Genomic DNA, 56247 nt, shown 5'->3' on the forward strand with positions numbered 1-56247 from the left:
AAGGCCACGCGCAGGACCATCCCGACGGCGACGGTCCCCAGCCAGACGATCACGCCGTGGGGCCACACGCGGGCCCAGGTCCGGTGTCCGGAGGTCAGCCCGGTCATGAGCAGGAGGCCCGCGAGGAACGGCGCCGCCGTGACCAGCAGACCCAGCAGCCCGCGCTCCGTGGAGTGCTGCCCCTGGCCCAGAGCCACGAAGAGGACGGTGAGCAGGAGGTCGACGGCAAGCGCAGGCAGGGCGCCGCGCGGGGCGCGATGCTCGGCGGGCACGACACGACGGGCGGTGGGGGAGGACGTCATGCATCCAGTCTGGCGCACCGAGACGTCCGGACGGAGCGTCCGGCCGAGGACGGCTCGGCAGACGGGCCCCACAACAAGACAGCGCCTTTGTCAGAGGTAGGCTCACTGCATGGTGTCCGTGCATCTGGTGCCCATCCGACCGACCGCCGCCACCGCTGACGACGCGCGGCGTCTGGCAGCCGCGCTGCTCGACGATCCTCGCCCGGACGCGGCTGTGACCGCGGCGGCGTGGCTTCTCGACGAATCCGGCCCGGGCACCGATGCGGCGTCGCACGACGGCGAGCTGGCCGTCGTCGTCGACGGCATGGCGGCCACGGTCGGCTTGGCGCTGTGGGCCGTGCGGACCGGGTCCTGGGCGGTGCTGTTGGATCCCGAGGATGCCCTCGACAAGGATTCATCATTGTCGTACCTGACAACAGCCGAGCGGCGGCGGGCCCGGCGGGCACCGGGCCGACTCGTGCTGCCGGGCGGAGGTCGCGCGGACCGCGCCTCGGATGCCGGCCGAGAGGCTGATCTGCGCTGTGCGGAGGCCACCCTGCAGCTGGTCGCCGCGGTGGAACGGCGCCGGTCCGCTGATCAGCACGCGGCGGGACGGCTGGTCGAAGCCGGCGCCAGTCAGCGAGAGGCGGCGGCCGAACTCGGGATCAGCCAGCAGGCCGTCCATTCCCGGTTGCGACACGGGCTCTGGCACGAGAGCCGGACGGCGGTGGCGGCTGTCCTGCCGTTGCTGGAGCGGCTGTCCGCAGACCCGGGGGAGTGAACCCCGGCACGCGGTGTCGGTGCCGCCCGGCGCGGCCACCTGGGCCAGTTCACGACGCGGCGCGTGCCGTGCAGGCGGCCTCCGAAGGGGAGGCGAAGAACAGGCTAGTTGACATAATGTACATTATCGGCGCACTGCGGAACGGTGGACAGGGCGCCCTCCGCGGCGGGTCTCGCGCGTAGCCTGGACCCATGACGATCATGACCGACCAGCGCGACCGCCCCCTGCACGCGACGATCGCCGTCGTCCTGGCCATCGCCACGGCGGGCTACCTGGCTCCATGGGCCGTCGCCGCCGTCCGTGGCCGTTCCAACGTGTGGGCGGTATTCTGGGTGAACCTGCTCACCGGGTGGACCGTCCTCGGCTGGTGCATCGCGCTGTACATGTCGCTCACCAGCCATCGCCGGCTGCGGTCCTGGGGTCCGCGCGGCCTCTGACCGCGCGGACCGCCCCTCAGGTAAGACGCGCGACGACGGCCCGCACACCGTCTCCCTCGGCGATGAGGCATCGCGGGCCGTCGACGTCCGCCTCATCCGTCTCCGACAGCTCGACCGGCACCTCGAGCTCCCCCGTCGCATCGGCGCCGATCACGCGGAGGGTGAGGTCCGGGGCGCGCGTCTCGAGGTAGGTCCCGGACTCGTCGTGCATCTCGAGTCGGGCCTGCGGGATCTCGCCGCGCACGCCCGCCGCGAGGATGCGGCGCGCGTCCGGGTCGGTGGCGGCGTCCACGACCCAGCGGTGTCCCAGGACGGAGTGCTCCACCTCGGCCACGACGTCCCCCTCGGCGGGTGCGTCGCCTCGGTAGGCGAACGCAGTCTGGTAGAGCCGGTCCCCCACGCGCACGAGCATCGACTCGACGCCGATCTCGCCGGCGGGATCGTCGAGCCGGTACGAGCCGACCTTCTCGGCGGCCACGTCCTCAGGCAGTCCGTGCGCCACGAGGCGGCGGCGGATCCATTCGGGCTTGTCCGGGTCCAGGCGTGCGGTGTAGATGAGAGCCATGCCCCGACCGTAGCCCCGACGTCGCTCGCCCGCGAGGGCCCGCCGGCCGGCGGCGCCGTTCAGCCCTGCACGGCCCGCACGGCGTGGTCCATGGCCCGGTAGGCGTCGAGCTCGCGGGCTTCGGCGGCTCCGCCGATCAGACGCACCGACTCCGGCGCGTAGCCCGCGGCCACCAGGTCCTCGACGAGATCCGTCTCGGACTCCTGCCCGGCGCACACGACGACGTCCGTCACGTCCAGGGTCAGCGCCACGCGGGCCTCGGGGTCCTCCGGGGACGGCGCGGTCACGCGCAGGCCGTCGGGGCCGAGGCCCTCGTAGGTCACACCGGAGTGCAGGTGGACCCCGTGCCGCCGCAGCTCGGCGCGGTGCACCCAGCCGGTGGTGGGGCGCAGTCGCACGCCGATCGGTCCGGGGCTGCGCTGGAGCAGGTGGACCTCGCGTCCGGGGTCGGCCGCGGCCGGCTTCGCCAGCTGGCCCGGCGTCTGAGAGGTCAGTGCCACGCCCCAGCGGGCCCGCCAGTGCTCCTGCGTCTCGGGTGTCCCGTCCGGCCGTTCCGTGCCGGCCGCCAGGGCCTCGGCGACATCCACGCCCACGCCGCCGGCGCCGATCACCGCGACGCGCGGGCCGACGTCGACGTGCCCCAGGACCACGTCGTCATAGGCATGGACGGCGGGCGCGCCCGGCTCCCCCGTCCCGGGCAGATCGACGGGCCGGGGCCGCACGCCGGTGGTGAGGAGCACCTCGTCGTAACCCGGCCGCCCGTCGTCGGTCAGGAGTGTCTGTGCGGATACCTCCTCCCCGGTCACGAGCGTCACCCCGGACGCCGCCGCGCGGGCCGCCAGGTGCTCCAGCGCGGGACCGAACTCCTCCTTGCCGGGGATGCGCCGGGCGAGCCGGAACTGGCCGCCGGGCTCGGCGTGCCGGTCGAACAGGGTGACCTCGTGCCCGAACCGGGCCGCACGCTCCGCCGCCGTGAGGCCCGCCGGCCCGGCACCGACCACGGCGATCCGGCGCCGGCGGCCGAGGGCCACCGGGACGGGCGCGGCGTACTCCGGCTCCGTCTCCCGCCCGGCGCGGGGGTTCATCAGGCACGAGACCTTGGCCCCGGTGAACACGTGGTCGAGGCAGGCCTGGTTGCAGGCGATGCACGGGGTCAGGGTCCGAGCGCGCGGGTCGCTGATCGCGGCCATCCACTCGGGGTCCGCCAGCAGGGGCCGGGCCAGCCCGACGAGCGCGGCGGCCCCGGACGTCAGCGCCTCCTCCGCCTCGGCGGGGGTGGTGAGCCGGTTGGAGGCGATCACGGGGATGTCGACGGCGGCGGTCAGGTCAGCCGAGGCGGCGAGGAACGCGGCGCGCGGCACGGAGGTCACGATGGTCGGCACGCGGGACTCGTGCCACCCGATGCCGGTCATCAGGACGTCCGCTCCGGCGGCCTCGAAGGCCCGGGCGGTGTCCGCGATCTCCGCGCGCGTCTGCCCGTCGGGGACGAGGTCCGCCGCCGAGGTGCGCACCGAGAGCACGCCGCGCTCCCCCAGCGCCTCGCGCACGGCCGCGACCACCGCCGCCGGGAACCGGCGTCGGCGCTCGGCGTCGCCCCCGTACTCGTCCGCGCGTCGGTTCGTCGCCGGGGCGAGGAACTGGTTGAGGAGGTAGCCCTCCGAGGCCATGATCTCCACGCCGTCGTATCCGGCCTCCAGGGCCAACGTGGCCGCGCGTGCGAACGCGTTCACGGTCCGCTCGATGTCCGCGGCCGTCATCTCCCGGGGCGTGTGCCGCGAGATCGGGGCTCGCACCGCGGAGGCCGAGACCAGGTCGGGGCTGGGGGCGTAGCGTCCCGCGTGCAGCAGCTGGGCGAGGATCCTGCCCCCGGCGGCGTGGACGGCGTCCGTGACGACGCGATGGGCGCGCGCGTCCTCCTCGCTGGCGAGCATCCCCCCGCCCAGCGTCACCGTGCCCTCGGGGACGACGCCCAGGCCGCCGGTGACGATGAGTCCGACGCCGCCGCGTGCCCGCTCCGCGTAGAACGCCGCCAGCTGCGGCAGGTCGTCGTGCCGGTCCTCCAGTCCCATGTGCATCGAGGCCATGACCACCCGGTTGGGCAGCGTGAGGGGGCCCAGGGTGATCGGCTGGAGCAGGGGCGAGACCGCGACGGGTGAAGATGTCATGCAGCTCACATTACCGGGCGGTAGCCCCCTCCTTCCAGGACCGCCTGGGGACACGCTGTGTCCAACGCCACTGCGTAGGGCAGGATGGGGATCACACGTCGACGCGCGGCAGACCCGTCCGCGCACCCGACACGGAGGGGAGCGCACGCATGGAGTGGATCGAGGCGAACGCGGGCTGGCTGTGGCTGGTGCTGGCCGCCGGCCTGGCCGGCGCCGAGCTGCTGACCCTCGACCTCGTCTTCCTGATGATCGCCGCCGGGGCCGGCGCGGCGGGAGTGGTCGCGCTCGTGGGCGGCCCGCTGGCGCTCCAGCTCGCGGCGTTCGCCGCCGTCGCCCTGCTGATGCTCGCCGCCGTGCGCCCCGTCGCGCTGCGCCACCTGCGCAAGGACACCGGCGCCGGCGCCTCCTACCTGGACACGCTCCCGGGGCGCCGCGTCGCGGCCCAGGGCGCGATCACCGGCGACGCCGGCACGCTCGCCGTCGACGGAGACACCTGGTCCGCCCGCGTCGAGCCCGGGGCGCCCGACGTCGCCCCCGGCGACGAGGTGACCGTCCTGCGCATCGACGGGGCCACCCTGGTGGTCCGCCCGCTCCCCCGCATCGACTGGGAGGCGGACGGCGCCTGAGCCGCCCCACGTCCTCGTTCCGACCGCACCGACCGCACCGACAGCACCGACCCCAGAAGAAGGGACCCCGATGGAAACCCTCATCGTCCTCGTCGTCCTCGCCGTCCTCGCGGCGGTGATCGTGGCCTCCTCGGTCAAGATCATCCCGCAGGCGCGGACGGCCAACATCGAACGCCTCGGCAAGTACAACCGCACGGCCGGCGCCGGGCTGACCCTGATCATCCCGTTCGTGGACCGCATGCTCCCGATGGTGGACATGCGCGAGCAGGTCGTCTCCTTCCCGCCCCAGCCGGTGATCACCGAGGACAACCTCGTCGTCTCCATCGACACGGTCGTCTACTTCCAGGTCACGGACGCCAAGGCCGCGACCTATGAGATCGCCAACTACATCCACGCGGTGGAGCAGCTCACCACCACCACCCTGCGCAACGTCGTGGGCGGCATGAACCTCGAGGAGGCCCTGACCTCTCGCGACTCCATCAACTCCCAGCTGCGCGGCGTGCTGGACGACGCCACCACGCGCTGGGGCCTGCGGGTCTCGCGGGTGGAGCTCAAGGCCATCGACCCGCCCATGTCCATCCAGGACTCGATGGAGAAGCAGATGCGCGCCGAGCGCGACCGCCGCGCCGCCATCCTCACCGCCGAGGGCACGAAGCAGGCCGCCATCCTCACGGCCGAGGGCGAGCGCCAGTCCCAGATCCTCTCCGCCGAGGGCGAGGCTCAGGCCCGCGTGCTGCGCGCCAACGCCGAGGCCGAGGCGATCGAGGTGGTCTTCGACGCCATCCACTCCGGCGGCGCCGACTCCGAGGTCCTGGCCTACCAGTACCTGCAGTCCCTGCCCAAGATCGCCGACGGCCAGGCCACCACCATGTTCGTGGTCCCCGCCGAGCTCACCCGCGCCCTGCAGGGCCTCGGTGAGGCGTTCGCCCCCGGCGACGGCGACCGCCCCACCCCGGAGCACGCACCCCGGCGTCGGGACTCCGGGGACCGCGCGGGCGAGCCGGGCGCCGAGCACGTCGGCATCACCCCGGAGCGCGCGCGTCGGCCGCGTGGGTCCCGCCCCACCACCGCGGACGCCCTGCGCGCCAGCGGCGTCATGGACGCGATGACCGCCGGCGCGGTGACGGCGGAGGACATGCCGCAGACCTCGCTCGACGAGGCCCTGGCCACGCCGCAGGAGATTGAGCCCGACCCGTCGGCCGGCCGCACCCCCGGCACCCGCCCGGCCGGCGAGGCCGACGGGAATGCTGTGGGACACTGAATGGTTCCATCAGTGAGGACGACCCGCCGCGCCTCGATCGGCCCGCGCCCCCGCGCGGGCCTCGGCGCGGCCTGACGAGGAGGAAACGTGAGCGATCGCAGCCTGCGGGGCATGCGCCTGGGCGCGCAGTCCCTGGAGTCCGAGGCCGGCGTCGAGCCCGCCGCCCGGCAGCGGGTGGAGTACCGCACGGAGGACGGCGAGCAGGTGTTCGTGACCTTCTCCGTGGAGGCAGACGTGCCGGCCACCTGGACCTCGAAGACCGGCAAGGAGGCGTTCCTCGTCAGCGGCGAGAAGCCGGCTGAGACCGAGGGCAAGCCCGTGCGCACCCACTGGGACATGCTGCGCGAGCGCCGCAGCCTCGAGGAGCTGGAGGAGACCTACAAGATCCAGCTCAACAAGCTGCGCGCCAGCCGCGGCGAGGACGTCGACGCCTGACCCGCCGCTCCCCCATGCACGACGGGGCCGGATCCGCCATGGATCCGGCCCCGTCGTCGTTCGGGGGCTGTGCGCCTCAGAGGCCGAGGCGGGCGCGCAGGCCCTCCCAGCGCGCAGCCAGGCCCCAGCGGGTCACGTTGACCACGGCCTCGCCGATGATGCCGCCGCTCATCTTGGACTCGCCGAGCTCACGCTCCACGAACGTGATCGGGACCTCGACGATCCGCTTGCCGAGCCGGGCCGTGCGGAAGGTCATGTCCACCTGGAACCCGTAGCCCTTGGACTCGATCGCGTCCAGGTCGATCGCACGGAGCGTGTCGGCCCGGTAGGCGCGGTAGCCCGCCGTGATGTCCGTCAGGTTGAGGCCGAGCATGATCCGCGGGTACAGGGAGCCGGCCCACGAGATCATCTTGCGGGAGGTCGGCCAGTTCACCATCTTGCCGCCCGGCACGCGGCGCGAGCCGATCACCAGGTCCGCGGTGCGGACGGCCTCCAGCAGGCGCGGCAGCTGCTCGGGCTGGTGCGAGCCGTCCGCGTCCATCTCGACCAGGACGTCGTAGCCGCGCTCCAGGCCCCAGCGGAACCCGGCGATGTAGGCGCCGCCCAGGCCGTCCTTGGTGGTGCGGTGCAGCACGTGCACGGAGGGGTCCTCGGCGGCGCGGGCGTCGGCCCAGTCGCCGGTGCCGTCCGGGGAGGCGTCGTCCACCACGAGAACGTCGGACTCCGGGACGGCGTCACGGAGTCGGCCGAGGGTCAGCGGCAGCGACTCGATCTCGTTGTACGTGGGGATGATGGTCAGCACGCGCATGTGCGGTTCTCGCCTTCCGGCCGGGGTCGTGGGGGCGGCCCGCCGGTCGGACGGGCCATCGCATCCGTTCGAGTATAGGAAGCGGAGGTCTCAGGCCGGCGTCGCGCCATCGCGCGCGTCGCGGGCCACGTCCTCCGCGGCGATCCGGCCGTCCACCCAGGTGGCCCGCCAGCGGGGCAGGGCGGTCTCGGCGTCGAGGGCCGGCAGCAGCGGCGTGCCGGCCCGGGTGTCCGTGCTCCATGCCGCCACCCGGCCGTCCGGCGACTGCACGGCCACCGCGTCCGCGTCCCAGACGCCGAACACGGCCGGGGCCGACACGCTCAGGCGCGGGGCGACGGACAGGCCTGCCGCCGGAGCGTCGGGCAGCGCGCGCAGCGGGGTGCGGGTCGCGGCGGCGAAGGCGGAGCGGGCGGAGATGCGCTCGTCCGGGTCGGGGTGGGACAGCGCCGACCGGACGGCGGCCCACGGGTCCCCGGCCGGGCCGGCGCCCAGGCACACGGAGACGGCGTCGGCCAGCAGGCTCGCCACGGGGGCGTGCAGCACGCCGTCCGCGTCGGGGACGACGGTGGCGCTGACCCCGGCGGCGGCCAGGAAGGCGCGGTCCTCGGCGGTGACCGAGTGGGTGACCACGAGCCGATGGCGCATGCGGCCCAGGGCGGCGGTGCCGAGTTCCTCCGCGACCGAGCGCAGGGCGGTCAGGGCCACGTCCTGGGCGGCGGGCCCGGCGTCCGCACCGCCGTCGGGGACGAGGTAGGCCTGCTCCCCCGCCTGGGTCGAGGCCGTCAGGAGACCGGTGAGCGTGGCGGGGTCGGTGTCGGTCCCGACGGGCAGCCACACCCCGGCCGCCTCGGCGTCCACGCGGTCCGCGTGCCGGTAGACGACCGTCTGGACGTCCTCGTCGGCGGGCGCGGCGCCCGTGTCCTCGGGCCCGGCCAGGACCGTCACGACGGCGGTGCCGCGGCTCAGCGCGTCCCGCGCGTCCGCGGGCCGGGCCAGCGGCTCGACGAACACGGGCACGACGACGGCGCCGTCGAGGTCCCGCCGTTCGTCACCCGGATCGGCCACGCGGTCCGCGGAGTCGTCCGCGCCGAGCCAGGCGATCACCCCGTCCCGGACCAGCAGCGCCTGTGCGTACGGGTCCGTCGTCGAGTGGATGATGCCGTGGGTCAACAGGTGTGCGCTCACCCGCCCACCCTAGCCCGTGTCAGTCCTCGTCCGCGCGCGGCGCCGAGGCCGCCGGCAGCGAGGTGGCCACGACGCCGCGGGAGACGAGGTCCGCGGCCCGGCGGCAGGCCCGGCTGCGACGGGCGTCCCCGGGGACGTTGGCCAGCTGGTCCAGCACGTCGATGACCTGCCGCGCCCAGCGGACGAAGTCGCCCGCGGCGAGGTCCGCGCCCTCGAGGGTGCGGCGCAGGGTGGCCCCCCGCACCCAGCGATGCATGGGCGCCACCAGGCCGGGGTCCGTCCGGGGCGTGGGCTCGAGCCGTGCCTGGGCCTCGTCCGTGCGCAGGCGCTCCTCGATGCGCTCGGCGGCCTCCGCGACGCGTGCGAGCCGGGGGGTCGGCATCGGGACCAGTCCGGGCTCGGTCTCCCCCTTGCCCTGGTACACGAGCAGCGCGGCGACGGCGGCCCACTCCTCCGGCGTCAGGCCGTCCGTGGCCGGATCCTGCAGCACCAGGGAGGTGAACAGGTCCCGCTCGCCGTAGATCCGGCGCAGGGCCTCGCCGCGCTCCGTGAGCGCCGCACGGGGCGAGGACGCGTCCTCCTGGACGTAGCCGTAGGCGCGCAGCAGAGCGACCACGCGGTCGAACGTGCGGGCGATGGTGTTGGTGCGGCCCGCGATGCGTTCCCGCAGGACGGAGACCTCCCGCCGCATGGCCCACCAGCGGTCGCCCCAGCGGGCGTGCTCCTCGCGGTCCTGGCAGCCGTGGCACGGGTGGCGGCGCAGCGCCCGGCGCAGCTCCTCGACCCGGGGCGCGGCCGGGTCCTCTCGGAGGCGGAAGCCCGCCGTGCGGCGGCCTCCGGCGGGCGGGCGGCCCGTGCGCACGGCCTCGCGCATGAGGGCGGCGACGTCCTTGCGCTGCGCGGGCGTCTTCACCTGCACCACCTGGGGCAGGGCGGCGCCCGCCACCGGCTCGACCGTTCCCGCGACGTCGTCCACCGTGATGCGGCGCAGCTGCGCCTTGTCCGTCACGACGCCGACGCGCGGGTTCTGGGGGTTGCCGGCGGGGAACACGACGACGGCCCGGCCGAGCGCGCGGCCGGCGTCGAGCTCGACGACGTCCCCGACCGCAAGGTTCGCGAGCGAGTCCTTCACGGCTGCCAGGTGGGCCCGACGGCGCCCCTGCGAGCCGGACTTCTCCGCGGCCGCGAGCTCCTTGCGCAGGGTGAGGTACTCGGCGAAGTCGCCGAGGTGACATTGCATTGCCTCCTCGTACTTCTCGAGGCTGGCCTGCTTCGAGCGGACCTCGCGGGCCAGCCCCACCACGGAGCGGTCCGCCTGGAACTGGGCGAACGAGGACTCGAGGATGCCCCGCGCCCGCTCCGCGCCGACCTGCGCCAGCAGGTTCGCGGACATGTTGTAGGTGGGCCGGAACGAGGAGCGCAGCGGGTAGGTGCGGCGCGAGGCCAGGCCCGCGACGGCGGCCGGGTCCAGCCCGGGACGCCACATCACCACGGCATGGCCCTCGACGTCGATCCCGCGGCGGCCCGCCCGGCCCGTCAGCTGGGTGTACTCCCCCGGCGTGATGTCGACGTGGTTCTCGCCGTTGAACTTGACCAGCTTCTCGATCACGACGGAGCGGGCCGGCATGTTGATGCCGAGGGCGAGGGTCTCCGTGGCGAACACGGCCTTGAGCGCGCCGGCGGCGAACAGGTCCTCGACGGCCTCCTTGAACGGGGGCAGCATGCCGGCGTGGTGGGCCGCGAAGCCCCGGGACAGGCCGTCCCGCCACGCCCAGAACCCGAGGATCTCCAGGTCCTCGACGGGCAGCAGACGCGCCGCCTCCTCGACCCGCTCGGCCACGAGCGCCTTCTCCCGCGCCGTGGTGAGGTCGAGCCCGGCCCGCAGGCACTGCTCCACCGCGGCGTCGCAGCCGGTCCGGGAGAAGATGAAGGTGATGCACGGCAGCAGCCCGTCGCGGTCCAGGGCCCGGATCATCTCCGGGCGCGACGTGGACAGCCGCGGTCCGCGCCGCTGGCCGCCGTCGTGACCGCCCGGCCGACCGGAGACCGGCCGCTCCCGGTCCAGCGCGGAGGAGCCGGTCCGGCCCCGGCCGCCGTCGCGACCCGTGCGCCGGCCGCCCCTGGCCCGCCCCTTCGGGACGCCCCCGCGCCCGTCACGGTGCTGCTGCCGCCCGGGCCGACCCCAGTCGGCGCGCTGGAACCGGCGCTCGGCCTCCTCCCCCAGGCGCTTGAGCTCGGGGTTGAGCAGGGCCTCCCCGTCCCGGTCCGCAGTCTCCTCGAAGGCGATGTCCTCGGCGAACAGGTCGTAGAGCCGGCCCCCGGCCATGACGTGCTGCCACAGCGGCACCGGCCGGTGTTCGGAGACGATCACGGTGGTGGCGCCCCGGACCGTGTCGAGCCAGGCGCCGAACTCCTCGGCGTTGGACACCGTGGCGGACAGGGAGATCAGCTGCACGTGCTCGGGCAGGTGGATGATGACCTCCTCCCACACCGGGCCCCGGAACCGGTCGGCGAGGTAATGGACCTCGTCCATGACGACGAAGCCGAGGTCGATGAGGGTGTCCGACTGCGCGTACAGCATGTTGCGCAGCACCTCGGTGGTCATCACGACGACGGGCGCGTCCGGGTTGACGGAGGTGTCCCCCGTGAGCAGGCCGACGTTCTCCGCGCCGTGCACGCGGGCGAGGTCCGCGTGCTTCTGGTTGCTGAGGGCCTTGATGGGGGTGGTGTAGAACGCCTTCGTGCCGCGGGCCAGGGCCAGGTGGACGGCGAACTCGCCGACCACCGTCTTGCCGGCGCCGGTGGGCGCCGCGACGAGGACGCCGTGGCCGTCCTCGACCTCGGCGCACGCGCGGCGTTGGAAGTCGTCGAGGGGGAAGCCCACGCGTGCGGCGAACCGGCCGAGCTCGGAGCCGGCGTGGTGCCGGGCCGCCCGGGCACGGGCGTAGCGCTCCGCCGGGCTCAGCTCGGGCTCGTCGTGCGGGGTCGCGGACGCGGGATGGTGGGCCATGGCCCCACCCTACTGGCGGGTCCGGACACCGTCGTGCTCGTGCGTCCGGGCGTGAGGGCTGCGGCGGGCGCCGCTCAGATCTGATCGAGCGGCTTCGGGCCTGCGGCGAGCTCCGCCTCGACGTCCATCTCGCGCTGGCCCTGCCGACGGTCGCGACGCCGGTCGCCCCACAGACACAGGACGATGGCCACGCCGAAGAGGACGACGAGCGGGATCGCCATGTAGAACATGGAGATGGCGTCCGCACCGGGGGCGGCGATCGCGGCGATCAGCATGATCACGAAGACGGTGATGCGCCAGTGGTGGACGATCGTGCGGCCCGGCAGGATGCCGAGCATGTTCAGTCCCACCAGCAGCACCGGCAGCACCATGGCCACGCCGAACGCGAGGTAGAGACGCGTGACGAAGCTGATGTACACCGACGCCGTCGGGAGGTTCGCGCCGCCCTCGGGAGTGAAGCCCACGAAGAACTGGACGGCCTGCGGCATCACGAGCCACCCCAGCGCGATGCCGAAGATGAACAGGGGCACGGCCGCGGCGATGAAGCCCAGGGCGTACTTCTTCTCGGCCTTCTTCAGACCCGGCACGATGAATGCCCAGATCTGGTAGAGCCAGACCGGGCTGGACAGGATGAGCCCGATGAACATGCTGACCTTGAGCATGAGGTCGAACGGCGAGGCCACCGTGTCATAGGCGACGGCCGCCGTGTGTCCCTGGCTGGCGATCTCCTTGACCGGGCGGAACAGCTCCGCCATGACCGGCTGGTAGACGAGGAAGCCGATCACCATGCCGACCGCGACGGCGAGCGCCGACTTCAGCAGTCGGTTGCGCAGCTCCGTGAGGTGCTCGCGCAGCGGCATCTCGCCGGTGGGGTTGTCCCGCCGCTTCCGGCGGCGCCGGGTGCGGCGGGCGACCTCGTCGACCTCGGTCATCGGGTGGGGGTCCTTCCGGCTCAGCGCGGGTCGCGCGGGTCGGTCTCGTCACGCTCGACGACGCGGCCCTCGACCGGCTCGTCCGCGGCGGTGGAGCCGGCGCCGGAGCGCTCGTCCGTGGTGCCCTTGCCCTCGGTGCGCATCTGCTTCACCTCGGAGGAGAAGATGCGCATCGACTGGCCGAGGTTGCGGGCCATCGCGGGCAGCTTCGGCGCCGCGAAGAGCAGGATCGCAAGCAGGATGATGATGACGAGCTGCCAGCCCTGGAGTCCAGCCATGATGAAGGGTCCTTTCGATGGGGTTCCGGGGTCCAGGCTACCGCGCCGGCAGGGCCGCGAGGGCATCGCCCAGCGCGTCCGCCACGGACGTCCGGAGGTCGGCGGGGGCCAGCACCTGGACGGCGCCGCCGTGGCGTCCGACCAGCGCGGCCGCCACGCCGGCGTCGGTCAGATGCACCCGGGTGAGCCGGTCGCCGTCGGGCAGGTCGGCCTGGGCGTCCGGGCGGTAGCCGGCGGCCGCGTCGCGGACGGGATGGGCCCAGCGCAGCAGCACCGGCACCCCCGCAGTGTCGTCGGGATGGACCCGCCAGCGCGCGGGCCGGGCCCGGGGCGCGAACGTCTCCCCCGTGGGTGCGGGCGCGCTGATCCGGTCCACCCGGAACACCCGGTGGTCCTCGGCGCGACGGCACCACGCCTGCAGGTAGAGGCGCGCCCCGTCCTGCACCAGGGCCAGCGGCTCCACGTCCCGCTCGGTGAGGGCGTCGGCATGCACGGAGCGGTAGGTCAGGTGGACGACGGCCCGCTCCGCCACGGCGGCCAGCAGGGTGCGCACCGTCGCGGGGTCCACGGCCACGTCCCAGTGGGCGGCGACGGCGACCGGGGGCTCGCCGGCGGTGTGCGCCTCGGCCTCCTGGAGGGCGGCGTCGTCCGCGTCGTCCGCGTCCGGGGCCCCCGCGTCCAGGACCGCGGCGCGGATCCGGCGCTGGGCGGAGCGGGCGGCCTCGCGGTCGGACTCGTCCAGCACCGGCAGGTCCGCGACCGTCTGCAGGGCGGCGACGAGGCTGTGCGCCTCGGGGCGCGTCAGCCGCACGGGACCGGCCAGGTCGGCGGCGCGCTCCACGTGGACGCGGCCGGCCACCTCCGCCACCTCGAACTGGAAGCCGGGGAAGTCGCGCTCGGGCATGCCGCAGTAGCGCAGCGTCTCGAGGTCGGCGTCGAGGCGCTCGTCGGTGACCCCGAGACGCGCGCGCAGCTCCGCTCGGTCCACCCCGCCGGCCCGGTTGGCCAGCCCCACGATGTCCAGCAGGCGGCCCACGAGGTCCTCGCTCGAGTCGCGGGCGCGACGTCGGACGGGCGCGGCGAGCGCCACCTCGAGCAGGGCCGGGTCGGCGGGGCCGGCGTGGGCCTCCGCCGCGGCGGACAGGCCCGCGCGGACGCGGTCGGTCAGGTCCGGGTGCGCGGCGGAGGGCACGGCCCGGCCCAGCAGGCCGCCGATCTCGGCGGCGAGGCCGTCCTCGCGCGGTCCGGCGGGGGCCTCCCAGAGCTCCCAGTCGGGTCCCGGCGCGGCGCCGTCCTCGGCGCGGGGCTCGGCGGGCTCACCGACCGCGCGGACGCCCTGGCCCCGGCCGGGCGCGAGCCACACCCGGACCCGCTCGGCGTCGGCCTGTCCGGCCAGGCGCGCCACGAGGCCGGCGTGGTCGTGGTCCTCGGGACGGCCGGGGGCGTCCGTCGCCCGCTCGACGCGGCGCGGCTCCCCCTCCATCCGGGTGAGCCGGAAGCTGCGCTCGGCGCCGCGGTCGAGGTCCCAGCCGGTGAGGTACCAGCGGCCGCGCACGAGGGTGAGGAACCAGGCCCGCACGGTGCGCCGGGTGGCCCGCCCCCGCGCGTCGCGGTAGGGGAAGCGCAGCACGGCCTCGTCGGCCACGGCCTGGGTGAGGGCCTCGAGCCGGGGGTCGGCCCGGGGCATGAGGGTGTGGTACCCGGCCAGCTCGTCGTCGCCCGTGAGGTCGGTGGCCGGCTGGAACAGCAGGCCCACGGCGCGGACGACGTCGGCGCGCAGCGGCGAGTCGCCCCACAGGCGCCGCGCCCGCACGAGGGCGCGGCGCTCGTCCACGGTGAGGTCGAGGTCGCGCAGCAGCAGCGCGTCGCGGACGACGCGGTGCCGCACCCCCGCCTCGCCCTCGTCGAAGCCCGCGGGTTCGAGGGTCTCCAGCGGGACCCCCACGGCGCGCAGCACGCGGCGGTCCCGCTGGAAGAGCTTCTCGAAGGCGGTGTCCGTGAGCCCCTCATAGCCGACGACCTGCCGTCGGATCCGGTCACGCTCGAGGCCATGCGGCGCCGAGAGCAGCAGCCACAGCAGCGAGATGATGCGCTCGGCGGCCTCGTCGCCGGCGCGCCGTGGGGCGGGTGGGGTCACGGGGCCCGGGGTCAGTCGACCGAGACGAGGTCGCAGACGAAGATGAGCGTCTCGTTCGGCCCGATCGCGGAGCCGGCGCCGCGGGCGCCGTAGCCCAGGTGCGGCGGGATCTCGAGGCGGCGGCGGCCGCCGACCTTCATGCCGAGCAGGCCCTGGTCCCAGCCGGCGATGACCTGGCCGACGCCGACGGTCAGGGGCAGCGGGGTGCCGCGGTTCCACGAGGCGTCGAACTCCTCGCCGGTGGACCAGGCCACGCCCACGTAGTGGACCTGCACGCGGGAGCCGGCCTCGACAGCCGGGCCGGAGCCCTCGATCAGGTCCTCCACCACGAGCTCGGTGGGCGGGGTCTCGCCCGGGAAGTCGATCTCGGGCTTGGTGCGGTCGTAGTCGCGCTGTCCGAAGGACACGGTGCTCTCCTCTTGGGTACTCGTGGACTTGGGTACTCGTGGACGGGGTCAGTTCGCCGACGGGGTCAGTTCGCCGACGGGGTGGCGGACGCCTGGGCGTCCAGGATGTCCACCACGAACAGCAGGGGCTCGTTCTCGCCGATGGCCGGCGGGCTGCCCTGCTCACCGTAGGCCTTCTCGGCCGGGATCGACAGGAGGACGCGCGAGCCCACCTTCTGGCCGGCCAGACCCTCCTTCCAGCCCTCGATGACCCGGTTGAGGGAGAACGTGATGGCCTGGCCCGTCTCCCAGGACGAGTCGAAGACCTCGCCGTCGGACCACGTCACGCCCTCGTACTGCACGGTCACGGTGTCGTCCGCGCCGACCTCGCGGCCCTCGCCCTCGATCAGGGGCTGGACCACCAGCTCCTGGGGCGCCTCGCCGTCGGGCTTCGCGATGCTCGGCCGGCCGCTCTGCTCGTCCACGGTGACGTCGGGCAGGCGCTCGTCCCGCTCGGTCACCTCCTCGCCCTCGGCCTGCTTCGGCAGGATGGCGTCGATCTTGTAGACGAACAGCTGGGCGGGCTGCGTCTGGGTGGAGGGGGAGGCGCTCGGCGACGCGCTCTCGGTCTGCGGGACGGGGACGTCGTACTCGGGGCTGTACGCGGCGACGATCGTGCCGGCACCGCTGCCCACCAGCATCTCGTGGATCTCCGGGTTCATGGACTTGAGCTGGTCGTCCACGGGCACGGCTTCCGGTTCGCCGCTGAAGTTCTCGGCGACCACCTCGCCGCTGGCCGGATCGACGACGGCGATCGACATCTTCAGGACGTCGCCCTCCTGCACCTGATCCCCCTCGCCGGCGGTCAGCACCCGCGTGGTGGGCTGGTCGGTGTCGATCTCCCCGTCGATCTCGACCGTCGGCGCCCCGCCGTCGCCCTCCGTGAAGGTGACACCCGTCAGGGCGTCCGGCTCCCCCTGGCCCTCGCCGACGGCCGCCCGCTCGGGGGCGGCCGACGTGGAGGCCGACGCGGTGTCGCTGTGGGGCTGGTCCGCGCCGTCGTCGCCGGTGGCGCAGGCGGTGGCCAGCACCAGGCCCGCGGCGCCGAGGGACAGCAGCGGCAGCAGGCGGCGACGGCGGCGGGCCGCCGGGGGCTGGGGGGTCTCGAACGAACTCATGCGTGTCACCCTAATGGCGCGTCCTGGACGTCCGCTGTCAGGCGATCCGCCCGAAAAGCCGGTCGACGGCGGCCGACGACGTGTCGAACGGGTCCTTCGTCACGATCGCGTGCAGCGGATGGTCGGTGAGCTTCAGGGTCGTCCAGTCGACGGCGTAGTCCAGGCCGTGCTCCCGGGCACGGGCCACGAAGTCCGCGCGCACACGGGCCCGGGTGGTGGGCGGGGCGGTCTCCACGGCGGACCGGGCGGCGTCCTCGGGCAGCAGGCGCGCGACGGCGCCGCGCCGCAGCAGCAGGCGGAACAGCCCCCGGTCGGGGTCGATGTCGTGGAAGGCCAGGTCCAGCTGGGCGAGACGGGGTGAGCCCCAGTCCAGGTCGTGGCGGGCCCGGTAGTCCTCCAGCAGGCGCAGCTTGATCGCCCAGTCGATGCGGTCCTCGATGCGGGACCGGTCACCGGTGCGGACGGCGTCGAGCACCTCGCCCCACAGGGTGAGGATCTCCCCCACCCGGTCGTGGTGGGCACCCTCCGCGGCGACGAAGGCGCGGGCCCGCTCGAGGTAGTGCTCCTGCAGCTCGAGCGCGGAGGCCTCCCCCTCGCGGAGCGCGATGCGGGCCGTGCCGGTGAGGTCGTGGGAGATCTGCCGCACCGCGCGGGTGGGGTGGGCGACGACGCGGTCCCCGAGCGGGAAGCCCGCCTCGATCATCCGCAGCAGCAGGTCGGTGGCGCCGAAGCGCAGCAGGTGGGTGTGCTCGGAGAGGTTCGTGTCCCCCACGATCACGTGGAGGCGTCGGTACTCGGAGGCGTCCGCGTGCGGCTCGTCCCGCGTGTTGATGATCGGCCGGGACCGCGTGGTGGAGGAGGACACGCCGTCCTGCACGAAGTCGGCGCGCTGGGAGAACGCGAAGTGGGCCGGGCCCTCGCCCTCGGGCCACGTGCCGGCGGGCACGACGCGGCCCGCGCCCACGAGGATCTGACGGGAGACGAGGAACGGGACGAGCGCCTCGGTGAGCCGCCGGTACTCGGTGCGCCGGCGCAGCAGGTAGTTCTCGTGGGAGCCGTAGGAACTGCCCGAGGAGTCGGCGTTGTTGCGGTAGAGGTGGATCCGGCCGCCGACCCCGTCCGCGGCCATGCGCTCCTCGGCCTGGACCACGAGGTCGTGCAGCAGCAGGTCCCCCGCCCCGTCCGAGGCGATGAGCTCGTCGAGCGTCGAGCACTCGGCGGTCGCGTACTCGGGGTGGGACCCGACGTCGAGATAGAGCCGGGAGCCGTTGGCCACGAACACGTTCGAGGACCGCCCCCACTCGACGACGGGCCGGAAGAGGTAGCGGACGACCTCTTCGGGGCTGAGCGGGCGCCCCTGCGGGTTCCAGTGCTGGACGCCGTACTCCGTCTCCAGCCCGAAGATCCGGCGGGCGCGGTCCGCGTCGGTCACTGGCCGCCCTTCTGGACGAAGCCCTTGACGAACTCCTCGGCGTTGGACTCCAGCACCGAGTCGATCTCGTCCAGCAGGCTGTCCAGGCCCTGGTCCTGGGCCGCGGGCTTCACGTGCGCCTGGCCCGCCGCGGCGCCGGTCTCGTCGTCGCCGCCGGACGGGCGTGGGCGGATCTGCTCCTGGGACATGGTGGCCTCCTCGTGCGTCGACGCGGGTCGGTGTGCTCCGTCCGCGTCCACCCATCCTGCCCCACGCGCGGGCCACGTTTCAGCCCCACGTCCCCGGGTTGCCCCGCGCTGGCAGGATGGGGGCATGCGTCTGTGGACCCTTCACCCCCGCCACCTCGACCGCCAGGGCCTGACGGGCGCCTGGCGCGAGGCCCTGCTCGCGCAGGCCGTCCTGGCCGGCCGCACGCGCGGGTACCGGGACCACCCGCAGCTGCTAAGGTTCCGGGAGCACCCGGACCCGTCCGGCGCCGTCGGCGCCTTCTTCTCCGGCATCGAGGCCGAGGCCACGGCGCGCGGCTATCGCTTCGACCACTCCCGGATCGACCGGCCGTGCCCCGCCCCCGACGGCGCGGTGCGCATCCCGCCCGCCGGTCTCGCACCGATCCCGGCCACCACGGGCCAGCGCGACCTGGAGTGGCGTCACCTGTGCGCCAAGCTGGCCGCGCGCAGCCCCGCCTGGCTCGAACGGTGGTCGGACACGCCCGTCCCCGACGTGCACCCGCTGTTCACGATCATCCCGGGGCCGGTCGCCCCCTGGGAGCGCGCCTGAGGGCGGGCCGCGGTCGGGCCCGGTCTGGCACCGTGGGGGCATGATCCGCGACGAGAGCATCGAGAGCTATCTGGGGCGCCTCGCCTCCGGCGAGCCCACCCCCGGCGGCGGCGCGACGGGCGCGCTCGCGGTCGCCGAGGGCGCCGGACTGCTGGCCATGGCGGCCCGGTTCAGCGCGGCCGAGGAGGACGCCCGGGCATCGGAGGGCCTGATCGCGGCGTGCCTCGGCCTCGCCGACGGCGACGAGCGGGGCTTCGGCGCCGTGGCCGAGGCGTTCGGGCTGCCCCGCGACACCCCGGAGGACCGGGCCCGGCGCTCGGCCGCGATCCAGGCCGCCCTGGCCGAGGCCGTCCGGCCGCCCCGCGGGATCGTCGACGTCGCCGAGCGTGCGCTGGACCTGGCCGAGCGTGTGCTGGACGCGGCGAACCCGAACGTGCTCTCCGACGTCGGTGCGGCGCTCGGCTGCGTCCGGGGCGGCCTCACCGCCGCCGCGGTGACCCTCGAGACCAACCTGGGCCCCCTCCGCGACGAGGGCCTGGAGGGCGTCCTGCGCATCGACGTCGACCGGGCGGACCGTCTCGTCGCGCGGGCGGACGCCCTGCTGGGCCGCGTGCGCGCGGCCGTCACGGGCTGAGCGCCCGCCCTCGCCTCAGGCCCGCGCGCCGAACAGCGGCGGCAGCGTGGCCACGAGCGCCTCGTCGTCGGGCCGGGGCGCGGCGGCGTCCTCCCACCAGCCGGGCAGGTCCACGGCGGCGCCCACCAGCGGCTCGGCCAGGTGCAGCCGGTGCACCCGCTCCCCCGCCCCGCGCAGCAGCAGGGTCTCCCACGCGGCGCCGGCCACGCGGTCACCGTGGCGGCCCACGAGGTTGCCGCGGGTCCACGCGCGGGTGGCCCGCGGCGGCATGCCGACGGCGGCACGGATCTCCGCCTCGTCGGCGAGCGTCCGGAGGGCGCCGGCGGCCACGAGGCGGCGGTGCAGGGAGCGGGCCGGGCGGAGGTCGGCGTACTGCAGGTCCACCATCGCGAGGCGGGGGTCGGTCCAGTCCGCGCCCGTGCGGGCCCGCAGGCCCTCGAGGACGCGCAGCTTGGCCGCCCAGTCGGCGCGGTCGCTCAGGGACAGCGGATCCGCGGTGGCGTCGTCGAGGTCGACGGCCCAGGCGTCCAGCACTTCGCGCGTCTGCGGATCCGCCGCCCCGAAGGCGGCGCAGTGGGCGCGGGCCGCGTCCAGGTAGGACCGCAGGATCTGCAGCCCGGTCCAGTGCCGGCGCACGGGGCCGTCCGCGGTGCGTTCGAGCAGGGGCACCGTGGCCCGCAGGCCCGGGTCGTGGCTGATCGTCTGCAACGCGGCCACCGGGTCGTCCAGGGTGAGCCGGGGCGCCGTCCCGGCCTCGGCCATCGCGAGGACGAGCGCGGTCATGCCCATCCGCAGCCACGTGGCGTGCTGGCTCAGAGTCGCGTCGCCGATGATCACGTGGAGTCGGCGGTAGGCCTCGGGGCGGGCGTGCGGCTCGTCCCGCGTGTTGACGATCGGCCGGTGGATCGTGGTCTCCAGGCCCACGGGCTCCTCGAAGTAGTCGGCCCGCTGGGACAGCTGGAAGCCCGGCCGCTCCCCCGCCGGGCCGAGTCCCACGCGGCCCGCGCCCACGAGCACCTGCCGCGCCGCGAAGAACGGCAGCAGGACGGCGGTGAGCTCCTCGAAGTCGAGGGACCGGGCCACGAGGTAGTTCTCGTGCGCGCCGTAGGACTGGCCCTTGCCGTCCACGTTGTTCTTGTAGACCAGCACCTCCGGGGCGCCCTCGGCCTGGCCGATGTGCTCGGCCGCCGCCTGGGCGACCAGGTCCCCGGCGGCGTCCCACACCATGGCGTCCCGCGGGGTGGTCGTCTCCGGCGACGAGTACTCTGGGTGGGCGTGGTCCACGTACCAGCGCGCGCCGTTGGCCAGCACGGTGGACAGCAGCAGGTGCACGGGCTCCCCGTCCGGGCCCACGAGCGCCTCGTCGGTCAGCTGCGAGGGGTGCGCCGCCGAACGCGGCAGCCGCCAGCCGCGGGCGTCCACGAGCGGCGACTCCCCCGTGTAGTCCCACTCCGTGCCGGCCACCGCCGAGCCGGACCGGGTCGCCAGGTCCGCGTACGCGTTCACGAGCTCGACCGAGAGCACGCTGTGGTGCGCCCCCGGGCTGGCCGGCGCGTGGATGCCGAACTCGGTCTCCGTGCCCATCACCCGGTGCACGCCCCAGCCGGCGGCGTCCCGCCCGTTCGGGGGAACGGCCGCGCCGTGGAAAAGCCGGCGCTGGCCCTCGAAGGCGGGGGTCGGGCCGACGTCGACGGCCCGGGCGAAGCCGTCCGCGGCCCCGCGGCCGAACGCGCTCATGCCTCGACCCCCCGGACCATGCGCAGCGAGCGCAGCCGAGGACCGCGCCAGCCGGAGGTGCGCGCCCACTCGGCGGGCGCGACCGTGGCCAGCAGGTCCGTCTGGTCCTCCAGCACCGCGGCCACGGCCTCGCGCAGGTGGCCCTCGCGGACGCCGAGCGCGGCCGGGGCCTGGCCGGCGGCCAGGTAGTCGCGCACCGCGTGCCGCTTGGCGCGGTCCACGACGTCGGCCACCACAGCGCCCGAGACGAGGTCGGCCAGGTGCAGGGCGTGGGTCGTGCCGGACACGTCCGTCAGCTCCGCCAGCGCGGTGTCTCCGCCGCGGTCGTAGAGGGCGGCGACCGTCCGGGCGATGAGCGTCGCGCGGGCCGCGTCCGCGGAGCCGGCCGCGGCGACGTCGTCGGCGTGCAGGGGCACGTCCGCGGTGAGGTGTTTGGCCATGATCTCCGCGGCGCCGGCGGCGTCGGGACGGTCCACGCGGATCTTCACGTCCAGTCGGCCGGGGCGGAGCACGGCCGGGTCGATCATGTCCTCGCGGTTGGAGGCGCCGATGACGATCACGTTCTCGAGGGCCTCGACGCCGTCGATCTCGGTGAGCAGCTGCGGGACGATCGTGGTCTCCACGTCCGAGGAGACGCCGGAGCCGCGCGTGCGGAACAGCGACTCCATCTCGTCGAAGAAGATGACCACGGGGAAGCCGGCGTCGGCCTTCTCGCGGGCCCGGTCGAAGATGACGCGGATCTGCCGCTCGGTCTCGCCCACGTACTTGTTCAGCAGCTCGGGCCCCTTGACGTTGAGGAAGAACGAGCGCTCGCCGTCCGCGCTGCGGGCCGAGAGGGCGTTGGCCACGGCCTTGGCGAGCATGGTCTTGCCGGTGCCGGGCGGGCCGTACAGCATGATCCCCTTGGGGGCGCGCAGGCCGTGCTCGCGGTAGACCTCGGGGTGCAGGAACGGGATCTCGACGGCCTCGCGGATCCGGTCGATCTGCGGGCCGAGGCCGCCGATGTCCTCGAACGTGACGTCCGGGACCTCTTCCAGCAGCACCTCGTCCACCTCGGACAGCTCGACCCGCCGCAGCGCCCATTCGACGCGGGCGTCCACGGTGACGGCGTCCCCGTGGCGCAGGTCGACGCCCTCCAGCGCGGGCGCGCGCCGCACCACGCGCTCCTCGTCCGCCGTGCCGGCCAGGACGAGGCCGCCGTCGGGCAGCGCCTCCTTGACGCGCAGCAGCTGACCCGACCCCGTGCCCGGGGCGACGCCGACGATCGAGCTGGACTCATCCAGCAGCACCTGGGCGCCGGGGGTGAGGCGGGCGGCGTCGAGCAGCGGGGAGACCGTCACGCGCAGCCGCCGGCCGTTCTGCACGACGTCCGCTCCCCCGCGCACCACGGCGCCGGTCTCCACGCCCTCCTCGGGCTCGCGCGGGGCGTGGACGGCCTCGAGGGTGGCGAAGGTGAACGGCGGATGCGTGACGGCGTCCAGGTTCTCCTTGAGCGTGGTGATCTCGGCGCGCGTGGCCTCGAGCAGCTCGACCATGCGCCGGTTGTTGCGGGCGGCCGTCTGCGTCTGGGCCTCAGCGGCCCGGCGGCGTTCGCTCAGGCCGGCGGCGTGCCGCTGGGCGGACTGCAGCTGGTGCCGCAGCCGTTCGGCCTCGGCCTGGGACTGCCGCAGCAGCTCCCGCGCCTCGGCGAGGCGCTGCTCGGCGTGCTCCGTGCCTGATTGCGCGTGGTGGTCCACCGGTGCTCCGTCCACTCAGTCCTGCTCCCCGGTCGGGGTCCTCCCACCGTACGCGTCCACGCTCTGCTCGGCGGCGCGTGACCGCGCGGCCATGAGGCGGGCCTCCTTCGCCGCCTTGCGCGCCTTCTTGTCCGTGACCGGCCGTTCGCCGAGCGCCTCGGGCGTCCACCGGGCCTCGTCGGCCGGCTGCCAGGCCTCGACGTCCTCGGCCTTGAACTCGGAGACCTTGGAGCGCTTCTTCAGACGCAGCGCCTCCTCGCCCGAGGCCAGGCGGCGGGCCGTGAGCAGGAAGCCGGTGTGCGCGACCATGCGGTGGTCGGGGCGCACGGCGAGCCCGTCCAGGTGCCAGCCGCGCACGAGGGTCTCGTTGGCCTCGACCTGCGTGAAGCGGCCCGAGTCCCGGATGGCCTCGGCCACGCGGGAGAGCTGGGTGGCGGTGGCCACGTAGTTCAGCCACACACCGCCGGGGGCCAGGACCTCGGCGACGGCGTCGAGGCACTCCCAGGGGGCCAGCATGTCCAGGACCACCCGGTCCACGGAGCCCGGCTCGTGGACCTTGGGCATCTCCTCCTGCGCGTCGCCGAGATGCACCGACCAGGCGGGGTGCTCGGCGCCGAAGAAGGCCTCCACATTGGCCCGGGCGACGTCCGCGAACTCCGGGCGGCGCTCGTAGGAGTGCAGGCGACCGTGGTCGCCCACGGCGCGCAGCAGGGACATGGACAGGGCGCCGGAGCCCACGCCGGCCTCGACCACGACGGCGCCCGGGAAGACGTCCGCCTGCTGCACGATCTGCGCCGCGTCCTTCGGGTAGACCACCGTGGCGCCGCGGGGCATGGACAGGACGAAGTCGTTCAGCAGGGGGCGCAGCACCTGGTATGGCTGGCCGGCCGAGTTCTCGACCACGACGCCCTCGAATCCGCCGATCAGGTCGTCGTGCCGCAGCACGCCCTGATAGCTGTGGAACTCCCCGCCGGGCAGCAGGGTGATCGTGTTGAGGCGGCCCTTCGCGTCCTTGATCTGCACGCGCTGGCCGGCCCGCAGGGGGCCGCGGCGCGCGCTCACGCCGGTGGGTTCGGTCATGGGGAGGCTCCTTCGGTTCAGGGACGCCGCGTCGCGTCGACGGCGGCGAGGATCGTCTCGCGGGGCACCACGGAGCGCACGAGGCCGTGCGCGTCGGTCAGCACCCACACGGGGGTCTGGGGGTCGGCCAGGCGGGCGGCCAGGCCGGGGCCGGCGGCGGGGACGTCATCGCGGACGAGGACGGCCTCCGGGGCCAGCGCGACGGCGACCGCGGCCAGGGCGGTGGTCGTGCGGCGCGCCGGGGTCAGGCTCGCCGCGGCCGTGAGGTCCAGCACGCCGCGGGGCCGGCCGGCCCCGTCCACGGCCACGACGGCGCGGCGGCCGCCGTCCGCCTGGGCCAGGGCCTCGGCGACGCAGAGGTGCTCGGGCAGGGCGACGGCGGGCGTCTCGACCTGCTCGAGCCGCAGGGTCTCCAGCCGGCGGCTCCAGCGCCCGTGGCGCACGGCGTCGTCCGCGCCCCGCCACAGGGTGAGGGCGACCCAGGCCACCAGGACGACGACGAACAGGTCCGGCGCGCGGCCCGCGAGGATCGGCGGGCCGAGCACGGCCGCGAGGACGCCCACCGCGACGACGCGCCCGGCCCAGCCGGCCGCCTCGACGCCGCGGGCCCGGGAGCCGGTGGCGGCCCAGACGGCGGACTCGACCATGCGGCCGCCGTCGAGCGGGGTGCCCGGCAGCGCGTTGAACGCCGCCAGGAGGAGGTTGGCCCACACCGTGACCTCGAGCAGCAGGGCGGGGACGGACGGGCCGGACACGGCGCCGGCCGCCAGGTGGGCGAGGCCCGCGAGCACGAGGTTCGCGGCGGGGCCGGCCATCGCGGTGAGCACCGTGTCCAGCGGTCGGGAGGACGGGCTGCGGAACTGGGTGTGCCCACCCCACAGGGTGAGCGCGATCTCCTCGGTGCGCTGGCCGAAGGCACGGCCGGTGAGGGCGTGGGCGGCCTCGTGGACCAGGACGGAGAGGGCCAGGAGCACGGCGTACCCCAGGGCCACGGCGTAGGCGCCGCCGTCGAGCGAGGGCAGCGCGCGCTGGATCTGCGGGCCGAACGCGAGGGTGATGACCGCGGCGATCAGGAGCCAGGACCAGGACAGGCGCACCGGTGCGCCGGCGATCGTGCCCAGCCGGACGGAGGCGGGCCCGCTCATCCGGCCCCGTCCGCCCCGGGCCCGCGCGCGGCGGCGATCCGGCGGACCGCGGCGAGGTCGGCCGGCGTGCGGCCGGCGAGCGTCGTCCACTCGACGGTCGCGAGCCCTGCCGGCAGCGGCAGCACGCTGGGCACGCCGACCGTCGGCAGGCCCGCGGCCACGGCCGCGCCGACGCCCACCGGGGAGTCCTCGACCGCCACACAGTCGGCGGCCGTCAGCCCCGGTGTCCGCTCGGCCAGCAGCTGCAGGCCCAGCCGGTACGCCTCCGGGTCGGGCTTGCCCCGGGAGACCATGTCCCCCGAGACGACGACGTCCAGCGTGCCCGCCGGCGCCCGCTCGGCCAGCGCGCGGGCCAGCGGGGCATGGGACATCGTCACGAGGGCGCCCGGCACGCCGGCCTCGGCGAGCGCGACGAGCAGCTCCCGGGCGCCCGGCCGCCACGGCACCCCGCTGACGACCCCCTGGACGACCTCGCGCATCGTCAGGTCGATGATCCGCTGCACGGGCAGGTCCAGCCCGGCCTCCTGCAGGCGGCGCGCTCCCTCGTCCAGGGGGCGTCCCACGAGGGAGGCGGCCAGGTCCTCCGACCAGGTGCCGCCGTGCTCGACCACCAGGCGGCGCTGGACGGCGTTCCACAGGGGCTCGGTGTCCACGAGGGTGCCGTCCATGTCCCACAGGACGGCGCGCGGCAGGCGGCGGGCACGGTCGTCCGGGGCGGGCGCGGGGTGGCGGGACATGGAGTGCATCCTATCGAGCGTCGCCGTCGGGGTGTGCCGGGCGGGTCGCGGGCCGTGGCCCCGTCGTCGGGCCGTGTCTAGGCTGGCCGCCATGACCGACGCTACCTCCGAGGACCAGCCGGACGACGTCCTGGGCCCGCTGCGGACCCACCTGACGGCGACCGTGGACGCGCTCGAGGCCGGGCGGCGGGCCCCCACGGTCCTGTTGCTGGCCTTCGAGGGGTGGAACGACGCCGGGGAGGCCGCGACCGGGGCCCTGGGCGCGCTGCGGGAGCAGTGGGACGCGGCGGACGCGGGACGGGTGTGCGACGGCGAGTTCTACGACTACCAGGTCACTCGACCCCTGGTCCGGCGCGACGCCGACGGGCTGGGGACGCTGGACTGGCCGGCGGTCACCCTGCACGAGGCGCTCCTGGACCGTGAGGGTCGGCCCGTCGCGGGCGAGGCCGCCCCGCCGGACGGGGTGCGTGTGCTCCTCGCCGTCGGCGTGGAGCCGAACGTGCGGTGGCGCGCGTTCCTCGAGGAGCTGTTCACGGCGGCCGACGCGCGTGACGTGGACGCCGTCGTGACGCTGGGCGCGCTGCTGGCGGACGTGCCCCACACCCGGCCCCTGCGCGCCCGCCCGACCTCGCCGCTCGTGGACGTGCGGGTGGCCGTCGGCGCGGACCGTCCGGTCTACGAGGGGCCCACCGGGATCATCGGCGTCATCGCGGACGAGGCCGCGCGCCGCGGCCTGCCGAGCCTCTCACTGTGGGGGACGGTGCCCCACTACGTGGCCCAGGCGCCCTCCCCCAAGACGCTGCTCGGGCTGGTCGAGGCGGTCGAGGACCTGCTGCACGTGAGCGTGTCCACGCGCGGGCTGGAGGACGACGCGAGGGCCTGGCAGCGCGGCGTGGACGAGCTGGCCGCCGAGGACCCCGACGTCGCCGCCTACGTCCGGCAGCTCGAGGAGGCCCAGGACACCCAGCAGCTGCCGGAGGCCTCGGGCGAGTCGATCGCGCGGGAGTTCGAGCGCTACCTGCGCGGGCGCGGCGGACGCTGACGCCCGGCCGCGCGCGGCGGGGTCAGCGCAGGCGCAGACCCAGCAGCGCCGCCACGACGTCGACCACCGGCACCGGGTCGGCGGCGGCCTCGGCCAGGCCCGGCAGGGTGCCGGCCGCCCATGCGTCGAGGGCCTCCAGCGCGCGGGGGGCGTCTAGGTCGTCCGAGAGCGCCGCGTGCACCGCGTCCAGCACGGCGACGCCGGCGGCGGCATGCGGTCCGCCCAGGGCGGCGCGCCAACGGGCCACCCGCGCCTGGGCGTCGGCCAGCACCTGCTCGGACCACTCCCAGTCCGACCGGTAGTGGTGCGCGAGGATCGCCGCGCGGACGGCCACCGGCGCGACGCCCCGCGCCCGCAGGCGGGAGACGAGTTCGAGGTTGCCGAGGGACTTGGACATCTTCTCGCCGTCCAGGGCCACCATGCCGGTGTGCGCGTAGGTGTGCGCGAGCGGCAGGCCGTCGACGGCGGTGGCGTGCGCGGCGGAGAACTCGTGGTGCGGGAACCGCAGGTCGGAGCCGCCGCCCTGCACCGTGAACGGCGCCGGCAGGTGGGCCCGGGAGATCACGGAGCACTCGATGTGCCAGCCGGGCCGGCCGGAGCCGAGCGACCGACCGTCCCAGGCAGGCTCGCCCTCGCGGTGCACGCGCCACAGCAGCGGGTCCAGCGGGTCGTGCTTGCCGGGGCGGTCGGGATCGCCTCCCCGCTCCGGGAACACCGCGGCCATCTCGTCCAGGCCCATCGCGGAGACCTGTCCGAGGCGCCAGTCGGTCGCGGACTGGGCCGCGCGGACGTCGAAGTAGACGTCCCCGTCGGGCTCGCCGTCGCCGCCCGGCACGCGGTAGGCCCGGCCCGCCGCCAGCATCGTCTCGACGGCGTCCACCACCAGGCCCACCGCCTCGGTCGCGCCGACGTAGTGGTCCGGGGCGAGCACCTCGAGGGCGGCCATGTCCGCACGGAACAGGTCGGTCTGCTCCTCGGCGAGCGCGCGCCAGTCGACGCCGGTCGCCTCGGCCCGCTCGAGCAGGGGGTCGTCCACGTCGGTCACGTTCTGGACGTAGGCGACCTCGAGACCGGCCGCGCGCCAGTAGCGGTGCAGCAGGTCGAAGGCCACATAGGTGCTCGCGTGGCCGAGATGCGTTGCGTCGTACGGGGTGATCCCGCAGACGTACAGCGAGGCGCGCTGCGCGTCGTTGCCCGGATGCCGGGTCCGTCCCGTGGCGGTGTCGTGCAGCCGCAGCCGGTCGGGGCGGCTCGGCACGGCGGGCGGGGCGGGGGTGCTCCAGGACTTCACGGGACTCCTCAGATCGGGGTGGTTCGGCGGTGCCGGGCCGCCATGCCCGGCGGCGGGAGCGGGCTCAGGCGCTGATGACGCCCGCGCCCAGCAGGGCGAACAGGACGCCGCCCAGGAGGATGCGGTACCAGACGAACGGCAGGTACGAGTTGGTGCTGATGAAGCGCATGAGCCAGGCGATGACCGCGTAGGCCACCACGAAGGCGATCGCGGTCGCGACCAGCGTCTCCCCCATGCCGTACGGACCCTGCGTGCCGGGATCGGTGAGCGAGGTGTACAGCTTGTACAGGCCGGAGGCGAACACGGCGGGCACCGCCAGCAGGAACGCGTAGCGGGTGGCGGCGGGCCGGGTGTAGCCCATGGCCAGGCCGGCCGCGATGGTGCCGCCGGAGCGCGAGACGCCCGGGATCAGCGCGAGGGCCTGGGCCAGGCCGTAGAGGACGCCGTCCCGCACGGTGAGCTTCTCGAGCGGCTTGGTCTGACGGCCGAGCCGGTCCGCCAGGGCGAGCAGGACGCCGAACACGATGAGCATGGTCGCCGTGATCCACAGCGAGCGGAACTCCGTGTCGATCCAATCCTCCAGCAGCAGGCCCAGGACCGCGATCGGGATCGAGCCCACGATGATCAGCCAGCCCATGCGCGCATCGGGGTCCGAGTGCGGGATCCGCCCCGTGACCGCGGCGCACCACCGGCCGATGATGCGGGTGATGTCGCGCCAGAAGTAGATGAGGACCGCCAGCTCCGTGCCGAGCTGCGTGATGGCCGTGAAGGCCGCCCCCGGGTCGGTCGCGGAGGGCAGGAACTCGCCCACGATGCGGATGTGGGCGGAGGAGGAGATGGGCAGGAACTCCGTGAGGCCCTGCACCAGGCCCAGGATGATGGCTTCGATCCACGTCACGGAGGGTCACTGTACGCGACGGCCCCGGGTGGGAACCCGGGGCCGTGCGATCCGTCACGAGCAGGACGGTCAGTCGTCGTCGTCCTCGTCGTCGAAGAGGTCGAGCGGGGTGACCTCCTCGGTGTCCGCGTACAGGGCGTCCTCGTAGGCCTCGAAGGCGTCGGCCACGGCGAAGAAGGCGGCTTCGACGGCGGGGTCGTCCTCGCCCCGCTTGTTCTGCGCGGCCACGAGGTGTTCGTTCAGGGCGGTGGTGAGGGCCTCGAGGGCCATGCGGGCGTCAGAGCTCATGGGTGAACGGTAACCCGGTGGCCGGTGACGCGGCCAGGGGTGGGCCGTACGGGACCGGCCGCCGGACCCGACGCCGTCTGCCAGGATGGGCGGGTGCGTGAACAGCTGATGTCCTCGACCCTCGACGCGATCTCCCGCGGACAGAAGTGGGAGTACCTGGTGATGACGGTCGCCGCCCACGAGTCCCTCGCCGACGCCCGGCGGCGCCTCGTGGAGCACGCGGAGTACGGCCAATGGGAGCTGCAGCGCTCCGTGCACTACCGTGACGGGGCGCGCCGCTACTGGATGCGCCGCCGGGTGATGCGCGTGGCCTCGACCCTGCAGACCCTCTGAGGCGCGGGCGCGACGACGGCGCCCCGGCCGTCGTCGCCGCCCGCTGCCCGGATCAGCGCGGCTCCAGCATCCGCTCGAGCACCCGGCAGCCGAACTCGAGCGCGTCCACGGGCACCCGCTCGTCGATGCCGTGGAACAGGGACGTGAAGGCCAGGTCGGCAGGCAGGCGCATGGGCGCGAAGCCGTAGCCGGTGATGCCCAGCCGGGAGAGGGACTTGTTGTCCGTGCCCCCGCCGAGCATGAACGGCAGCACCTGGGCCTCGGGGTCCTCCGCCTGCAGCGCGGCGATCATCAGCTCCACCAGGTCTCCGGAGAAGGGGGTCTCCAGGGCGACGTCCCGGTGCTCGGGTGCGATGGTCACCTCGGGGCCGGCGAGCTCGGCGATCGTGGCGAGGGCGGACTCCTCCTCCCCGGGGATCAGGCGGACGTCCACGGTGCCGGTGGCCGAGGACGGGATGACGTTGTGCTTGTAGCCGGCGGTCAGCCCCGTCGGGTTGGACGAGGTGCGCAGGGTGCCGGCCACCCAGGAACGGGCCTGCCCGAGCGCGTCGAGCTGGGGCGTCGGGTCCGTCTCATCGAAGTCCACGCCCATGATCTCGGCCACCTGTTCGAGCAGCGCGCGCGTGGTCTTGGTGTACACGAGCGGCCACTCGTGCCCGCCGATGCGGGTCATGGCGCCGGCCAGCCGGGTGACCGCGTTGTCCGGGTGCGGGGCCGAGCCGTGCCCGGGGGCGCCCTCCGCGGTGAGGTTGAGCCAGGCGAGCCCCTTCTCCGCGGTCTGCACGAGGTAGGCGCGCGAGCCGTGCACCTCGGTGGAGAAGCCCCCCACCTCCGAGATCGCCTCGGTGCACCCGTCGAACACCTCGGGGTGGTGGTCCACGACCCAGCGTGCGCCGTAGACGCCGCCGGCCTCCTCGTCGGCGAAGAACGCGACCGTCAGGGGTCGCCGCGGCCGGCGGCCCGTGCGGGCCAGGTGCAGCAGCACCGCGAGCACCATGGCGTCCATGCCCTTCATGTCCACGGCGCCGCGCCCCCAGATCATGCCGTCCTTGAGCTCGGCGCCGAACGGGTCCACGCTCCACTCGTCCGCCTCGGCGGGGACCACGTCCGTGTGCCCGTGGATGACGAGCCCCGGCGCCTCCGGATCCCAGCCCGGCAGGTGTCCGACGACGGAGACCCGGCCCGGCGCCGACTCGAAGAAGCGGGGGGTCATCCCCGCCTCGGTCATGAGCCGGGCGCAGTACTCCGCGGCCTCAGGCTCACCGACGGAGACGTTGCCCCCGCGGTTGGTGGTGTCGATCCGGATGAGGTCGCGGCAGATCTCCACGACGCGGTCCTCGGGGCGCGAGCGGGCGGGGTTCTCGATGTTCTCGACCATGGTTTTGAGCCTAGCCCGAACCCGTGCTATCTTTCTCGAGTTGCCTGGAGCGGGACGGACCGGACAGGACCGGAGTGCGGTGGGCGACGGAGCCTCTCCCAGGGCTCCACCGATGAGCGCGAGTGGCGGAATTGGTAGACGCGCAGCGTTGAGGTCGCTGTGTCCGCAAGGACGTGGGGGTTCAAGTCCCCCCTCGCGCACCGCTCGTCGAGCAGCAGGGCCCCGGTCGTCACGACCGGGGCCCTGCGTGTTCCCCGGCCCGGCGTCCCCTCTAGAGTGGTGTCCGTGCGACGGCAGGCGCCGTCGGTGGAACCGCACGACGGCATGGAGGACCCGATGGCCCTGGAAGCCCCCGCACTGCTGCACCGGCTCGCGCGAGCCCACGGGGTGCAGCCCGAGTACGTCGGGCAGGACGGCTCGGCCCAGACCGTGCCGGACGAGGCCCTCGTGAAGGTGCTCGCCGCCCTCGGGGTGTCGGTCCGTCCGGACGGGGTCGCCGCTCTGGCCGAGGCGCTGGAGGAGGCGGAGACGGCCCCCTGGCGGGACGTGCTCCCGCCCACCGTGGCCGCCCGGTCCGGCCACCGCCTGTCCGTGCCGTGCCACGTGGCCGCGGGCGAGCCGGTCGTGGCCCGCGTGCGCACGGAGGACGGGCGGACCCTCGAGGTGAGCGTGAGCGAGCCGGTGTCCGAGGTCCGCCTCGTGGACGGCGTCGAACGCGAGCGCGTCCACGTTCAGATCCCCGCCGACCTCGCCCCGGGCTGGCACCGGCTGGAGGTGACCAGCGGCTCCGGCTCCACCGCCTCCGCGGTCCTGGTCTGCGCCCCGACCCGGCTGAGCACGGCGCGTCCCTTCCTCGAGCGCCGCGGCTGGGGCGCGGCCGCGCAGGGCTACTCGGTGACCTCGGCGGACTCGTGGGGCATCGGCGACGCGGCGGACATGGCGTCCCTGGCCGAGATCGTCGCCCGGCACGGTGCCGACTTCCTGCTGCTGCACCCCCTGCACGCGATCGAGCCCGGCCCCCATCCGGCGGACTCCCCCTACTCCCCCGTCTCCCGTCGGTTCCTCTCGGCGCTGGTCGTGCACGTGCCCTCGATCCCCGAGTTCGCCGACCTGCCCGCCGCGGAGCAGGCGGAGCTGCGGTCGGCCGGCGCCCGCGTCCAGGCGGAGCTGGAGCGCACCGGCCGGATCGATCGGGCCGCCGTCGCCGCCGTCCTGTGGCCCGCGCTGCGCCGCGTGCACGAGGTGCCCCGCTCCCCCGAGCGCGAGGCCGCCTACGCACGGTTCCGCGCCGAGGCCGGCCCGGGCCTGGACGACTTCGCCCTCTGGTCCGTCCTGCGGCTGGACGGCGACGGCACCGGACCCGATCTCGCCGACCCGGCCTGGGCGCCGGGCGGGGTCGAGGCGGAGCGGGTCCGCGTCGAACGCGCGACCGACGTCGACCTGCACCGCTGGGTGCAGTGGATCGCCGCCGAGCAGCTCGCCGGCGTGCAGGAGCGGGCCCGGGCGGCCGGCATGCGCATGGGCGTCATGGTGGACCTGGCAGTCGGGGCGACCCGCGAGACCGCGGACGCGTGGATGCTCGGGGACGTGCTGGTGCCGACCATGTCCGTCGGCGCGCCGCCCGAGCTGTTCAACCAGCTGGGCCAGGACTGGTCGCAGCACCCCTGGCATCCGCGCCGCCTGGCCGAGACCGGCTACGCCGCGTTCCGGGACATGCTGCGCACCGTGCTGCGCGGCGCGGGCGGCATCCGGATGGACCACGTCCTGGGGCTGTTCCGCCTGTGGTGGATCCCGGAGGGCGCCGGTGCCACCCAGGGCGCGTACGTCGAATACGACCACGAGGCGATGCTCGCCGTGCTCACGCTCGAGGCCGAGCGGGCCGGCGTCGTCGTGGTGGGCGAGGACCTCGGCACGTTCGAGCCGTGGGTGCAGCGCCGCCTGGCCGAGGCCGGCGTGCTCGGCACGTCGATCCTCTGGTTCGAACAGGAGGACGGCGAGCCCACCCCGCCGGAGCGCTACCGGCGGCTGGCCATGGCGGCGGTGAACACGCACGACCTGCCGCCCACGGCCGGTTACCTCGAGGGCGTCCAGGTGGACCTGCGCGAACGGCTGGGCCTCTACACCGTGGACGTCGCCCAGGAACGCCGGCGGTCGGCGGAGGAGGTGCGCGCCTTCCTCGCCGCCGCGGCCCGGCGCGGGCTGCTCGCCGAGGCGGACGTGGACGTCCCCGAGGCCGGCCCCGAGGTGCGGGAACGCCAGATCGTGGCCCTGCACCGCCTGCTCGCGCAGGCGCCCTCGGCCCTGCACAGCGTGGCGCTCGTGGACGCCGTGGGCGAGCGGCGCATCCAGAACCAGCCCGGCACCCTCCAGGACCAGTACCCGAACTGGACCGTGCCCCTCGGCGACGGCGCCGGACGGATGGTCTCCGTCGAGGACCTGGCGGACTCGGCGTCGGCGGCCCGGCTGTTCGACGCCGTGGACGCCGAACTGCGCGCGTCCGTGCCGGTGGGGATCGGGGTCAGCCTGCACACCTCCCCCCTGGCCCAGCCCGGCCGCGGCGACGCCGGCGGCATGAACGTCTACGTGCGGCAGGCCGCCGTGGCCCTGGCCCGCCGGGGCGTGCGGATGATCCTGCTGACCCGGGCGGAGGAGCCGGTGGGAGCGGATGGCGCACGGGTCCGGATGGTGGACGCCGGCGGGCAGGCCCCGCCGGTCACGGTCGTGGACCTCGCCGCCGGGCCGTCCGCTCCCGTGCCCAAGGAGGAGCTGGCGGGACTCGGCGCCGAGTTCACCCGCGCGGCCCTGGACTGGCTCGCCTCGGACGCCGTGCCGGGCGGTCCCGTCCTCGGTGGCGCGGACGCCCCGCCCGTCGCGTTCGTGCACGGCCACTACTGGCTCTCCGGGTCCACCGCCGCGGCGCTGGCGCGGGCGGCCCACGCCCCGTACCTGCAGACCATGCACACCACGGCGGCGGCGAAGATGCTCGAGGACCCCGAGCTGCGCGAGCCGGACGCCCGGGTCGAGGCCGAACGCGAGGTCGCCGAGCGGGCCGACCTGCTCGTGGTCAACTCCGCCGCCGAGGTCGCCGACCTGCGCGAGCTGCTGGACGTGCCCCGCGCCCGCACCCGGGTGCTGCCCCCCGGGGCCGACCTCGAGACGTTCACGCCGGAGGGCGCCGCGCAGTGGCCGGGCGCCCCGGAGGACGACGGGGCCCTGCGCGTCCTGTTCGCCGGCCGCGTGCAGCGGCACAAGGGCCCGCACCTGCTCGTGGCCGCCCTCGGGGTGCTGCGCGAGCGGGCCGGTGGCGCGGGCGCCGACCCGGGGGTGCGCCTGCACGTGAACGGGGCCGCTTCGGGGGACGACGAGCTGGACCTGGCGGGCCTGGCCGCGCGGGAGGGGGTCGCCGACCTGGTGACGTTCTCCGGGCCGGTGCCCGCGCCCGCCCTGGCCGCCCAGTTCCGGGCGGCGGACGTCGTGGCGATGCCGAGCGCGTCCGAGACCTACGGCCTGGTCGCCCTCGAGGCACAGGCCTGCGGCACGCCCGTGCTGGCGCACCGGGTCGGCGGACTGGTCTACGCGGTCCTCGACGGCGTGTCCGGCCGCCACGTGACGGCGGGCACCCCCGAGGCGTGGGCCGATGCCCTGGCCGAGATCCTGGCGGATCGTGACGCCTGGGCGGCACTGGGGACCGGCGCCGTGCGCCACGCCGCCGGTCACTCGTGGGAGGCCTACGCGGACGGGCTGCTCGAGGCCGTCACCGCCGTGCCGCGGCGGTCGCCCGGGCTGGACGCCTGACCGCCCGAACGCACCGGCCCGCCGAGACAGCGAGTCTCGGCGGGCCGGTGCGCGGGCCCGGTGGCCGTCAGGACCCGAGCGGAGTGATCTCCCCGGAGAAGTGCGGGCGCCGGCGCCGCGCATCCCAGCCGCACACGCGCGTGCCGCCGTCGGGCCCGGGCTCGTAGCGGACGGCCATGGTGGTCGGCAGCACGACGGGCGCCTCGAAGTCGATGTGCCAGCGGAACCCGGCGCCGGCCGGCTCACGGCCCTCGAGCATCCGGGCGGCCAGGAACATCCCGTGGGCGATCGCGCCCTTCATGCCGAACAGTCGGGCCGAGACGCCCGTCAGGTGGATCGGGTTCCAGTCTCCGGAGACGCCCGCATACCGGCGTCCGGCCCCCGTCCCGAAGCGCCACTGGGCGGTCGGCGTCGGGGGCACGAAGTCCTCGCGGGCGGGCCGCTCGGGACGCAGGCCGGAGAGGTGGACGCCCTTGGCGAGGTACCGGGAGACGCCCTCCCACAGCAGTGCCTCCCCGCCGTCGTCGCCGGGCCCCTCGACGGTCACGACGACGTCCACGGCGGTACCCGCGTGGTGCGGGACAAGACCCACCGCACGCGCGGTGACGCGCAGCGGGGTCTCCGCCGCGACGGGCCGGTGGTGCAGGACGGTGTTGCTCAGGTGCACCAGTCCGGGCAGGGGCAGTGGGAACTCGGGGTCGGCCATCAGCTCCATCGCCGCACCGAACACCTGGGTGTGCACCAGGACCGAGGGCAGGTCCGCCGGATCCGCGGACCCGACGGCCCCGCGCCACGCGGTCACGGCCTCGGCCGGGATGCGGTGGCCGGTCACGACCACCTGACGGTCCGGGAGCTCGCGGGGACGGCGCCGACGGACGACGGCGTCCGTGGCGGCCTGCCTGGCGGCCCGGGCGTAGAGCCGGGCGAGGGAGGGCGGGGCGGACAGCTGCGTGGTCTGCATCCTCACGCCCCCAGCTTCGACTGGCCGCAGACCCGCAGCGTGGCCCCGTTGGTGCCGCCTGCGGCGTCCGAGGCGAGCCAGGCCACCGTCTCGGCCACGTCCTGCGGCAGGCCGCCCTGCTGCAGCGAGTTGAGCCTCCGGCCCACCTCGCGCGTGGCGAGCGGGATCTTCGCGGTCATCTCGGTCTCGATGAAGCCCGGGGCCACCGCGTTGATCGTGCCCCCACGGGCCGCGAGGACCGGTGCGGAGGCCGCGGTCAGGCCGATCACCCCGGCCTTGGATGCCGCGTAGTTCGTCTGGCCGCGGTTGCCCGCGATGCCGGAGATGGAGGCCAGGCCCACGATGCGCAGCCCGTGGCCCGCCACGTCCCGGGCGTCCTCGGCGAGGAACGCCTCGTTCATGGCCAGCTGGGCCGTGGTGTTCACAGCGAGGACGGAGTCCCAGCGCGCGGCGTCCATGTTGGCCAGCATCCGGTCCCGGGTGATCCCGGCGTTGTGCACCACCACGTCCATCCGGCCGTGCCGGGTGCGGCAGTGCTCGAGGATGCGCGCGCCGGCGTCCGGCGCCGTGATGTCCAGGGCGAGCGCGGTGCCGCCCACCTCGTTCACGACCTTGGCCAGCGTCTCGCCCGCCGCCGGGACGTCCACGCCGACGACGACGGCCCCGTCGCGGGCCAGCGTCCGGACGATGGCGGCGCCGATGCCGCGGGCGGCGCCCGTGACCACGGCGACCTTGCCGGCCAGGGGGCGCGCCGCGTCGGCGGGGACCGCGCCGTCGGCGGTGGCGACGGGCACGAACTGGCCGGAGACGTACGCCGCGCGACCGGAGAGCAGGAACGCGAGCGCGCCGGCCGCACCGGGGGCAGTGAGCGGCACGCCCTCGCCCAGGACGAGGCCGTTGGCGGTGCCGCCACGGCGCATCTCGTGCGCGATCGAGCGGGTCAGGCCCGTCACGCCCTGGCGGGCGGCGCGCAGGGCCGGGTCCGTGGCGGCCTCGGGGTCCTCGAACACCGTCACCACGCGCGAGGAGGAGCCCAGCGAGCGCAGCGCGCCGCCGATCTCCAGCGCCACCGCGCCGAGGTCCGCGGGCGTGGCGACCCCGTCGAAGCACGCGACGATCGCCGCGTGGCGTGCGCCCTCCCGGGGGGCGTCGGCGACCTCAAGGCCCCATGAGGCCAAGAGGGTGCGGGCATCCTCGGCTGCGCGGGTCGCGCCCAGGACGAGCACGGAGCCGGGCAGCACGGGGTCGCCGGGGGTGTGCCGGCGCAACTCGACGGGCTGGGGCAGGCCCAGGGCGCCGGTGAGGCGGCGGCCCAGGGGCGAGGCGACGAAGGTGCCGTAACGGTCGGTCATGGTCGGTCCTCTCGGGTCGGGTCGGTCGGGGCTCAGCGGCCGCGGAGCAGGGCCACGATGCCCTGGCCGCCGGCGGCACAGACGGAGATGAGGCCGAGGGAGCCCTCCCCCTTCTCATGCAGCATCTTGGCCAGCAGGGCCACGATGCGGCCGCCGGTGGCGGCGAAGGGGTGACCGGCCGCCAGCGACGAGCCGTGCACGTTGAGCCGGGCGCGGTCCACCGAGCCCAGCGCACCCGGCAGCCCGAGCCGCTCGCGGCAGTACTCCTCGTCCTCCCAGGCGGCGAGCGTGGACAGGACGGTGCCGGCGAACGCCTCGTGGATCTCCACGAAGTCGAGGTCGTCGAGGGTGAGCCCGTGCCGGGCCAGCAGGCGCGGGACGGCGTAGGCGGGGGCCATGAGCAGGCCCTCGTGCCCGTCGACGAAGTCCACGGCGGCGTTCTCCATGTCCACGAACTCGGCGAGCACGGGAAGCCCGCGCTCGGCGGCCCACTCCTCGGAGGAGAGCAGCACCGCGGAGGCGCCGTCGGTGAGCGGGGTGGAGTTGGCCGCCGTCATGGTCGCCTCGTCCCCCAGCTGGCGACCGAACGCGGGCTTCAGGCCGGCCAGCTTCTCCGGCGTGGAGTCGGGGCGGAGGTTGTTGTCGCGGGCCAGGCCGTGGAACGGGGTCACCAGATCGTCCATGTACCCGGCGGCGTACGCGGCGCCGAGGTTCCGGTGGGAGGCCGCGGCGAGCTCGTCCTGGGCCTGACGGGTGATGCCCCACTTGTGGGTGGTCAGGGCCTGGTGCTCGCCCATGGACATGCCGGTGCGCGGCTCGCCCGCGCCGGCCGGCTCGGGCACGAGCTGCCCGGGGCGCAGCTGGGCGAGGGCGCGCAGGCGGTCCTTCGTGGTCTTGGCGGTGTTGAGCTGCAGCAGCACGCGGCGCGCACCGTCGGAGAGCGAGACGGGGGCGTCCGAGATCGAGTCCACGCCGCCGCCGATGGCGGAGTCGAGCTGGCCGAGCCGGATCTTGTTGGCCAGGGTGCCCAGGGCCTCCATGCCGGTGGCGCAGGCCACCTGGACGTCGGCGGCCGGGGTCGCGGCGGAGAGCGCGGAGCCCAGGACGGCCTCGCGGGTGAGGTTGAAGTTGCGCGGGTGCTTGAGGACGGCGCCGGCGGTGACCTGACCGAGGCGCTCGCCCTGGAGCCCGAACCGCGCGATGAGGCCGTCGAGCGTGGCCGTGAGCATCTCCTGGTTCCCGACCTCGGCGTAGGCGGTGTTGGCACGGGCGAACGGGATGCGGTTGCCGCCCAGGATGACGGCGGGGCGCAGCGCTCCGCCGGCGACGGCGGGGCGGGAGGCGGTCTCGGACGCGGGGGTCTCGTGGTGGGTCATGACGGTCCTCTCGACGGCGGGCCCACCGCCGACGCGGCGGGGGCGTTGTCACCCCGGACGATACGGACGATACGGACGTCGGCGGGGTGGGTGACTGTGATCCACGGTACCTGATACGCTCGGTTTCGTGAATCCCGTCACGTCCACCGCCCGGGACGGTCGCAGCGTCCGCTGGGACCGGCACCGCGCCGAGCGCCGTCTGGAACTGGTCCGGGCCGCCCGGTCGGCCGTGCACGCCCTGGGCGCACACGCCTCGATGGAGGAGATCGCGTCCCACGCGGGCACCTCCAAGACCGTCTACTACCGCTATTTCGGCGACCGCGAGGGCCTGCGCCTGGCGGTGTCCGAGCGGGTCACCGCACACATGGAGCGCCGCCTGCTCGAGGTCGCGGACGAACCGGTCTCCGAACCCGAGGCGCTGCGTCGCATGGTCGAGGTGTATCTCACGGTCGCGGCGACGTCGCCCGAGGTGTACGCGTTCGCCGTCGCCCCGTCCCCCGCCGCGGCCGAGGCCCCTGTGCTGGGCCCGTTCCTCGAGCGCGTCTACGCCATGCTCGAGTCGGGCCTGGCGCGCGGGATGGCCGCGCGGGGCCACGCCCCGGCGCCGGCGGACCCGCTCGCCCTGTGGCCGCGCGCCGCCGTCGGCCTCGTCCGGGCCGCCGCCGAGACCTGGCTGCGGACCCCGGCCGCCGGTCGCATCCCGGTCGAGGCGATGGCCCGCGCCATCGCCGACTGGCTGCTCACCGGCCTCATCGGCGCCGCGCCCGGCGCCGCCCTCGAACCCGCGGCGGCGGACGCCGACCGCGCCCGCCCCCACTCACGAACAGGAGCATCGTCATGACCGTCCACGAGAAGCTCGCCCCCCAGTCCTCGACGCCCAGCACCGAGGTTCCCTCCGACGTCGCCGAGATCGCGCCCGAGCGGCCGACGCCCGGCTCCCTCGACGCCGCGGCCCTCGAGGAGGCCCTCCTCGGCCGCTGGGCCGCGGAGCGCCGCGAATCCCGCGAACTGGTCAAGGATCCCGCCCTGTGGCGCGACCCGCTGCTCGGCATGGACGAGCACCGCGCCCGCGTCCTGCGGCAGCTGGGCGTCCTCGTGGAGCGCAACGCGGTCCACCGCGCCTTCCCGCGCGAGTTCGGCGGCGAGGACAACCACGGCGGCAACCTCGCCGCCTTCGGTGACCTCGTGCTCGCCGACCCCTCCCTGCAGATCAAGGCCGGTGTGCAGTGGGGCCTGTTCAGCTCGGCGATCCTGCACCTGGGCACCGCGGAGCACCACCGCCGGTGGCTGCCGGGCGCGATGGACCTGAGCGTCCCGGGCGCCTTCGCCATGACCGAGATCGGGCACGGCTCGGACGTCGCCTCGATCGCGACGACCGCCACGTACGACGAGGCGACCCAGGAGTTCGTCATCCACACCCCGTTCAAGGGCGCCTGGAAGGACTACCTCGGCAACGCCGCGCTGCACGGCAGGGCGGCCACGGTCTTCGCGCAGCTGATCACCCGGGGCGTCAACCACGGCGTGCACTGCTTCTACGTCCCCATCCGGGACGAGGAGGGCGCCTTCCTGCCCGGCGTGGGCGGCGAGGACGACGGCCTCAAGGGCGGACTGAACGGCATCGACAACGGCCGTCTGCACTTCACTCAGGTCCGCATCCCGCGCACCAACCTCCTCAACCGCTACGGCGACGTGGCCGAGGACGGCACCTACTCCTCGCCCATCGCCTCCCCCGGGCGTCGCTTCTTCACGATGCTCGGCACGCTCGTCCAGGGCCGCGTCTCCCTGTCCCTCGCCGCCACCACGGCCTCCTTCCTCGGCCTGCACGGTGCGCTGGCCTACGCGGAGCAGCGCCGCCAGTTCAAGGCCTCCGACCCGCAGCGGGAGGAGGTGCTGCTGGACTACCAGAACCACCAGCGCCGCCTCATCGACCGCCTGGCCCGCGCCTACGCGGACGCCTTCGCCTCCAACGAGCTCGTCGAGAAGTTCGACGACGTCTTCTCCGGCCGCTCCGACACGGACGTGGACCGGCAGGAGCTCGAGACGCTCGCCGCGGCCGTGAAGCCGCTGACCACGTGGCACGCCCTGGACACCCTGCAGGAGGCCCGCGAGGCGTGCGGCGGCGCCGGGTTCCTCGCCGAGAACCGGGTGGCCCAGATGCGCGCCGACCTGGACGTGTACGTCACGTTCGAGGGCGACAACACGGTGCTCCTGCAGCTCGTGGGCAAGCGTCTGCTGACCGACTACTCGAAGGAGTTCGGACGTCTCAATGTGGGCGCCGTCTCCCGCTACGTGGTCCATCAGGCCTCGGACGCCCTCCACCGTGCGGGCCTGCACAAGGCCGTCCAGTCCGTGGCCGACGGCGGGTCCGAGCGCCGCTCGGCGAACTGGTTCAAGGACCCCGCCGTCCAGCATGAGCTGCTCACCGAGCGCGTCCGTGCCAAGACCGCCGACATCGCCGGCACCCTCTCGGGGGCCCGGGGCAAGGGCCAGGCGGCGCAGGCGGAGGCGTTCAACACGCGCCAGCACGAGCTCATCGAGGCCGCCCGCAACCACGGCGAGCTTCTGCAGTGGGAGGCCTTCACCCGCGCCCTGGAGGGCATCACGGATGAGACCACGAAGACCGTCCTGACGTGGCTGCGCGACCTGTTCGCGCTGCGCCTCATCGAGGACGACCTCGGCTGGTTCGTGGCCCACGGCCGCGTCTCGAGCCAGCGCGCCCGGGCCCTGCGCGGCTACGTCAACCGGCTGGCCGAGCGGCTGCGCCCCTTCGCCCTCGAGCTCGTCGAGTCGTTCGGCCTCGAGCCCGAGCACCTGCGCATGGCGGTGGCCACGGACGCCGAGACCCAGCGCCAGGAGGAGGCCCACGCCTGGTTCACGGCCCGCCGGGCCGCCGGCGAGGAGCCGGAGGATGAGAAGGCCGTGCGCGCCCGCGAGAAGGCGGCGCGGGGTCGCCGCGGCTGACCGTGGCCGTCCCCGGACGCACACGGGCCCCCGTCACCTCGCGGTGGCGGGGGCCCGTGTGCGTGGTCGGGCGGGCTCAGCGCAGCACGGCCTCGTAGACCTCGATCGTGCGCTCCGCGATGGTCTCCCACGAGAAGTGCTCGATCGCGCGGGCCCGGCCGGCCTCACCCATCGCGCGGGCGCGCTCCGGGTCCTCCACGACGCGGGTGAGCGCGGCCGCGAAGTCGGCGGCGAACCTCTCCTCGTCCACGGGCGCCCCCGTGCCGTCGTCGACCTGCTCGAAGGGGACGAGCAGGCCGGTCTCGCCGTCCTGCACGACCTCCGGGATGCCGCCCACGGCGGAGGCGACGACGGCGGTGCCGCACGCCATCGCCTCGAGGTTGACGATGCCCAGCGGCTCGTAGACCGAGGGGCAGGCGAACACGGTGGCGGCCGTGAGGATCTCCATCACCTCGTGGCGCGGGATCATCCCCTCGATCACGACGACGCCCTGGCGGGTGCGCCGCAGCTCGGAGATCAACTCGTTCACCTCGTGCGCCAGCTCCGCGGTGTCCGGGGCGCCCACGCACAGCACGAGCTGGACGTCCTCCGGCAGCCGCAGGGCCGCACGGAGCAGGTGGGGCACGCCCTTCTGGCGCGTGATGCGGCCGACGAACGCGACGGAGGGCTTGTCCGGGTCGATTCCGTACTTCTCCAGTGCGGCGGTGCCGGTCTGCGGGGTCCAGACCTGCGTGTCGATGCCGTTGTGGACCGTGTGCACCTTCGCCGGGTCCACGTCCGGGTAGCAGGCCAGGATGTCCCGGCGCATGCCGTCCGAGACCGCGATGACCGCGTCCGCCCCGAGGTACGCCGTGCGCTCGGCCCAGCTGGACAGGGCGTAGCCGCCGCCGAGCTGCTCCGCCTTCCAGGGGCGCAGCGGCTCGAGGGAGTGCGCGGAGAGGACGTGGGGGGTCTGGTGCAGGAGCTTGCCGAGGTGGCCGGCCAGGTTGGCGTACCAGGTGTGGGAGTGGATGACGTCGGCGCCCTCGAGGTCGCCGAGGATCGTGAGGTCGGTGGCCAGGGTCTGCACGGCCCCGTTGGCGGCGTCGAACCCGGGCGGGTTCGGGTACGTCAGGACGCGGGCCCCGTGGTAGTCCGGGTCGCGCGGCGCGCCGAAGGCGTGCACGCGGACGTCGGCGCGGGAGGCCAGGACACGGGTCAGCTCGGCGACGTGGACGCCGGCACCGCCGTAGATGGACGGGGGGAACTCTTTGCTCACGATGTCGATGCGCACGCCCCCAACCTAGTTCAGCCCGGCGGGGGTCGATAGTCTGGCGGCACGGATGCCCCGCACGCCCCGAGCACGCGTGCGGGTCGCGACGACCCGGCTCACGAGGAGTGACACAGATGGTGCAGAAGAAGGTCCTCTCGGTCGTGCTGGCGGGCGGTGAGGGCAAGCGCCTGATGCCGCTGACGGCCGACCGTGCCAAGCCGGCCGTCCCGTTCGGCGGCACGTACCGCCTCATCGACTTCGCGCTCTCCAACCTGGTCAACAGCCGGTACCGCGAGATCGTGGTGCTGACGCAGTACAAGTCGCACTCGCTGGACCGCCACATCTCCGAGACGTGGCGGATGTCCACGCTCCTGAACAACTACGTTGCCTCCGTGCCGGCGCAGCAGCGCCGGGGCAAGGACTGGTTCACGGGCAGCGCGAACGCCATCTACCAGTCCATGAACCTGATCCACGACGCACGGCCGGACATCGTCGTCGTCATCGGCGCGGACCACGTCTACCACATGGACTTCCAGCAGATGGTGGACCAGCACATCGCCTCGGGCGCCAAGGCGACCGTGGCCGCGGTGCGCCAGCCGCTCGAGCTGGCCTCCTCGTTCGGGGTGATCGAGACGGACCCGCAGGACAGGACGCGGATCGCGGCGTTCGTGGAGAAGCCGGAGACGACCCCCGGCCTGCCGGACGACCCCACGCAGTTCCTGGCCTCGATGGGCAACTACGTGTTCGACACGGACGCCCTCGTGGCGGCGCTGAACCAGGACGAGGAGAACCCCGAGTCGAACAACGACATGGGCGGAGACATCATCCCGCTGTTCGTGGAGCGCGGCGAGGCCGGGGTGTACGACTTCACCGCCAACGAGGTGCCCGGCGGCACGGCCGGCAAGCACTACTGGCGGGACGTCGGCACCCTGGACTCCTACTACGACGCGCACATGGACCTGGTGCAGCCGTGGCCGGAGTTCAACCTCTACAACCGCGAGTGGCCGCTCTACACCCGCCAGTCCGTCTCCCCGCCGGCCAAGCTCGTGCGCTCGTCCACCCGCCGCCCCGGCTCGGCGAACGACTCGATCCTCTCCCAGGGCGTGGTCATCTCCGGCGGCACCGTGGCCCAGTCCGTGCTCTCCACGGACGTGCGCGTGCACAACGAGGCGTGGGTGGAGCAGTCGGTGCTGCTGGACTCCGTCGTGATCGGCGAGGGGGCCCACGTGCGCAACGCGATCCTGGACAAGAACGTGGTCGTGCCCCCGGGCGCGCGCATCGGCTTCGACCGGGCGGAGGACGAGGCGAACGGCTACACCGTGACAGAATCCGGCCTGACGGTGCTCTCCAAGGGCCAGCCCGTCCCGACGCCGCACTGACGCGGCCCCGGGCCGCCGGTCCCGGACCACCGCCGACGCGCGGGCACGCCGCGGTGTGTCCGCGCGTCGCCGTCCCCGCTGGATCCCCGACCGGAGGCTCGCCTTGACCGACACCACCCCCGACCTCGACGCCACCAACGTCACCCGCGCGGAGGCCGCGGACCGCTCCCGCCTGCTCACGGTGCAGGACTACGTCGTGGACGTGGACCTCTCCGACGCCCGGGACGCCGCGGCCGACACCTATCCGGTCCGCACCGTGATCCGCTTCGCGTGCGCTGAGCCGGGCGTGCAGACCCACCTGGACTGGATCCACGGCGGCGTGGAGTCGGTGACCCTCAACGGCACGACGCTGGACCTGACCGAGGTCGTGGGCCAGGCCCGGGTTCTGCTGCCCGACCTGGCGGCGCAGAACGTGGTGGAGCTGGTCGGCCGGTCCGTGTACTCCCGGTCGGGCGAGGGCCTGCACCGCTTCACGGACCCCGCCGACGGCGAGGTCTACCTCTACACCCAGTACGAGCCCGCCGACGCGCGCCGCGTGTTCCCGGACTTCGAGCAGCCGGACCTCAAGGCCGCCTTCACCTTCTCCCTCACCGGACCCGAGGACTGGGTGCTGGCCTCGAACCGGCCGGAGGTGTCCCGGACGCCGGCCGGGGACGGTGTCGTCCGGGTGGAGTTCGCCCCGACGCTCCCCCAGTCCACCTACATCACGACGCTGCTCGCCGGCCCCTATGCGCAGTGGGAGGACGCCTGGGACGGTCACCCGGCCAGCGGCGCGCAGGCCGTGCCGCTGCGGCTGTTCACCCGGCGCACGATGGCCGACGCGTTCGACCCCGAGGCCGTGTTCGACGTGACCAAGCGGGGGCTGACGTTCTTCCACGACCTCTTCGGCGTCGCGTACCCGTGGGGCAAGTACGACCAGGCGTTCGTGCCCGAGTACAACCTCGGCGCCATGGAGAACCCGGGCCTCGTGACCTTCACCGAGGACTTCGTGTTCACCTCGCGGGCCACCGCGGTCCAGTACGAGGGCCGGGCCAACGTGATCCTGCACGAGATGGCGCACATGTGGTTCGGCGACCTCGTGACGATGCACTGGTGGGACGACCTGTGGCTCAAGGAGTCGTTCGCGGACTACATGGGCGCCCTCGGCGTGGACGAGGCCACCGACTTCCGGACCGCATGGGTGACCTTCGCGTCCCGCCGCAAGGCCTGGGCGTACGTGCAGGACCAGATGCCGACGACACACCCCATCGTCGCGGACATCGTCGACCTCGAGGCCGCCCGTCAGAACTTCGACGGCATCACCTACGCCAAGGGCGCCTCCGTGCTCAAGCAGCTGGCCGCCTACGTGGGCCGGGACGCGTTCCTCGACGCCGCACACCGCTACTTCGCCGCCCACGCGTGGGGCAACGCCTCCCTCGACGACTTCATGGCCGCGCTCGAGGCCGCCTCGGGGCGGGACATGCGCGGGTGGGCGGACGCGTGGCTGCACACCTCCGGCGTGCCCCGGCTGCGGGTCGACGTCGACGGCGACGCCCCGGTGCTGCGCCAGGAGGGCGCGGACCCGGTCACGGGCGGGCCGATCCTCCGCCCGCACGTGCTGAAGGTCGGCGTCTTCATGCCCGGGCAGGACGGCGTCCTGCGCCGCACCGCCCAGGTCACCGCCGATGTGCCGGGTGGGGCGGAGGGCGCGGCCGTGCCCCTGCCGGACCTCGAGGTCCCCGGGGGCGTCCGCCTCGTGCTGCCCAACGACGAGGACCTCACCTACGCCGCCGTCGCGCTCGATGCGGGGTCGCTGCGCGCGGCCCTGACCCACCCCATCGCGGACCCGCTCGCGGAGGCCACCGTGTGGGCCGCCCTGTGGTCGATGACCCGCGACGGCGAGCTGCCGGTCGCCCGGTTCCTCGACGCGGTGGCGACGCTGTCCGCGCGGATCGCGACCGTGGGCGTGCACGCGCAGGTACTGGCGCAGGCCGCCGCGGCCGTGGGCCAGTACGCCCGCGCCGAGGACCGGGACGCGCTGCGCGCTCTGGTGGGCGAGGTGCTGGCCGAACAGACCCGGACGCTCGAGGCCGGCTCCGACCGCCAGCGCACCGCGGCCCGCACGTGGGCGACGCTGGCGCGGGCCGACGTCGGGATGGCCGCGGCCCTCGAGGCCGCCCTGCTCGGCGAGGACGCGGCGACGTCGGCGCCGGGCCTGGCGATCGACGCGGAGCTGCGCTGGCTCGTGCTCCAGGCCCTCGCCGCGACCGGCCGGGCCGACCAGGACCGCCTGGACGCGGAGCTCGAGGCCGGCCGCACCGCCCAGACGGTCACGTGGCATCGCCTCGCCACGGCCGCCCGCCCCGATGCCGAGGTCAAGGCCGCGGCGTGGGAGGCGGTCATGTCCGGTCGCACGGCCACTGGCACGGAGCTGTCCAACGACCTGCTCTCGGCCACGGCGGCCGGCTTCGCCGCGGGCGAGGTCGAGCTCCTCGCCCCCTACGAGTCCGGCTTCTGGCCGCGCCTGACCTCGGTGTGGGCCTCACGATCCAACGGGCTGGCCTCGCGCGCGATCGGCGGGCTGTTCCCGGGCCGCCAGGACGCGGTGGCCGGCGACGCGGACGCGCAGGAGTCGCACCCGACGCTGGCCGCGGCCCAGCGCTGGCTGGACGAGCACCCCGACGCCCCGGGGGCCCTACGGCGCCTGGTCGTGGAGCACACGGACGCCCTGCGGCGGTCCCTGCGCGTGCAGGCGGCGCAGCCGGCGGGCTGAGCCGCCGGCCCGGTCCAGCCCGGAGTGGTCACGACACGCCGCGTCCCTGCGGGACAGACGGCGTGTCGTGACCACGGTGGCTCAGGGCGCGGCGACGCGGAGCACGCGTTCCCGGCCCACCCGGCGCAGGCCCACGGCGTCGGCGGCGCGCTGGGCGTCCCGGTCGCGCATCCCCACCCGCTCGACGACGACGGGCCGCGTCTCCAGCACGGCCGTCAGTTCGGCGTGGCGCGCCACGTGCGCGGCCCCGCCGTCCGGGTCGAGGGACAGCGCCTGCCGGTCGGCCGCGTGGAGCCAGGCCGCCGACACGTCCTCCACCGGGCGGCGCAGGTGCGCGCCGAGGGAGGCGTCGTCGAGCAGGTCGGAGACGTCGGCGTCCGCGAGGCGGGCCACGAGTGCGGGTGGCCCGGCGACCACCGCGGTCGTGTGCAGCAGGACCACGTGCAGCAGCTCCGGGTCGGCGTCCGCGGCGGGCGCGAGCACGACGCCCGGGTCCTCCCACGCCGTCGGCGCGACGCCGAGTCCCGCGGCCAGCCCGGTCCGCAGCGCGGCGGTCGCGTCGGCGCCCAGCACGTCGGCCGGCGCGACCGTGCCGAGGGCCAGCGGGTGGACGCCGAGCAGCCGGTTCAGGGCGCGGGCCTCGCGGTGCGCCCGGTCCACGAGGGCGGCCAGCTCGGGCGAGGTCTCCCCCACGAGCGGCAGCTCGCGCAACGTTGCGGCCCCCACCGGCACCCCGGCCTCGGCCGCGACCGCTGCCAGCGCGTCCCAGTGTCGCGTCTCCTCCTGGGCAGGCGTGCGGCCGCCGCCCGGCTCGTCCAGCCGCGGTCCGTGAGCAGAGGCACGCGGCGGCCGGAGGCCAGCTCCAGCTCGAGGGCGCAGTGGACGTCCACGGTCGACCGTGGGCGCCCCGGGGCGTCGGAGCGGGCGATCAGGCGGACGGGGGCGTCGTCGTCGGGGGTCATGGTCCGATCCTGACAGAGCCGCCCCGCCACACCTCGACGCGTCGGGGGCGGTTTCGGGCGGTACTCACGTCGAATACCACCGCAAACCGCCCCCGGACGGAAGCGTGCCGGACGGTGCCGGGACGCCGTCAGGCGGCTCAGGGCACCCGCGCGGTCCACTCGGGGGTCGTGAACTTGGTGCGGGCCAGCTGCTCGGCCTCCTCACGGGTGGCCTCGTCCAGCTCGACGCGGCGGGCGCCGTAGCGCTCCTCGAAGGTGGTCATCATGGTCTCCCAGATCTCGGCGCGGGAGACGCCGGTCTGGCGCCGGAGCGGGTCCACGCGCTTCTTCGCCGAGGTCACGCCCTTGCCGCGCAGCTTCTCCCGGCCGATGCGCAGCACCTCGAGCATCTTGTCCGCGTCGATGTCGTAGCTCATCGTCACGTGGTGCAGCAGCCCGGCCGTGCCCACCCGCTTCTGCGCGGCGCCGCCGATCTTCCCCTGGTCCGTGGCGATGTCGTTGAGCGGCTGGTAGAACGCGTGCACGCCGAGCCGGGAGAGCGCGTCCATGGTCCACTCGTCCAGGAACGGGTAGGTCTCCGCCGTCTCCAGCCCGTCGACCAGCGACGACGGCACGTGCATCGAGTACGTGACGCAGTTGTCCGCCTCCATGAACATCGCGCCGCCGCCGGAGATCCGCCGCACCACGTTGATGCCGTGCCGCCGCGCCCCCTCGGGGTCCACCTCGTTGGCGAGCGACTGGAAGGCGCCGATCACCACGGCCGGCTCGTTCCACTGCCACAGGCGCAGGGTCGGCTTGCGACGTCCCTCGGCCACCTGCCGGGTGAGCACCTCGTCCAGGGCCACGGTCAGCGCGATCGGCATCGGCTCCGGCCCGATGACCTCCCACTCGTGGTCCCCCCACGTGGTCGCCTTGCCGAGGGCCCGACGCACGGCCGAGGCGACCGCGAAGGCGTCCACGCCGAACAGCTCGGCCTCGGAGCGCAGCCCCCGCTCGACGGCCTCCCGGATGACCCGGTGCTCGGCGTCCGCGGACAGCCCGGCCACCGCCGCGTTGAGGTCCTCGAGCGCCTCGTCCGGCTCGAGGAAGAAGTCGCCGTTGATGCTCGCGGTCGCGATCCGGCCGTCCGCGAGGCTCAGGTCCGCCGCGACCAGCTTGCCGCCGATCACCTTGTATTCACCGTGGAGAGTCGTCATGCCCGCCAGCCTACGGGCGACGCGACGGGCCCCGCACCGCCCGGATCGCTCCGGGGGCCCGGGGCCCGTCGTCGTGGTGGGCGCGCGGCTCAGGCCGCCGCGGTCACTTCTTGCCGCCGAAGCCCTTGAAGCGGGCGTTGAAGCGCTCGACGCGGCCGGCGGTGTCCATGATGCGCTGCTTGCCCGTGTAGAACGGGTGCGAGGCGGCCGAGATCTCGACGTCGATCACCGGGTAGGTGTTGCCATCGGTCCACTCCGCGGTCTTCTCGGAGTTCGCGGTGCTGCGGGTGAGGATCTTCTCACCGGAGGCGAGGTCGTTGAAGATGACGTAGCGGTAATCCGGGTGGATCTCAGACTTCATGGTGCATCCTTCGTTTCAGCCGCCTGATTGGGACCAGGGGCGCGAGAGGTGTGGTCAGGGGGTCCGCCGGACGGCGGGCCAGCCGCCCACTCTACCGCACCCGGGCCGGTCAGCGTGCGCGCAGCTCCCACAGCGCGACCGCCGCGGCCGCGGCCACGTTCAGCGAGTCGACGCCGGCGGGCATGGGGATGACGACGTCGGCGTCGGTCTGGGCGAGGGTCTCGGGCCGGACCCCCGGCCCCTCCTGGCCGAGGACGAGGGCCAGACGCTCGGCGGTCCGCAGCGGCTCGATCCGAGCGGAGTCCAGGCCCACGGCCCGCTCCGTCACCTCGAGGGCGGCCACCGCGAACCCGGCCGCCCGCAGCGCGGGCAGCGACTCGGCGACCGGACCGGGCAGGCGCGCCCACGGCAGGCGGAACACCGTGCCCATCGAGACGCGGATGGCGCGCCGGTACAGCGGGTCGGCGGCCTGCGGGGTGAGCAGCAGTGCGTTCCAGCCGAGGGCGACGGCGGAGCGCACCACGGCGCCCAGGTTCGTGTGGTCCACGAGGTCCTCGGCGATGAGCACGCGCCGGGCGCCCGCGAGGACGTCGGCGAGCGGCCGGGGCGCGGGGCGGTCCATCGCGGCCAGGGCGCCGCGGTGCAGGTGGAAGCCGGTGAGGGCCTCGAGCACGTCGTCGGGTCCGGTGAAGACCGGGACGTCCGGATGGGCGGCGAGCACGTCCGCGAAGGACCCGCGGTAGCGGTCCCCCAGCAGGAAGGAGCGCGGGGTGTGTCCGGTGTCCAGTGCGCGGCGGACCACCTGGGAGGACTCGGCGAGGAAGACGCCGTGCTCCGCGTCGACGCGACGGCGCAGGGCCGCGTCCGTCATGGTCGTGTAGGGGGCCAGGCGGGGGTCGGCGAGGTCCTCGATCCGCTCCAGGCGCACCTCGCGGGTCCCGCCCTCACCCACCCGAGACCTGCCGCATCACCATGACCACCAGCCCGGCCAGGCCCACGATCACGATGGTGACGCGCAACGCCGTCGGCGAGATGCGCCGCCCGATCCGCGCGCCCACGAGCCCGCCCACGAGCGAGGAGAGCGCGATCAACAGCACGGCCCGCCAGTCGATGCGGTCGAAGGCGAACACCAGGTAGAACGCCGCGGCGGTGAGGTTGACCACCAGCGACAGCCACGTCTTCACGGCGTTGGCGTGCACGAGGGTGCCGCCCACCAGCAGCACGCCGAAGATCGCCATGAGCATGACGCCCTGGGCGGCCACGAAGTAGCCGCCGTAGATGCCGGTCAGGAACACGAGCGTCCACAGCGTCGGGGTCACGGGGCCCACCGGCACGGGAGAGTCCGCGCCGGGGGTCGGTCCCTGGTCCTCCGCCCGACGCCTGACCCACCCCTGGATGCGCGGCTGCAGCACGACGACCGTCAGGGCCACCACGAGCAGCACCGGCGCGACGTAGCCGAACACGGCCGGGGGCAGCGTGGTGAGCAGCGCGGCGCCGATGACCCCGCCGAGCAGGGACGCGACGGTCAGCTTCGGCAGGAGCGCCCGGGACTGGGCCAGCTCGCGGCGGTACCCGTACGTGCCGGAGAAGCCCGAGGCCACCAGGCCCATCGCGTTGGAGACCTGGGCCGTCACGGGCGGGAACCCGACCGCCACGAGCGTCGGGAAGGTGACGAGCGTGCCCGAGCCGATCACCGAGTTGATCGTGCCGGCCCAGAACCCCGCGAGCAGCACGAGCAGGACCTGCCACAGGTCCATGCCCAGCAGCTGCGCGGTCAGCAGCCCCGTCACCGGGCCACGGCGGTGTACCGACCGCCTGTGCGGGTCACCTTCAGGTCCGTGCCGAACGCCGCGGAGAGGTGCTCCTCGGTGAGCGTCGACTCGATGGGCCCGGCCGCCACGACGCCGCCGTCCCGCAGCAGCAGGGCATGCGTGAAGCCCGGGGGCACCTCCTCGAGGTGGTGCGTGACGAGGACCAGCGCGGGCGCGTCCTCGTCCGTGGCGAGCGCCGTCAGCTGGCGCACGAGGTCCTCCCGCCCGGCGAGGTCCAGGCCCGCGGCGGGCTCGTCCAGCAGGAGCAGCTCGGGATCGGTCATCAGGGCACGGGCGATGAGCACGCGCTTGCGCTCACCGTCGGAGAGGGTGCCGAACGCGCGGTGCGCGAGGCGGGAGAGCCCCCAGGTCGCCACGAGGCCGAGCGCGCGGGCGCGATCCTCCGTCTCGTACCGCTCGCGCCACGTGCCGGTGATCCCGTAGGCGGCGGTGACGACGGCGTCCTGCACGGTCTCGTTCGCGGGCACCTGGGCGGCGAGCTGGGCGGAGGACAGGCCGATGCGCGGGCGCAGCTCGAACACGTCGACGGCGCCGAGCACCTCGTCCAGCACGCCGACGTCGCCGGCGGTCGGGTGCAGGCGGGCCGCGGCCAGCTGGAGCAGCGTGGACTTGCCGGCGCCGTTCGGGCCCATCACGATCCACCGCTGCCCCGCGCGGACCGTCCAGTCCAGGGGGCCGAGGATGTCGGTGGTGCCGCGGCGCACGCGCACGCGGCGCATCTGCAGCACGGCGTCCTCATCCGGGAGGAACCAGTCGTCGGGAGGCGCGGGGGTGGTCATGGGGGCCAGCCTAGTCCGGCCGGCCGGCGCGTCGCCGATGCGACGCACGCCCGGCCGCGCCCGCACCCCCGCCTAGGATGCCGCGCATGAGCACCCTGCGCCGCCTCGTCGTCACCGCCGACCCCGCCCTCCTCGTCACGGACGCGCCCCCGGCCGGCGTGCCCGACGACGCCGAGCGGCTCACCGACGACGGCCTGCTGGGCTGGCGCTTCGCCGCGGACGAGTGGGCGGCGGCCCCGGAGCCGGGCTCCGGGTGGGACGTGCTCACGCTGCCGGCGGCGGTCGCCGCCGCGCCGGCGCCCCTCGTGGTGACGGACGTGGACTCCACGCTGATCCGGCAGGAGGTCATCGAGCTGCTCGCCGCCCACGCCGGCCGCGAGGCCGAGGTCGCTGAGGTGACGGAGCGGGCGATGCGCGGTGAGCTCGACTTCGCCGCCTCGCTGCACGCGCGCGTCGAGGCGCTCGCGGGGCTGCCCGTGGGCGTCGTGGCGGACGTGGTGCGGGCCATCCGGCCCACCGACGGAGCCCTCGCGCTGATCGAGGCCATCACCGCGGCCGGCGGCCGGGTGTGCGCGGTCTCCGGCGGCTTCACCCAGGTGCTCGCCCCGCTGGCCGAGGCGTGGGGCGTGCACGCCTACTGCGCCAACGAGCTCGAGGTGCGGGACGGGCACCTGACCGGGAGGGTGCTCGGCGACGTCGTGGACCGCGCGGCCAAGGCCGCCATGCTGCGCGCCTGGGCCGAGGACGCGGGGCTCACCCCCGAGCAGGCCGTGGGCGTGGGCGACGGCGCCAACGACATCGATCTGCTCGAGGCGGCCGGCTGCGGCGTGGCGCTGTGCGCCAAGCCGATCCTCCGGGAGCACGCGGACGTCGTCGTCGACGTGCCCTCCTTCACCCCCCTGCGGTGGCTCCTCGGTCTCTGAGCCGCCCGAGCCGAGATGCCACGAGGGCCGGATCCCACGGATCCGGCCCTCGTGGTCAGGGGTGTGGTGCGGTTCAGTCCTGCCCGAGGAAGTCCTCGGCGCCGCCCACGAGCTCGGTGTGGCCGACCTCGAGGTCGTCGCGGCCCACGAGAGAGGCGATCTCGGCGGCGAACTCCTCCACCGAGTAGAGCTTGCCGGCGGCCTCGCGGCGGGCCTCGATGGCACCGGGCTCGGCGCGGTCGAGCAGGGTGGCGGTGATGGTGCCCTCGATCATGTCGCCGGAGACCACCACAAAGCCCACGCCCTTCTCCGTGAACGCGGGGATGCGCTCGCGCAGCGCGTCCTCGCCGGCGCGCTTGGAGCGGGCCACGGGCTCGTAGGAGTCCATGGTGGCGACCTCGTCGATGAAGTGCGCCTGGTGGGAGGTCACGAACACGATCTGCCCGCCGGCGCCCATGCGCTCCAGCGCGGCGTCGGCCAGCGCGGCCTGGGCGTCACGGTTGAGCTTCAGGGCGTAGTCCTCGCCGAACTGGGACTCCATGCCGCCCGAGGCGTTGAGCACGAGCACGTCGAGTGAGCCGAAGTGCTCCACGGCGGCGTCCAGCAGCGCGGCCCGGTCCTCGGCGACGGTCACGTCGCCGCCCACGGCCACGGCGCGGCCGCCGGCCTCCTCGATCCTCTGCACCACCTTGTTCGCGCGCGGCGCCTTCTGGCGGTAGTTCACCACGACGCCCGCGCCGCGGGCGGCCAGCAGCTCGGCGGTGGCGGCTCCGATGCCGCGGGAGGAGCCGGTGACGACGACGCCGCGTCCGGCCAGGTCCTGCTCGGTCATGTTCTGTGCTTCCTGTCTGCTCAGCGGTCGGTGGTCGTCAGTGGCCCATGCCCAGGCCGCCGTCCACGGGGATCACGGCCCCGGAGATGTACGCGGCCTCGTCCGAGGCCAGCCAGCGCACGACGCCGGCCACCTCCTCCGGGGCGGCGAAGCGGCCGGCCGGGATGGACGTCTTGTACTGGGCCTTGAGCTCGTCGTCGAGGGACTGCGTCATCTCGGTGTCGATGTAGCCGGGGGCCACGACGTTCGCGGTCATGCCGCGCGCGCCGAGCTCGCGCGTGATCGAGCGGGCCATCCCGACGAGGCCGGACTTGGAGGCGGCGTAGTTGACCTGGCCGGGCGAGCCGAGCAGGCCCACCACGGAGGAGATCAGGACGATGCGGCCGCGCTTCAGGCGCATCATGCCCTTGGTGGCGCGCTGCACCACGCGGAAGGCGCCGGTGAGGTTCGTGTCGATCACCGAGGTGAAGTCATCCTCGGACATGCGCAGCAGCAGCTGGTCGTGGGTGATCCCGGCGTTGGCCACGAGCACCTCGACCGGGCCGTGGGCCTGCTCGACCTCGCGGAAGGCCGCGTCCACGGAGGCCGCGTCCGTCACGTCGGCCCGGACCGCGAGGACCCCCTCCGGCCCCTCCCCCGAGCGGGAGGTGATGGCCACGCGGTCGCCGTTCGCGGCGAACGCCCGGGCGATGGCCAGGCCGATGCCGCGGTTGCCCCCCGTGACGAGGACGCTGCGGCCGGCGGCCTGCGCGTCCGCTGCGGGCGTGGTGGTCTGATCGGCCATGGGAACACCTTCCGGACGGGACGGGACTAGACTGGAGCACCGGCGCGGCGCCGTCGACGCCGTCCTGCGGGACGCCGCCGACGGCGGGCGCGCCGGCATGTGAACCACCACTCTACGTCCGCGGCCGCGCGGGGGCCCCGCAGGGCGCGACGTGCCAGGAGGATGCGCCATGACCAGCTCCGCCGCCGGCTCCCGAGCCGGCCGTCCCGCCCACGCCGGGCGCGGGGCGACACCGGAGGTCCAGGGGGTCACCACCGCCGCCGCCGGCCGCAGCGCGGACCGGGAGGCGCGCATGAGGGTCTACCTGGTCCAGATGCTGCTCCGCACCGCCTGCTTCGTCGCCGCGCTCTTCACCCACGGCTGGTGGCAGCTCGGGTTCATCCTCGGCGCGGTCGTGCTGCCCTACGTCGCCGTCGTGCGCGTGAACAACACCGGCCCGCAGCAGGCCGGCACCCTGCGCGCCGTGCCCGCCCAGGGACCGGCCCTGACCCCCCGCCCCGACGACGCGGCGGCGCCCGAGCCGGTCGTGCTCACCGGCGACCTCGTGGACGACCCGCGCGACCGTGCGCCACGGGCGCTGGGCCGAGGGTCCTCGTCCGCCGGCAGTCCCGGCCTGCCCGGACGGGGCGGCGCGTGATCGGCGCGGTCCCGGGTGAGCCGGGCATGGACCTGCTGGGCGCCCTCGCGTCCGGCCGCCTTGACCCCGCCGCCGGTGCCTCCACTGCCCGATCCCCGCACGCCGCCGTGGACGGGCCCGAGCGGCCGGTCTGCTCGCGTCGTGGCTGCACCGCGGAGGCCGCCTGGGCCCTGGAGTGGAACAACCCGCGCGTCCACGCCCCGGACCGCGTGAAGACCTGGCTGGCCTGCACGGACCATCGGCCCTTCCTGGACGACTTCCTGAGCGCCCGCGGCTTCCTGCGGCGCTCCCGCCCGCTCGATCCGGCCGCCACGCAGGCGCCCGAGGTCGACACGCCCGAGACCCCGCAGGAGCCCCCGCGCCCATGAGCACCCCCGCCCCCATGACGGACCCGACCGCCCGCGACGCCGAACGCCTTCCTGCCCTGCGCTTCGGCTTCCTCGCCACCGGCCCGTGGATCCTCGGCTTCGTGGTGTGCGTCCTCTTCGCCTTCCTGTGCCATGCGCTCGCGCAGTGGCAGTGGGACCGCCGCGTGGAGGTCCAGCACCGCGTCAACCGCGTCCTGGAGAACTACGACGACGACCCGGTTCCGTTCGCCGAGGCCTCCCGGCTGTTCACCGCGTTCCAGACCGACGACGAGTGGACGCCCGTGACACTGACCGGCGAGTACCTCGTCGACGAGACGCTCATCGTCCGCAACCGCCCCCGGGCCGGCCAGCCCGGCTACGAGGTGCTCGTGCCGTTCCGGACGGACGAGGGCCCCGTCGTCGTGGTGGACCGCGGCTGGCTCCCGGTGGGCAACAGTCCGGGTCAGCCGGACGCCGTGCCGGCCCCGCCCGCCGGCCACGCCGAGGTCGTGGTGCGGGTCAAGCCCGGGGAGCCGGCCCTGGACCGCGACGCCCCGGAGGGCCAGGTGCCCTCGATCGACCTCGCCGAGATCGCCGACACCGTGGGCGGGCCCGTGGCCGGAACTGCCTACGGGATCATGGTCACGGAGGACCCGGCGGTGGAGCCGATGCCGCAGAAGCTCGTCGAGCCCACCCTCGACGAGGGCCCGCACCTGTCCTACGCGATCCAGTGGTACCTGTTCGCGGCCATGGGCTTCGGGGTGTGGGGGTACTCCGCGTGGATGCGCGCCCG

52 protein-coding genes and 1 tRNA gene (2 of these 53 only partly in view) are annotated in these 56247 nt (G+C 74.7%); 19 read left to right on the plus strand and 34 right to left on the minus strand.

Features of this window, described 5'->3' with window-relative positions; translation table 11 throughout:
- Positions 1-302 carry the 5' portion of a DUF3054 domain-containing protein gene (locus HDA34_RS00960; protein ID WP_036315092.1) on the minus strand. The gene continues 115 nt to the left of window position 1, outside the view, so only the first 302 of its 417 coding nucleotides appear in the window; its start codon is at positions 300-302; the stop codon falls past the left edge of the window.
- A gap of 109 nt (positions 303-411) precedes the next feature.
- Here HDA34_RS00960 and HDA34_RS00965 point away from each other — a divergent pair, with 109 nt between their 5' ends.
- Both HDA34_RS00965 and HDA34_RS00970 read left to right on the plus strand, forming a co-directional pair.
- The gene (locus tag HDA34_RS00965) at positions 412-1062 is read left to right on the plus strand and encodes a hypothetical protein (RefSeq protein ID WP_044658562.1); all 651 of its coding nucleotides are present in this window, start codon (positions 412-414) and stop codon (positions 1060-1062) included.
- 191 nt (positions 1063-1253) lie between these two features.
- On the plus strand, positions 1254-1499 hold the full coding sequence (locus tag HDA34_RS00970) for a superinfection immunity protein (protein ID WP_002854519.1): 246 nt from the start codon (positions 1254-1256) through the stop codon (positions 1497-1499).
- Positions 1500-1515: 16 nt separating this feature from the next.
- Here the strand turns inward: HDA34_RS00970 and HDA34_RS00975 are convergent, their stop codons facing one another.
- The gene (locus tag HDA34_RS00975) at positions 1516-2064 is read right to left on the minus strand and encodes a maltokinase N-terminal cap-like domain-containing protein (RefSeq protein WP_134377185.1); all 549 of its coding nucleotides are present in this window, start codon (positions 2062-2064) and stop codon (positions 1516-1518) included.
- A gap of 59 nt (positions 2065-2123) precedes the next feature.
- On the minus strand, positions 2124-4229 hold the full coding sequence (locus HDA34_RS00980; RefSeq protein ID WP_134377184.1) for an NADPH-dependent 2,4-dienoyl-CoA reductase: 2106 nt from the start codon (positions 4227-4229) through the stop codon (positions 2124-2126).
- A 149-nt stretch (positions 4230-4378) separates the two neighbouring features.
- On the opposite strand from HDA34_RS00980, the gene HDA34_RS00985 reads away from it, so the two are divergent.
- The 3 genes from HDA34_RS00985 (at position 4379) to HDA34_RS00995 (ending at position 6551) form a co-directional block, all read left to right on the plus strand.
- A complete protein-coding gene (locus HDA34_RS00985) occupies positions 4379-4855 on the plus strand; it encodes an NfeD family protein (protein WP_134377183.1) in 477 nt (158 codons plus the stop codon).
- A 70-nt stretch (positions 4856-4925) separates the two neighbouring features.
- Positions 4926-6116: an SPFH domain-containing protein gene (locus HDA34_RS00990; RefSeq protein WP_095695735.1), complete on the plus strand. Its 1191-nt coding sequence runs from the start codon at positions 4926-4928 to the stop codon at positions 6114-6116.
- Positions 6117-6203: 87 nt separating this feature from the next.
- A complete protein-coding gene (locus tag HDA34_RS00995) occupies positions 6204-6551 on the plus strand; it encodes an RNA polymerase-binding protein RbpA (protein ID WP_012750883.1) in 348 nt (115 codons plus the stop codon).
- 76 nt (positions 6552-6627) lie between these two features.
- On the opposite strand, the gene HDA34_RS01000 is transcribed toward HDA34_RS00995, so the two are convergent.
- From HDA34_RS01000 to HDA34_RS01045, 10 genes are all read right to left on the minus strand, one after another.
- Positions 6628-7359, minus strand: a complete 732-nt coding sequence (locus HDA34_RS01000; protein WP_036315073.1) for a polyprenol monophosphomannose synthase — start codon at positions 7357-7359, stop codon at positions 6628-6630.
- Between the two features lie 90 nt (positions 7360-7449).
- Positions 7450-8544 (minus strand): hypothetical protein, encoded by a 1095-nt coding sequence (locus HDA34_RS01005; RefSeq protein ID WP_095695734.1) that lies wholly within the window; start codon positions 8542-8544, stop codon positions 7450-7452.
- A 19-nt stretch (positions 8545-8563) separates the two neighbouring features.
- Positions 8564-11554 carry a DEAD/DEAH box helicase gene (locus tag HDA34_RS01010; RefSeq protein WP_134377182.1) on the minus strand — a complete coding sequence of 997 codons (2991 nt, stop codon included), beginning with the start codon at positions 11552-11554 and terminating at the stop codon, positions 8564-8566.
- Between the two features lie 74 nt (positions 11555-11628).
- Positions 11629-12486: a twin-arginine translocase subunit TatC gene (gene tatC, locus HDA34_RS01015; protein WP_073116894.1), complete on the minus strand. Its 858-nt coding sequence runs from the start codon at positions 12484-12486 to the stop codon at positions 11629-11631.
- A 20-nt stretch (positions 12487-12506) separates the two neighbouring features.
- Entirely contained in the window at positions 12507-12764 is a 258-nt protein-coding gene (locus HDA34_RS01020; RefSeq protein WP_002855080.1) for a twin-arginine translocase TatA/TatE family subunit, read from the minus strand.
- A 37-nt stretch (positions 12765-12801) separates the two neighbouring features.
- A complete protein-coding gene (locus HDA34_RS01025; protein WP_134377181.1) occupies positions 12802-14901 on the minus strand; it encodes a helix-turn-helix transcriptional regulator in 2100 nt (699 codons plus the stop codon).
- 11 nt (positions 14902-14912) lie between these two features.
- Positions 14913-15308 carry an FKBP-type peptidyl-prolyl cis-trans isomerase gene (locus HDA34_RS01030; RefSeq protein ID WP_010078659.1) on the minus strand — a complete coding sequence of 132 codons (396 nt, stop codon included), beginning with the start codon at positions 15306-15308 and terminating at the stop codon, positions 14913-14915.
- 65 nt (positions 15309-15373) lie between these two features.
- Complete coding sequence (locus HDA34_RS01035) at positions 15374-16465, minus strand: FKBP-type peptidyl-prolyl cis-trans isomerase (RefSeq protein WP_134377180.1); 1092 nt, start codon at positions 16463-16465, stop codon at positions 15374-15376.
- Positions 16466-16502: 37 nt separating this feature from the next.
- Positions 16503-17897 (minus strand): Pup--protein ligase, encoded by a 1395-nt coding sequence (gene pafA / locus HDA34_RS01040; protein WP_098092760.1) that lies wholly within the window; start codon positions 17895-17897, stop codon positions 16503-16505.
- Positions 17894-18085: a ubiquitin-like protein Pup gene (locus HDA34_RS01045; protein ID WP_017488237.1), complete on the minus strand. Its 192-nt coding sequence runs from the start codon at positions 18083-18085 to the stop codon at positions 17894-17896. The genes pafA and HDA34_RS01045 overlap by 4 nt, the downstream gene beginning before the upstream one ends.
- A 124-nt stretch (positions 18086-18209) precedes the next feature.
- On the opposite strand from HDA34_RS01045, the gene HDA34_RS01050 reads away from it, so the two are divergent.
- Both HDA34_RS01050 and HDA34_RS01055 read left to right on the plus strand, forming a co-directional pair.
- On the plus strand, positions 18210-18674 hold the full coding sequence (locus HDA34_RS01050) for a pyrimidine dimer DNA glycosylase/endonuclease V (protein ID WP_134377179.1): 465 nt from the start codon (positions 18210-18212) through the stop codon (positions 18672-18674).
- Between the two features lie 40 nt (positions 18675-18714).
- Positions 18715-19308, plus strand: coding sequence for a cyclodeaminase/cyclohydrolase family protein (locus tag HDA34_RS01055; RefSeq protein WP_134377178.1), 594 nt, complete (start codon positions 18715-18717; stop codon positions 19306-19308).
- A 15-nt stretch (positions 19309-19323) separates the two neighbouring features.
- Here HDA34_RS01055 and dop read toward each other — a convergent pair whose 3' ends face one another.
- The 5 genes from dop to HDA34_RS01080 are packed head-to-tail and all read right to left on the minus strand — an operon-like array spanning position 19324 to position 25743.
- Entirely contained in the window at positions 19324-21045 is a 1722-nt protein-coding gene (dop, locus tag HDA34_RS01060) for a depupylase/deamidase Dop (RefSeq protein WP_134377177.1), read from the minus strand.
- Positions 21042-22796, minus strand: coding sequence for a proteasome ATPase (arc, locus tag HDA34_RS01065; protein ID WP_134377176.1), 1755 nt, complete (start codon positions 22794-22796; stop codon positions 21042-21044). Before arc ends, dop begins: the two co-directional genes overlap by 4 nt.
- Complete coding sequence (locus HDA34_RS01070) at positions 22797-23861, minus strand: tRNA (adenine-N1)-methyltransferase (RefSeq protein ID WP_134377175.1); 1065 nt, start codon at positions 23859-23861, stop codon at positions 22797-22799.
- Positions 23862-23878: 17 nt separating this feature from the next.
- Positions 23879-25006: a site-2 protease family protein gene (locus HDA34_RS01075; protein ID WP_134377174.1), complete on the minus strand. Its 1128-nt coding sequence runs from the start codon at positions 25004-25006 to the stop codon at positions 23879-23881.
- Complete coding sequence (locus HDA34_RS01080; RefSeq protein ID WP_134377173.1) at positions 25003-25743, minus strand: HAD family hydrolase; 741 nt, start codon at positions 25741-25743, stop codon at positions 25003-25005. The genes HDA34_RS01075 and HDA34_RS01080 overlap by 4 nt, the downstream gene beginning before the upstream one ends.
- Before the next feature lie 91 nt (positions 25744-25834).
- Here HDA34_RS01080 and HDA34_RS01085 point away from each other — a divergent pair, with 91 nt between their 5' ends.
- Positions 25835-26785, plus strand: coding sequence for a proteasome assembly chaperone family protein (locus HDA34_RS01085; protein ID WP_052833426.1), 951 nt, complete (start codon positions 25835-25837; stop codon positions 26783-26785).
- Positions 26786-26807: 22 nt separating this feature from the next.
- On the opposite strand, the gene mshC is transcribed toward HDA34_RS01085, so the two are convergent.
- The 3 genes from mshC to HDA34_RS01100 all read right to left on the minus strand — a co-directional run bounded on the left by mshC (position 26808) and on the right by HDA34_RS01100 (position 29262).
- Positions 26808-28076, minus strand: coding sequence for a cysteine--1-D-myo-inosityl 2-amino-2-deoxy-alpha-D-glucopyranoside ligase (mshC, locus tag HDA34_RS01090; RefSeq protein WP_098092783.1), 1269 nt, complete (start codon positions 28074-28076; stop codon positions 26808-26810).
- 64 nt (positions 28077-28140) lie between these two features.
- Entirely contained in the window at positions 28141-28974 is an 834-nt protein-coding gene (locus HDA34_RS01095) for an undecaprenyl-diphosphate phosphatase (RefSeq protein ID WP_036315183.1), read from the minus strand.
- Positions 28975-29043: 69 nt separating this feature from the next.
- On the minus strand, positions 29044-29262 hold the full coding sequence (locus HDA34_RS01100) for a hypothetical protein (RefSeq protein WP_036315190.1): 219 nt from the start codon (positions 29260-29262) through the stop codon (positions 29044-29046).
- Between the two features lie 93 nt (positions 29263-29355).
- On the opposite strand from HDA34_RS01100, the gene HDA34_RS01105 reads away from it, so the two are divergent.
- Positions 29356-29595 (plus strand): DUF5703 family protein, encoded by a 240-nt coding sequence (locus HDA34_RS01105; RefSeq protein WP_036315193.1) that lies wholly within the window; start codon positions 29356-29358, stop codon positions 29593-29595.
- Between the two features lie 52 nt (positions 29596-29647).
- Here HDA34_RS01105 and HDA34_RS01110 read toward each other — a convergent pair whose 3' ends face one another.
- Positions 29648-30973, minus strand: coding sequence for a M20/M25/M40 family metallo-hydrolase (locus tag HDA34_RS01110; RefSeq protein WP_102708390.1), 1326 nt, complete (start codon positions 30971-30973; stop codon positions 29648-29650).
- A gap of 116 nt (positions 30974-31089) precedes the next feature.
- Here HDA34_RS01110 and HDA34_RS01115 point away from each other — a divergent pair.
- A tRNA-Leu gene (locus HDA34_RS01115) sits at positions 31090-31173 on the plus strand.
- 85 nt (positions 31174-31258) lie between these two features.
- Positions 31259-34768 carry a 4-alpha-glucanotransferase gene (gene malQ / locus HDA34_RS01120; RefSeq protein ID WP_134377172.1) on the plus strand — a complete coding sequence of 1170 codons (3510 nt, stop codon included), beginning with the start codon at positions 31259-31261 and terminating at the stop codon, positions 34766-34768.
- Between the two features lie 67 nt (positions 34769-34835).
- On the opposite strand, the gene HDA34_RS01125 is transcribed toward malQ, so the two are convergent.
- The 3 genes from HDA34_RS01125 to HDA34_RS01135 are packed head-to-tail and all read right to left on the minus strand — an operon-like array spanning position 34836 to position 38457.
- On the minus strand, positions 34836-35729 hold the full coding sequence (locus tag HDA34_RS01125; RefSeq protein WP_134377171.1) for a MaoC family dehydratase: 894 nt from the start codon (positions 35727-35729) through the stop codon (positions 34836-34838).
- A 2-nt stretch (positions 35730-35731) separates the two neighbouring features.
- Complete coding sequence (locus HDA34_RS01130; RefSeq protein ID WP_134377170.1) at positions 35732-37081, minus strand: 3-oxoacyl-ACP reductase; 1350 nt, start codon at positions 37079-37081, stop codon at positions 35732-35734.
- A 32-nt stretch (positions 37082-37113) separates the two neighbouring features.
- On the minus strand, positions 37114-38457 hold the full coding sequence (locus HDA34_RS01135; protein WP_044658924.1) for an acetyl-CoA C-acetyltransferase: 1344 nt from the start codon (positions 38455-38457) through the stop codon (positions 37114-37116).
- A gap of 127 nt (positions 38458-38584) precedes the next feature.
- Here HDA34_RS01135 and HDA34_RS01140 point away from each other — a divergent pair, with 127 nt between their 5' ends.
- Together HDA34_RS01140 and HDA34_RS01145 are read left to right on the plus strand one after the other, a co-directional pair.
- Positions 38585-39298 carry a TetR/AcrR family transcriptional regulator gene (locus HDA34_RS01140; RefSeq protein ID WP_041103822.1) on the plus strand — a complete coding sequence of 238 codons (714 nt, stop codon included), beginning with the start codon at positions 38585-38587 and terminating at the stop codon, positions 39296-39298.
- The gene (locus tag HDA34_RS01145; protein WP_044658927.1) at positions 39295-41418 is read left to right on the plus strand and encodes an acyl-CoA dehydrogenase family protein; all 2124 of its coding nucleotides are present in this window, start codon (positions 39295-39297) and stop codon (positions 41416-41418) included. Before HDA34_RS01140 ends, HDA34_RS01145 begins: the two co-directional genes overlap by 4 nt.
- Before the next feature lie 76 nt (positions 41419-41494).
- Here HDA34_RS01145 and glgA read toward each other — a convergent pair whose 3' ends face one another.
- On the minus strand, positions 41495-42691 hold the full coding sequence (gene glgA, locus HDA34_RS01150; protein WP_044658928.1) for a glycogen synthase: 1197 nt from the start codon (positions 42689-42691) through the stop codon (positions 41495-41497).
- Between the two features lie 113 nt (positions 42692-42804).
- Between glgA and glgC the strand changes: the two genes are divergently transcribed.
- Together glgC and pepN are read left to right on the plus strand one after the other, a co-directional pair.
- Positions 42805-44049, plus strand: a complete 1245-nt coding sequence (gene glgC / locus HDA34_RS01155) for a glucose-1-phosphate adenylyltransferase (protein WP_044658929.1) — start codon at positions 42805-42807, stop codon at positions 44047-44049.
- 103 nt (positions 44050-44152) lie between these two features.
- Entirely contained in the window at positions 44153-46801 is a 2649-nt protein-coding gene (gene pepN, locus HDA34_RS01160; protein ID WP_134377169.1) for an aminopeptidase N, read from the plus strand.
- An 81-nt stretch (positions 46802-46882) separates the two neighbouring features.
- On the opposite strand, the gene HDA34_RS01165 is transcribed toward pepN, so the two are convergent.
- From HDA34_RS01165 to HDA34_RS01190, 6 genes are all read right to left on the minus strand, one after another.
- The gene (locus HDA34_RS01165; RefSeq protein ID WP_233437075.1) at positions 46883-47527 is read right to left on the minus strand and encodes a hypothetical protein; all 645 of its coding nucleotides are present in this window, start codon (positions 47525-47527) and stop codon (positions 46883-46885) included.
- A gap of 373 nt (positions 47528-47900) precedes the next feature.
- A complete protein-coding gene (gene lplB, locus HDA34_RS01170; RefSeq protein WP_127435501.1) occupies positions 47901-48959 on the minus strand; it encodes a lipoate-protein ligase small subunit in 1059 nt (352 codons plus the stop codon).
- 103 nt (positions 48960-49062) lie between these two features.
- A complete protein-coding gene (locus tag HDA34_RS01175) occupies positions 49063-49320 on the minus strand; it encodes a type B 50S ribosomal protein L31 (protein WP_036336843.1) in 258 nt (85 codons plus the stop codon).
- 109 nt (positions 49321-49429) lie between these two features.
- Entirely contained in the window at positions 49430-50272 is an 843-nt protein-coding gene (locus tag HDA34_RS01180; RefSeq protein WP_134377168.1) for a TrmH family RNA methyltransferase, read from the minus strand.
- The gene (locus HDA34_RS01185; protein ID WP_041103831.1) at positions 50265-51110 is read right to left on the minus strand and encodes a sulfite exporter TauE/SafE family protein; all 846 of its coding nucleotides are present in this window, start codon (positions 51108-51110) and stop codon (positions 50265-50267) included. Before HDA34_RS01185 ends, HDA34_RS01180 begins: the two co-directional genes overlap by 8 nt.
- Positions 51107-51931 (minus strand): ABC transporter ATP-binding protein, encoded by an 825-nt coding sequence (locus HDA34_RS01190; RefSeq protein WP_052520061.1) that lies wholly within the window; start codon positions 51929-51931, stop codon positions 51107-51109. The genes HDA34_RS01185 and HDA34_RS01190 overlap by 4 nt, the downstream gene beginning before the upstream one ends.
- A gap of 86 nt (positions 51932-52017) precedes the next feature.
- On the opposite strand from HDA34_RS01190, the gene serB reads away from it, so the two are divergent.
- Positions 52018-52854: a phosphoserine phosphatase SerB gene (gene serB, locus HDA34_RS01195; RefSeq protein ID WP_134377167.1), complete on the plus strand. Its 837-nt coding sequence runs from the start codon at positions 52018-52020 to the stop codon at positions 52852-52854.
- A 73-nt stretch (positions 52855-52927) separates the two neighbouring features.
- Here the strand turns inward: serB and HDA34_RS01200 are convergent, their stop codons facing one another.
- Together HDA34_RS01200 and HDA34_RS01205 are read right to left on the minus strand one after the other, a co-directional pair.
- The gene (locus tag HDA34_RS01200) at positions 52928-53686 is read right to left on the minus strand and encodes an SDR family oxidoreductase (RefSeq protein ID WP_127435562.1); all 759 of its coding nucleotides are present in this window, start codon (positions 53684-53686) and stop codon (positions 52928-52930) included.
- Between the two features lie 37 nt (positions 53687-53723).
- Positions 53724-54470, minus strand: coding sequence for a beta-ketoacyl-ACP reductase (locus HDA34_RS01205; RefSeq protein ID WP_134377166.1), 747 nt, complete (start codon positions 54468-54470; stop codon positions 53724-53726).
- Between the two features lie 169 nt (positions 54471-54639).
- On the opposite strand from HDA34_RS01205, the gene HDA34_RS01210 reads away from it, so the two are divergent.
- The 3 genes in view from HDA34_RS01210 to HDA34_RS01220 are tightly spaced (each overlapping or abutting the next) and all read left to right on the plus strand, a layout consistent with a single transcriptional unit that may run on beyond the window.
- A complete protein-coding gene (locus tag HDA34_RS01210) occupies positions 54640-55107 on the plus strand; it encodes a DUF3099 domain-containing protein (protein WP_134377165.1) in 468 nt (155 codons plus the stop codon).
- The gene (locus HDA34_RS01215; RefSeq protein WP_036336831.1) at positions 55104-55475 is read left to right on the plus strand and encodes a hypothetical protein; all 372 of its coding nucleotides are present in this window, start codon (positions 55104-55106) and stop codon (positions 55473-55475) included. Before HDA34_RS01210 ends, HDA34_RS01215 begins: the two co-directional genes overlap by 4 nt.
- On the plus strand, positions 55472-56247 hold the 5' portion of the coding sequence (locus tag HDA34_RS01220; protein WP_127435199.1) for an SURF1 family cytochrome oxidase biogenesis protein. Its footprint extends 139 nt past the window's final position; the window shows 776 of its 915 coding nt (coding positions 1-776); it begins with the start codon at positions 55472-55474; the stop codon falls past the right edge of the window. Before HDA34_RS01215 ends, HDA34_RS01220 begins: the two co-directional genes overlap by 4 nt.

The sequence above is a fragment of the Micrococcus luteus genome, assembly GCF_014138885.1.
Classification (GTDB): domain Bacteria; phylum Actinomycetota; class Actinomycetes; order Actinomycetales; family Micrococcaceae; genus Micrococcus; species Micrococcus luteus.

Excerpts from the sequence above, each read along its gene's own strand:
- HDA34_RS00985 (WP_134377183.1), top strand. The coding sequence starts at position 4,379 with ATGGAGTGGATCGAGGCGAACGCGGGCTGGCTGTGGCTGGTGCTGGCC.
- HDA34_RS01085 (WP_052833426.1), top strand. The coding sequence starts at position 25,835 with ATGACCGACGCTACCTCCGAGGACCAGCCGGACGACGTCCTGGGCCCG.
- HDA34_RS01080 (WP_134377173.1), bottom strand. The coding sequence starts at position 25,743 with ATGTCCCGCCACCCCGCGCCCGCCCCGGACGACCGTGCCCGCCGCCTG.
- HDA34_RS01210 (WP_134377165.1), top strand. The coding sequence starts at position 54,640 with ATGACCAGCTCCGCCGCCGGCTCCCGAGCCGGCCGTCCCGCCCACGCC.
- lplB (WP_127435501.1), bottom strand. The coding sequence starts at position 48,959 with ATGACGACTCTCCACGGTGAATACAAGGTGATCGGCGGCAAGCTGGTC.
- HDA34_RS01135 (WP_044658924.1), bottom strand. The coding sequence starts at position 38,457 with ATGACCCACCACGAGACCCCCGCGTCCGAGACCGCCTCCCGCCCCGCC.
- HDA34_RS01200 (WP_127435562.1), bottom strand. The coding sequence starts at position 53,686 with ATGACCGAGCAGGACCTGGCCGGACGCGGCGTCGTCGTCACCGGCTCC.
- HDA34_RS01010 (WP_134377182.1), bottom strand. The coding sequence starts at position 11,554 with ATGGCCCACCATCCCGCGTCCGCGACCCCGCACGACGAGCCCGAGCTG.
- HDA34_RS01075 (WP_134377174.1), bottom strand. The coding sequence starts at position 25,006 with ATGAGCGGGCCCGCCTCCGTCCGGCTGGGCACGATCGCCGGCGCACCG.
- HDA34_RS01110 (WP_102708390.1), bottom strand. The coding sequence starts at position 30,973 with ATGGTCGAGAACATCGAGAACCCCGCCCGCTCGCGCCCCGAGGACCGC.
- HDA34_RS01020 (WP_002855080.1), bottom strand. The coding sequence starts at position 12,764 with ATGGCTGGACTCCAGGGCTGGCAGCTCGTCATCATCATCCTGCTTGCG.
- HDA34_RS00990 (WP_095695735.1), top strand. The coding sequence starts at position 4,926 with ATGGAAACCCTCATCGTCCTCGTCGTCCTCGCCGTCCTCGCGGCGGTG.
- HDA34_RS00975 (WP_134377185.1), bottom strand. The coding sequence starts at position 2,064 with ATGGCTCTCATCTACACCGCACGCCTGGACCCGGACAAGCCCGAATGG.
- dop (WP_134377177.1), bottom strand. The coding sequence starts at position 21,045 with ATGAGCGCGTTCGGCCGCGGGGCCGCGGACGGCTTCGCCCGGGCCGTC.
- HDA34_RS00965 (WP_044658562.1), top strand. The coding sequence starts at position 412 with ATGGTGTCCGTGCATCTGGTGCCCATCCGACCGACCGCCGCCACCGCT.
- HDA34_RS01175 (WP_036336843.1), bottom strand. The coding sequence starts at position 49,320 with ATGAAGTCTGAGATCCACCCGGATTACCGCTACGTCATCTTCAACGAC.
- HDA34_RS01205 (WP_134377166.1), bottom strand. The coding sequence starts at position 54,470 with ATGGCCGATCAGACCACCACGCCCGCAGCGGACGCGCAGGCCGCCGGC.
- HDA34_RS01055 (WP_134377178.1), top strand. The coding sequence starts at position 18,715 with ATGATCCGCGACGAGAGCATCGAGAGCTATCTGGGGCGCCTCGCCTCC.
- HDA34_RS00970 (WP_002854519.1), top strand. The coding sequence starts at position 1,254 with ATGACGATCATGACCGACCAGCGCGACCGCCCCCTGCACGCGACGATC.
- HDA34_RS01070 (WP_134377175.1), bottom strand. The coding sequence starts at position 23,861 with ATGACCGAACCCACCGGCGTGAGCGCGCGCCGCGGCCCCCTGCGGGCC.
- HDA34_RS01190 (WP_052520061.1), bottom strand. The coding sequence starts at position 51,931 with ATGACCACCCCCGCGCCTCCCGACGACTGGTTCCTCCCGGATGAGGAC.
- serB (WP_134377167.1), top strand. The coding sequence starts at position 52,018 with ATGAGCACCCTGCGCCGCCTCGTCGTCACCGCCGACCCCGCCCTCCTC.
- HDA34_RS01100 (WP_036315190.1), bottom strand. The coding sequence starts at position 29,262 with ATGAGCTCTGACGCCCGCATGGCCCTCGAGGCCCTCACCACCGCCCTG.
- HDA34_RS01000 (WP_036315073.1), bottom strand. The coding sequence starts at position 7,359 with ATGCGCGTGCTGACCATCATCCCCACGTACAACGAGATCGAGTCGCTG.
- HDA34_RS01050 (WP_134377179.1), top strand. The coding sequence starts at position 18,210 with ATGCGTCTGTGGACCCTTCACCCCCGCCACCTCGACCGCCAGGGCCTG.
- glgC (WP_044658929.1), top strand. The coding sequence starts at position 42,805 with ATGGTGCAGAAGAAGGTCCTCTCGGTCGTGCTGGCGGGCGGTGAGGGC.
- HDA34_RS00980 (WP_134377184.1), bottom strand. The coding sequence starts at position 4,229 with ATGACATCTTCACCCGTCGCGGTCTCGCCCCTGCTCCAGCCGATCACC.
- HDA34_RS01045 (WP_017488237.1), bottom strand. The coding sequence starts at position 18,085 with ATGTCCCAGGAGCAGATCCGCCCACGCCCGTCCGGCGGCGACGACGAG.
- HDA34_RS01035 (WP_134377180.1), bottom strand. The coding sequence starts at position 16,465 with ATGAGTTCGTTCGAGACCCCCCAGCCCCCGGCGGCCCGCCGCCGTCGC.
- HDA34_RS01145 (WP_044658927.1), top strand. The coding sequence starts at position 39,295 with ATGACCGTCCACGAGAAGCTCGCCCCCCAGTCCTCGACGCCCAGCACC.
- tatC (WP_073116894.1), bottom strand. The coding sequence starts at position 12,486 with ATGACCGAGGTCGACGAGGTCGCCCGCCGCACCCGGCGCCGCCGGAAG.
- HDA34_RS01125 (WP_134377171.1), bottom strand. The coding sequence starts at position 35,729 with ATGCAGACCACGCAGCTGTCCGCCCCGCCCTCCCTCGCCCGGCTCTAC.
- HDA34_RS01130 (WP_134377170.1), bottom strand. The coding sequence starts at position 37,081 with ATGACCGACCGTTACGGCACCTTCGTCGCCTCGCCCCTGGGCCGCCGC.